Here is a 56,328-nt window from a genome sequence, read left to right as displayed (position 1 = left end):
AGCTGACGGCTGAAGACGAAGACGCCGCTTCGGAAGCAAAGCCTGCCAAGAAGGCTGCTCCCAAGAAGAAGGCCGCTCCTAAGAAGAAGGCCGACGAAGGCAAGTCCGAAGAGGCTTGATCTTCACTTCCAGCATGAATTCGAAGAGGCCGCGCATAGCGCGGCCTTTTCGTTTTGCGATCATGGAAATGGTGGCTGAAAAGCTTGCATCCGGTGGGGCTTTGCTCTAGCCAATACAACAATCAGTTTCAGCCCAATCACAGTATTGTCGAGCCAGTAATGTCCCTAATCGATACGCGTATACCTGAACCCAAACGCTTTATCTCCGGCGCGACCGGCGACTGGGAAGTCGTCATCGGCATGGAAGTCCATGCGCAGGTCACGTCAGAATCGAAGCTGTTCTCCGGCGCTTCCACTTCGTTTGGCGCGGAGCCGAATTCGAATGTTTCTCTGGTTGATGCAGCCATGCCGGGCATGCTGCCGGTCATCAATCTGGAATGCGTCAAGCAGGCGGTTCGCACGGGAATCGGGCTCAATGCTCAGATCAATCTGAAGTCGGTTTTCGACCGCAAGAACTATTTCTATCCCGATCTGCCGCAGGGCTATCAGATCTCGCAGTTCAAGCAGCCTATCGTTGGCGAAGGCAAGATCATGATTTCGGTCGGCCCGGACAATAAGGGCCAGTTCGAAGACGTGGAAATCGGCATCGAACGCCTGCATCTGGAACAGGATGCGGGCAAGTCCATGCACGACCAGCATCCGACCATGTCCTATGTGGACCTGAACCGTTCTGGTGTGGCGTTGATGGAAATCGTATCGAAGCCGGACCTGCGTTCTTCCGATGAAGCACGCGCTTATCTGACCAAGCTGCGTACCATTGTGCGTTATCTCGGCACTTGCGACGGCAATATGGACGAAGGCTCGATGCGCGCTGACGTAAACGTCTCCGTGCGCCGTCCGGGCGGTGAATTCGGCACGCGTTGCGAAATCAAGAACGTCAACTCGATCCGCTTCGTCGGTCAGGCGATTGAATATGAGGCTCGTCGCCAGATTGCTATTCTCGAGGACGGTGGCTCCATCGATCAGGAAACGCGTCTGTTCGATCCGGTAAAGGGTGAAACCCGGTCGATGCGCTCCAAGGAAGAAGCGCATGACTATCGCTATTTTCCTGATCCGGATCTTCTGCCGCTCGAGTTCGACCAGGCATTTGTGGATGCGCTGGCAGCAGATCTGCCGGAACTGCCGGACGTCAAAAAGCAGCGCCTCGTCGAGAAGCAAGGTATCTCGATCTACGATGCATCGATTCTCGTTACCGAGAAGGCCATTGCTGATTATTATGAATCCGTTGCTGCCGGCCGTGACGGCAAGGCCGCGGCGAACTGGGTCATCAACGATCTCCTCGGCGCGCTGAACAAGGCGGGCAAGGACATTGAGGAATCGCCGGTCAGCCCTGAACAGCTCGGTGCAGTCATCGATCTCATCAAGGAAGGCACGATTTCCGGTAAGATCGCCAAGGATCTTTTCGAGATCGTCTGGAATGAGGGCGGTGACCCGAAGAAGCTCGTTGAAGAACGGGGCATGAAGCAGGTTACGGACACCGGTGCCATCGAGAAGGCCGTGGACGATGTCATCGCTGCCAACCCGGAAAAGGTTGAGCAGGCGAAAGCCAAGCCGACGCTGGCTGGCTGGTTCGTTGGTCAGGTCATGAAGGCAACAGGCGGGAAGGCCAACCCGCAATCCGTGAATGAACTGGTCAAGGCCAAGCTCGGGATTGAAGAGTAATGTGGGTCAGAAGCGCGACAGAGGCTGATCTCAAGGCAGTGCATGAGCTGCTTGTATCGACCTGGCACGCGACCTTTGACGACATCCTCGGGCGGGAAACGGTGGATGCCGTTACCGCCAGGTGGCACGGCATCGCTGTTCTGAAGGCCAATCTGAAGAAGCCTTATTCGGAATTCATTGTCGCCGATAACGGCAATGGTGGGATCGACGGAATGGCTTTTGCCAGCCAGTCCGAAGAAGGCAAGGCTTCGCTGCATCAGCTTTATGTCCGTCACGATACGCAGGTTCAAGGCATTGGAACGATGCTTCTCGCCGAAATCGAGATGGCTTTTCCTGATGTTCGAACGATGAATCTTGAAGTGATCGAGCGAAACACCAAGGCTGTGAATTTCTACGAGCGCAAGGGCTATACCAAAGTCGGCCGGAACGAGGATTGGGGTGATCCCAATTGCAAGGAACCGGTACTGGTGATGGAAAAGTCGCTCGAAAGCTGGAATATGTAAAGCATGTCTTCCCAAAGTGGGATACGGTTTGAGGATCAAGACATGCTAGAATATAAAAGCCTGACGCGCGCGGCGTTTTGGGCCCATCATACTCTTGTGACAGCGGCAACTTGACCCTTGCCATGGCCGGTCGATAGGGTCATAAGCAAGAAAACCCGGTGGTTTCGGTCACCTGTGGCAATAATGGATCTGGAATAGGTCATGAAGAAATTTATTACGCAAGTTTTCACCTGGTGGAACGGCCAGACGCTCGGCACGCGATTTCATACGTGGCGCAAGGGCGAGCGCGTCGGTGAAGACGAGTTCGGCAATATCTATTATCAGGGCGGCAAGGACTCCGAAGGTCGCACACGTCGCTGGGTAATCTTCAATGGCTATGCGGAAGCAAGTGCTATTCCTCCCGGCTGGCATGGCTGGATGCATCATCGCGTTGACACGCCGCCTACCAAGGAAGACTACAAGCAGCGCGACTGGCAGAAGCCGCATCTGCAGAACCTGACCGGTTCTCCGCTGGCGTATCGTCCGAAAGGCGCCATTGCTCGTCCGGGCACGGAGCCTGCGGAACGTCCGCGCGTGACCGGCGAATACGATGCCTGGACACCGGGCAACTGATAATCGGTTTTGATTTTTGTCCGGTGCGTTCATCCGCGCCGGATTTATTATGTGTCCGCCTTTTGACGCTATAGCGGAAAAGGTTTGAGGATAGACGGCTCGCTTAAGACCAGCGGCAGCATTGCGGCTTGCGACTGGGCAACGAATCGTCACATTTCATGCTTAGGAATTGTTCCGGCTCAATTTAAACCCTTTGGATGCGGATCTCCGTTTTGACGAAGCAATCTCACGGCGCGGCTGGCAACGGAAAAAACCCGATAAAAAGGGCTGTTCAGGTTGCCTTGATTTCGCTCATTGCGACCACCAGCAGCTTTCAAGCAGCAATGGCCGAACGCATCACCAATCCGGTTGCTGAGTTCTCGGGTCTCGATAAAATCACCGGGCGTATCACGACGTTCGACGTCTATATCAATGAGACAGTTCAGTTCGGCGCCCTTCAGGTAACGCCGAAAGTTTGTTATTCGCGCACAGAGAACGAAGCACCACGCACCGATGGTTTCGTTGAAGTTGAAGAGATCACGCTTGACCGAAAGATTCGCCGTATTTTTACCGGCTGGATGTTCGCCGATAGTCCGGGTCTCAATGCTGTCGAGCATCCGATCTATGATGTCTGGCTGAAGGACTGCAAGCAGAAGTCGGAAGTGCCTCCGCCGGATCAACGCAACTAACGGCAGCTATTTAGAAGCGTGCGATTCCATCCAGCGCGTTTTCCAGCAGTTTCTCGTATTTTTTCCTTGGAACTTCCACGGCGCCGAATCTTTCGAGATGCGGTGTGGTGAACTGCGTGTCGAGCAGCACGAAGCCTTGCTTCACCAGATGCTGGACCAGATAGGCAAGGCAGACCTTTGACGCGTCCCGTTTGCGTGTGAACATGCTCTCGCCGAAAAAGGCGCGCCCAAGTGTTACCCCATAAAGTCCACCGACGATCTGTCCGTCATGCCAGGCTTCGACCGTGTGGCAATGTCCGATCTCGAACAGATTCTTATAGGCTTCGCGGATAGGTCCATTGATCCATGTGCGCGCGCGTTCACCGGTTCCGCTGGCACAACCTTCGATCACACCATCAAAATCGTTATCGAGCTTTATGTCAAAAATGCCCTGGCGGATGGTCTTCTGGAGGCTTTTCGGCATGTGGAAGCCATCAAGGGGTATGACACCGCGCCTCTCGGGACGAACCCAGAAGACTTCGGGATCGTCGGCTTCTTCGGCCATGGGAAATATTCCCGTGGCATAGGCCCGCAGGAGTAACTCCGGTTCGATTGAATAGTCGTCCGGGGACACTCCTGCGGTCACTTTCGTCAGGCGCTTTCGCTCTTGGTTTTCTTGGCCAGATACTTTTCAAGCCAATGAATGTCGTAATCGCCGTTAGCAATATCCTGATTGGCAATCAGGTCCTGGAAAAGCGGGAGGGTGGTTTTCACACCATCCACTACGAACTCGTCCAGCGCGCGGCGCAGACGCATCATACATTCGACGCGATTGCGACCATGCACAATCAGCTTGCCGATAAGGCTGTCGTAGTAAGGCGGAATGCGATAGCCGGAGTAGACGCCCGAATCCACGCGGATGCCGAGGCCACCCGGCGTATGATAATGCGTGATCAGGCCCGGCGAAGGCGCAAAAGTCAGCGGGTCTTCAGCGTTGATACGGCATTCGATGGCATGGCCGGAGAAGCGGATATCCTTCTGCTTTACCGACAGGCCGAGGCCAGCTGCAACGCGAATCTGCTCGTGAACGAGATCGATACCCGTGATGGCTTCCGTAATCGGATGTTCCACCTGAAGACGCGTATTCATTTCGATGAAATAGAATTCGCCGTCTTCATAAAGGAACTCGATGGTTCCTGCACCGCGATAGCCCAGTTCCGCACAGGCGTTGGCGCAGACCATGCCGATCTTGTCGCGTGCTTCTGCATTGAGCGCCGGTGAATTGGCTTCTTCCCAAACCTTCTGGTGACGACGCTGTAACGAGCAGTCGCGTTCGCCCAGATGGATGGCATTGCCGGCACCGTCGCCCATGACCTGAACTTCGATGTGGCGCGGCTTTTCGAGATATTTCTCGATATAGACCGCGTCGTCACCAAAGGCTGCACCAGCTTCGGTCCGCGCGGTTGCAAGTGCTACCGAAAGATCTTCTTCGGTGCGGGCAACCTTCATGCCGCGTCCGCCACCACCGGCAGACGCCTTGATGATGACCGGATAACCGATTTCCTTCGCGATGCGAGCGGCTTCGACATCGTCTGTCACACCACCGTCAGAACCCGGAACAACCGGAATGCCGAGGCGCTTTGCAGTGCGCTTGGCTTCGATCTTGTCGCCCATGATGCGGATATGCGAAGCGGTGGGGCCAATGAAGGTGATGCCGTGCGCTTCAAGAATTTCCGCGAACTTGGCGTTCTCCGATAGGAAGCCATAACCCGGATGGATTGCGTCAGCGCCCGTGATCTCGCAAGCAGCAACGATCTGATGGATGTTCAGATAGCTGTCGCGCGATGGCGGCGGCCCGATGCAGACACTTTCGTCTGCCAGACGCACATGCATCGCGTCGGCGTCTGCCGTGGAGTGAACGGCGACGGTCTTGATGCCCAGTTCCTTGCAAGCCCTGAGCACGCGAAGAGCGATTTCGCCACGATTGGCTATGAGTATCTTTTGAAACATTGCGCTTTGCTGCCCGTTCATTGAATAAGCCGTAATCTGTTGTCTTATTCGATTACGACGAGCGGCTCACCGAATTCAACCGGCTGAGCGTCTTCGATGAGGATGGCTTTGACCGTACCAGCCCGCGGGGCCGGAATCTGGTTCATGGTCTTCATGGCTTCGATGATGAGAAGCGTCTGACCTTCCTTGACCTGTGCGCCGACCTCGATGAAGTTGCGAGCACCCGGAGCCGGAGCGAGATAGGCAGTGCCAACCATCGGCGACGGAACGGCGTTCTTCGACAGATCGGCCTTGGTCGGTTCGGCGGCTGTTGCAGCTGGCGCGGCAGCTACAGCAACAGGGGCTGCGGCTGGCATAACGGTTGCTGCGGCCTGAACCGTGACCTTGCGCGAAACGCGGATACGCAGATCGCCATGTTCGACTTCGATATCGGTCAGGTCGGTTTCATTGAGAATGTCCGCCAGGTCGCGGATCGTTTCCTTGTCGATGACGGAATTTTTGCTGGACATATCAGGCCCCTTTAACGCTTTGCCCGTTGTTTTCTTCTTCTTTGGCAATTGCCGCAAGCGCGCGCAGACCGAGCAGATATCCTTCCGCGCCAAAGCCGCAAATAACGCCTTTGGCGACTGCGGATACATAGGAGTGATGCCGGAAAGCCTCACGCGCATGAATGTTCGAAAGATGCACTTCCACGACCGTTACCTTGGCCGAGCGGATTGCATCATGAATAGCAACCGAAGTGTGGCTGTAAGCGGCTGGATTGATGAGGACATAGGCGTTTTTGTCGCCAGCCTCCTGAATCCAGGTCACCAGATCGCCTTCGTAATTGGACTGACGGAAATCGACATCAAGTCCGAGTTGTTCGGCCTCACGCTTGCAGTCCGCCTCGATATTCTCGAGCGTTGCAACACCGTATATCCCCGGTTCTCGTTTGCCGAGAAGGTTGAGATTGGGGCCGTTCAAAACAAAAACCGTTTTTGCCATATCCGTCCGCGACTGATAACGCGTTACCGCGAAATTTCGGTACACTTCGCATTTCATATAGAGGGCTTGGACGCAAGCCGAAACCCTCTAAATCATTGCAGATGTTTTGCCGAACCGGTTTTTTCCGCTATTCTTTGCAAAATAAGCAGCCGATAGGGCAATTTCTCTTCACGCAACATAAACATTGGATGCCACGGCATAAATTGTTTCACAAAAGTGATCAGTCAAGCCATGACCGATCAGCTTATTTTTTGCCTGCAGCGCGCGCTGCTGCGATTCTCTCAACCAGACCATCGACGCCGATTGCACCTGGAACCAGTTCATCGCCGATGATGTAGGATGGTGTGCCGGTAATGTTGAGCTGTTGCGCCAGCTGATAGGTCTGCTGGAATGCGCCGGTGATGGCCGGATCGTTCATTTTCTCCCGCAACTGTGCTTCATCGGCGCCGAGCTTTACAGCATCGGCGATGGCCGAATCTTCCGTTGCACGCTCCTGCGCGCCGAGCAGTACTTGGTGGAATTCAGCATATTTTTCCGGCATCAGCGCTCTGAATGCCTGTGCCACGATATGCGCCTTGGCCGAATCCGGGCCAAGAATCGGGAATTCCTTCATGACAAAACGGACATTCTTGTCGGTTTTCAGGATCGCTTCCATGTCGGGTAGTGCCCGCTTGCAATAACCGCAATTGTAATCAAAGAACTCGTAGACCGTCACGTCGCCGTCTGGATTGCCGAAGACCGCATCATGCTTGGGGTCGTAAAGAGCGGCGCGATTGGCAGTCAGCACTTGCTTGATCTGTTCCTGCGCCGCGTGTGCCTGCTTGGTTTCCAGCGCGCTTTGCACTTCCAGCATCAATTCAGGATTCTGGATGAGATAGTTGCGCACGACATTTTCAATGGCCTGCTGATTCATCGCTACCGGGGCAGTGGGAGCGGCAGGGCTTTCCACGGCAGCTGGAGCCTGCCGGACAGTGCCTGCGTAATACCCAACCGCCAAAGCTGCGATCCCCACGATGCCGCTGGCAACTGTTATGGAAACTATATTCTTCATTCCAAATTCCAATCTGTCTTTAATATCGCTATCAGGCGCCAACCGCCTTACTTGCTTTTCTTGGCATTAATAATGTCCTGCGCGCGAAGCCATTCGGGCGAACGGGGCTTCATCTGCTTTTGCGCGCGGATTGCGAAGATCTGAGCCTGCTGAAGCTTGCCAGAATAGTAGTTCATATCGGCAGTGGCGAGGTCGGCCAACGCCATATCGCCTTGCTGGCCATATGCTTGCGCCAGATAACCATAACCGCCCGGAAACTCCGGATCGGAAGCTATCCCTGCCTTGATCTCCTTGATCGCCGTCGGCATGTTTGCCTTGGCACCGGTGAGCATGAGCGCGCGCCCATAGCTCATGCGCAGCAACGGCGATTTGCGCGGATCAAGTGAAACCGCCTTCTGGAAAGCCTTAGCCGCTCCCGCGGCATCATTGGCTTTCAGCAAGACTTCGCCGCGCATTTCCTGGAAATACGGGTTCTTTGGCTGTTCCTTGATCAATGCATCAAATTTCGGCAGCGCAGAGCGGGCAGAGCCGTTCAGGAATGTTGTGATGGCATTGCCATAGCGGGCAGGTAGCCCGCCGGGATTGCTGCGGAACATGCGCTGCAGCGCGCCCATATTGCCCGAATAAGCAGCAATCTTCGCGCGCGCCATATCGTGGCGCATCTGCAAAACCGGAGAATCCGTTTTCTTGAAGTATGGGCTCTTTCGTGCAAGCTCTTCCAGATTGGCAATTCGCTCACGCGGGAGAGGGTGGCTGATACGATATTGGTCGATCTGGGTGCCCGTAAGAGAGAGGGCCGATGCGAAACGCTCGAACGTATCGAGCATGCCCTTTGTCGACTGACCGGTGGCATTGAGATAGTTCACGGCAAGACGATCGGCGGTCATTTCTTCCGTGCGCTGATAGTTGAGCACGCTGCGCATGGCTATTTCGCTTGAGCCCATAGCAATACCTGCGCCGGCACCCGCGGCGTTGCCGCTACCGCTCGCAGCGCCTGCAACGCCGGCGCCAACGCCAAGCAGCATGCCGATGATCGCCATGTTGCGGGCGCGGCTGAGCTGTTCACGCAAACGCTCCTGATGTCCGCCTGCGAGGTGCCCCGATTCGTGTGCGATCACGCCAATGATTTCATTCGGCGTTTCCGCCTGCATGATTGCGCCTGTATTTATGAAAATACGCCGTCCATCAACGAAGGCGTTGAAGCTTTGTGAATTGACCAGAATAACGCGAACGCCACGACCACCCAGACCTGCGACCTTGAGGATCGGTGCCGCATAATCGGCAACAAGTGCCTCGATTTCCGCGTCCCGGACGATGGGCACACCACCGCCCCGCGACTGCGCGAATGCAGGGAGGGCACTGGTAACGGCTATGGACATTGCGGTCACTACGGCGACCGAACGGCGAACCAAACTATGGAAAGAAAATCTCCTGGCTGGGAAAGGTGCAGTCATCGTCCCCATCGTGTTGTTCTTCCTTCTTCAAACCGGCGCGAATCTTATAGCCTTTGCATTCAATCATCGATAGGCAGGCGAGACATAATCTCCATCTCGGGATTTGGTCGTATTTTCTCGTAAGGTGCTGTTGCTTTACCAATCCGGCGATTATACGGCGGATGTAGAATGCGAAACTCGCAAGTTTCTGGAGGTAAAGTTGGTTACTCTTTCCAGCCGCAGTGCGGTCGAGCCCTTTCACGCTATGGACGTTTTGGCTGAGGCAAACCGTCGTCGCGCAGCCGGGCATCCGATTATTTCCATGGCGGTAGGCCAGCCTGCTGATCCGGCACCGGTGGTCGTTCGAGAAGCCGCTGAACGTGCCTTGAAGGACGGTCGCATCGGTTACACTGACGCTCTGGGGCTGATTGAACTGAGAGAGGCCATTGCTGCGCATTATGCCGATCATTACGGTGTTTCGGTCTCACCGGAACGTGTTGCCGTCACGACTGGCTCGTCTGCTGCCTTCAATCTGGCCTTTGTGGTTTATTTCGATCCGGGCGACAGGGTTGCTATTACCCGTCCCGGCTACCCCGCCTATCGCAATATATTGACGGCGCTAGGCCTTGAGGTCGTGGAAATACCGACCGGCAATGGAACATCGGCGTCACTGACTGCTGAAGCGCTTGCTGCGGCACATGCCGAGAAGCCCTTGAAAGGGGTATTGTTTGCAAGCCCGGCCAATCCGACCGGCGCGGTCATCGACAAGCCGGAACTGAAAGCGATCATTGAAACTGCCCGTGATCTGGGTATCCGGGTCATTTCAGACGAAATCTATCATCGGCTTTCCTATGAAACGGACGATGTCACGGCGTTGGAGATTTCCAATGATGTGACGGTCATCAACTCATTCTCCAAATACTACTGCATGACCGGCTGGCGTATTGGCTGGATGGTTCTGCCCGAAGACGATATCCGTGCAATCGAGCGACTGAGCCAGAGCCTTTATATCTCCGCACCGGAGCTTTCACAGCGCGCTGCTATCGAAGCCTTCCATGCAACGGCGGAACTTGAGCGGGTAAAGGATCGCTATCGTCAGAACCGGCTGATCCTGCGGGATCATCTTCCACGCATGGGTCTCAGCCTGGCTGCGCCGATGGATGGCGCATTCTATGCCTATTGCGACGTTTCGCGTTTCACCAATGACAGTATGGAATTTGCTCGCCGGATGATTGCCGAAATCAATATCGCAGCAACACCGGGACGCGATTTCGACCCGCTGGATGGGCATCGCACAATGCGATTTTCCTATGCTGGCAAGATCGAAGAAATGGAAGAGGCTGTTCGTCGCCTTGAAGGCTGGCTGCCACAACAGAAAGCCTGAGCCGGTTCCGGTTTCTTCCAACCATTTACCAATATCGAAAGATAAAGAAAAACCGGCGTTTCCGCCGGTTTTTTCATTTCAATCATGAAACAGATCTCAGAAGAAGCCCTTCTTCTGCCACCAGCCAGCACGCTTCGGCTTCTGGTCTTCGCTCTCGCTTGAAGTCACAACGGGCTCAGCGCTTTTCTGCGGTTCGGCAATCGTTGCTACTTCTGCTTCGACCGCTACCGTCTCTTCGACTTCGACAGCTGGTTTCGCAGCAGCTCTGCGGGTACGCCGCTTTGGCTTCTCCGCTTCTGCTTCTGCCTCATCGGCGACCGCTACCGGTTCAGCAGGAGCTTCTTCGGCAACCTTCTTGCGGCTACGGGTCTTGCGCGCAGGCTTGGCAGGCTTTTCCTCTGCCACAGCAGCTACGACGTCCTCAGCCGCTTCTTCAGTCTTCGCAGACTTGCGAGCGCGGGGCTTGCGGGCAATCTTGGCAGGCTTTTCCTCGGCTATAGTTTCAATAGCCAGAACAGCAACTTCAGCTGCCTGTTCCACCGCTACCGATGCAACTGCTTCGACAACAGCTTCCTCGGCTTTAACCGGCAGAACCGGCGTGTAACCGACGAACTCCGGATCTGGAACCTTGCGTGCACGCGGTTCATCGTCGCGACGATTCTTGCGTCCGCCCCGGCGACCGCGGCGACGCTTCTTGCGGCGATCTTCTTCGCTCAGCGAAGCATTCGAAGATGATTCCTGCGCGTCATCGGCGTCATCGTCTTCGTCGGAGGCATCTTCCGAAACGGAATCGGTCTTTGCAGCCTGTTCCGGGTTCTCGCGATCACGACCGCCGCGACGACGACGACGGCGGCGACGCTTGCGATCACCTTCGTCACCACGATCTTCGCGAGCCTGAACGTCAGCCGTCGCTTCTTCTTCGGCTTCGTCCTCATCGACCGGGATTTCCGGGTCTTCGATATCGTCTTCGATATAGGCCATCGGCTGAACCGGAGGCTGGGTGATAGGCCGTGTCGACGGCGCGCCCTTGTCGATAACGAAATGCTGATGGCCGACGCTTTCGTCGGCGTCGATGCTGATGGCAACGCCGAAGCGGCCTTCCAGATCCGCCAGCAACTGACGCTTGTGGTTCAGCACATAAAGCGCCGAAGCCGCTGGCGTGCGAACATTGATGTCAAAGCCCGAATGACGCAGCAGATAATCTTCGATGCCGCGAATGATATGCAGCGCCATCGACGAATCCGAGCGGACATGGCCGGTGCCGCCGCAATGCTGGCACACCTGCATCGTGCTTTCCAGCACCGATGCGCGGATACGCTGGCGCGACATTTCCAGTAGGCCGAAATGCGAGATGCGGCCAACCTGAATGCGGGCGCGGTCGTCCTTCAGGCAATCCTTCATCTTCTTTTCGACAGCGCGATTGTTGCGCTTTTCTTCCATGTCGATGAAGTCGACGACGATCAGACCGGCAAGATCGCGCAGACGCAGCTGGCGCGCCACTTCCTCGGCTGCTTCCAGATTGGTCTGGAGCGCGGTGTCTTCGATGGAATGTTCGCGCGTCGAGCGACCGGAGTTGACATCGATGGCAACCAGCGCCTCGGTCTGGTTGATGATCAGATAGCCGCCCGATTTCAGCGTCACCTGCGGCAGCAGCATGCGGTCGAGCTGGGCTTCGACGCCGTTGCGTGTGAAAATCGGCACTTGTTCACGATAAGGCTGGACCACCTTGGCATGGCTCGGCATGAGCATGCGCATGAAGTCCTTGGCCTCGCGATAGCCGTTCTCGCCGGAAACGAGGATTTCCGTGATGTCCTTGTTATAAAGGTCGCGGATCGAGCGCTTGATCAGGCTGCCTTCTTCATAGACGAGGGAAGGTGCCGTTGACTGCAAGGTCAGCGTGCGGACATTTTCCCAAAGGCGCATCAGATATTCGTAGTCGCGCTTGACTTCCGCCTTGGTGCGATTGGCGCCAGCGGTACGCAGGATCACGCCCATGCCCTGCGGCACTTCGAGTTCCTTGACGATTTCCTTCAGGCGCTTGCGATCCTGCGGTTGGGTGATCTTGCGCGAAATACCGCCACCGCGCGCGGTGTTGGGCATCAGCACCGAATAACGACCGGCCAGCGACAGATAGGTCGTAAGAGCAGCGCCCTTGTTGCCGCGCTCTTCCTTGACCACCTGCACCAGAAGAATCTGGCGACGCTTGATCACTTCCTGAATGTTGTACTGGCGGCGATTGGTACGGGCAGGCGTCGGAAGCTCCTCAAGTGCATCTTCCGAACCAACAGATTCGACCATGTCCTCTTCGTGTTCGATGTCGTCCTCGTCGCCGTTATCGAGAGCTTCGGAGATCACATCGCTTTTCTGCGAAAGAGCCATGGTCGGTGTGCCGGGCACGTAATTCTCAAAAGCCGGGCCAACGGGCTCGGCTGCAGGCAATCCCTTGTCGGTTGCATTGGCCTGTGCGTCACCATTCTGACCGTCACGACGACCGCGACGACGGTTGCGGCGCGAACGATCGTTCCGGTCGCTGCGCTCGCTTCGTTCACTCTTGGCGCGCGGTTCGTCCTCATCGTCTTCGGCGCGTGCGGCCTTAGCTTCCGCTTCGAGCAACGCAAGACGATCTGCTACCGGGATCTGGTAGTAGTCAGGGTGGATTTCCGAGAATGCGAGGAAGCCATGGCGATTGCCGCCATATTCCACGAACGCAGCTTGAAGCGAAGGTTCGACGCGGGTAACGCGTGCGAGGTAGATATTGCCTTTCAGCTGCTTCTTGTGTTCCGACTCAAAGTCGAATTCTTCAATCTTGTTGCCCCGAGTGACGATAACCCGGGTCTCCTCCGGGTGGGAGGCATCTATAAGCATTTTGTTGGACATCATTGTCTTTCCTGCCGGCGCCAAGACGCAAAACGCGTGCGCCGGACGAAACCCTGATGGCTGTCGTGCTCACTGCGTTGCATCTGCCGGATGGTTCTGGGTTCGTCGGAAAAAAAGCTGCTGCCTCCGCGCGCGACGGCCTCGTGGCGATCACGGTCTTCAGGCTTGCAGTGGTCAGTCTTGCTTGACCCATAGCTGTTCCGAACGAAACGACCTCATATATGACCCGGAAAAGCCGGGCCGACCTCTGTGCTCTTTTCGAGCGTTGGCGACAGCGCGTAAAGATGCGCAGTCGGCCGATAGAAACGGAGGGCGGGGGAGCCACATCTCCGCTGAATTCTGTACTGGTTGTCGGGGGCGACGAATGAATATGCCGCTGTTTTCACTATCATTCCTTGCGGTTCATTTTGAGAACCGGCAAACGATTCTGATAGTTCACCCAAAACCTTTCATAGCTTTTATGGCGTCGTTTGAACGATGACAAGTGCGAATATTATTTGACATTCGCATCGCAATTTCGCCGAAAGCTGAGTATAGGCCCTGTTCAAGGTCGAAATACGGCTGGAAATCCTTCCTTAACTGTAGTTTTGTACGAGTGTTTTAATGGGTATTCGGGCGAGATGGTGCAGGGGCAAGCGTGCCGGTATCGCGATTATTGATACCAGTCATTCAATGATGTTCTTGATTGTGGCAGCCGATGCATTTTCGAAGCGCTGAAAACGCTATGACACGATTGGCGAGTTTGCGATGCCTTCTGGCGTTGTTCGCTCTCTTGTCGATTTTGCTGTTGCAGGCTGTATCTGTTTCCGCTGCCGATCGCGTGACGTCTCCATTATCAGCACTGACTTTCCGGATGGCCGGCGACGATCTGCGAACGCGCATTGTTGTCATGTTCGATCAGGAGCCAAAGCTGTCGACCCTGCTTCTGGATAATCCACATCGTCTGGTTGTCGACCTGCCTGAGACGCGGTTTGGTTTTGATGAAAAAAGTCTCGAAGCCCGAGGACTGGTATCCCGTGTTCGTTACGGGCTGGTGGGGAAGGGGCGTTCACGCCTCATCCTGACATTACGCGGTCCGTTCAAGGTCGAGGATCTCCGTGTTCTGAAAAATGACAGTGCATCGGGCTATCGCCTTGTGGCCGATATCGTTGCGACTTCGGATCGCGAGTTTGCAGATCAGCTTAAGGGGCTCGAGGAAATAACAAGTTCCACGGATCGCAGTGAAAAGCCTGTTCAAGCCGCATCCCAGAGTACGCCCGCCACGCGTCCGTTTACCGTTATGATTGATCCCGGTCACGGCGGTATCGATAGCGGTGCGGAAAGCCTGAGCGGCATCAAGGAAAAAGACCTGACCCTCGCTTTCGGACAGGAGCTCAGAGATCGTCTGGCGCAGGACAAGAAAATAAAAGTTCTCATGACGCGTGATGACGACACCTTCTTGCGACTTTCAGAACGCGTGCGAATTGCGCGCCAGCACGAAGCGGATTTGTTCATTTCCATCCATGCCGATACGATCAATCAGCATGATATTCGCGGTGCGACGGTCTACACAATTTCCGACAAGGCATCGGACTCCGTTGCGCGCGCCATGGCTGAGCGTGAGAACAAGTCCGACACCCTTGCAGGTGCGGCACCTGAGGAGCAGCCTGAGGTCACCGACATTCTTCTCGATCTGACGAGACGCGAAACGCATACATTCTCGCTGAGTTTTGCCGAGAAGGTGATTCATTCGCTGCAAGGACAAGTGAATCTCATCAATAATCCGCATCGCTTTGCCGGTTTTCAGGTGCTGCGTGCGCCGGATGTACCGTCCGTCTTGATCGAAATCGGATATTTGTCCAATGCCGAGGACGAAAAACTGATCAGCAATCCTGAATGGCGCAAGAAGCTTGCAGACCGGCTGGCGATTGCGATCAGGGCTTTTGAAGCCTTGAAGCATCCCGCAAGCGTGAGCAAAAGGTAGGGACCTGAAAAGTGGAGATATCCCACTTGGAGTTACATGCACTTCAGCTTATAAGATGCATGCTTGCAACAGTTTTGTGGATTTTCGTCATGCGGACGAAAGTGACCGCGATAAATTGGTAAAAACACGTAAACCATCTTGCCTTTGACTCATTTGCTGGTCACTAAGCCAGTAGTTGCCATACGGCATAATTGGGTTAAAGGGTTGGCTGTTCGTGCTTTGACCCTTATCATGTGAATAATCTGAAGGCAGGATTCCGCATTTATGGTAAGGCTTATCGGATATTTCTTCGGGATCGGAACGGTGCTTATGCTCCTCGTGGCAGGTGGCGCCGCCCTTTACGTCGGAAGTCTCACGAAGGATTTGCCAGATTACGAGGTGCTCGCAAAATACGAGCCGCCCGTCATGACGCGTGTTCACGCCTCAGATGGTAGTCTGATGTCGGAATTCGCGCGCGAGCGCCGTCTTTATGTTCCCATTCAGGCTGTGCCGAACCGCGTGAAAGCCGCTTTTGTTTCGGCTGAAGACAAGACCTTCTACGAACATCATGGTCTCGATTTTGCGGGTCTCGCCCGTGCCATGATAACGAACGTCAAGAATATGGGCTCTGGTCGCCGTCCGGTTGGCGCATCCACGATCACGCAGCAGGTTGCGAAGAACTTTCTTCTGACGTCCAAGCAGACCTATGATCGCAAGATCAAGGAAGCCATTCTGGCGATGCGCATTGAGCAGGCATACTCGAAGGACCGCATTCTCGAGCTCTATCTCAACGAAATCTTCTTCGGTCTTGGTTCCTACGGTATTGCCAGCGCGGCTTTGACCTATTTCGACAAATCGGTCGGTGAACTTTCCATCGCAGAGAGCGCTTATCTCGCAGCCCTGCCGAAAGGTCCGAACAACTACCATCCTTTCCGCCAGCCTGAGCGTGCTATCGAACGCCGCAACTGGGTGATCGACCGGATGAGCGAAAACGGCTACATCACCGTCGAAGAAGCGACGGAAGCCAAGAAGCAGCCACTCGGTGTGAAGGAACGTTCAGACGCCCATTATGTGTTTGCGTCGGAGTATTTCACCGAGGAAGTGCGCCGCCAGATCATCCAGAAATACGGTGTCGATGCGCTTTACGAAGGCGGTCTTTCTGTTCGCACCACGCTGAACCCGACCTTGCAAGTCGAGGCTCGCAAGTCCTTGCAGGCGGCATTGCTTCGTTATGATGAAGCGCGCGGCTGGCGCGGCCCCATGAAGAATGTCGAGCTCGGCAATGACTGGGGCACGGCATTCGGTGACATGCAGTCCTACGCGGACGTGCCGGAATGGCAGCTTGCGATCGTGCTCAATGTTTCTGCCGCTGGCGCAGATATCGGTCTGCAGCCGCCGCTTGAGGCATCAGGCTCGCGCAGCAAGGAGCGCAAGCGCGCATTCATCGCTGCTGACGATATGAAGTGGGCCATGCGTGTCGTGAATATCGGTGGCAAGCGCACCAGCGCCAAGTCGCCGGAAGGCGTTCTGAAGACGGGAGACATTGTCTATGTCTCCAAGGAAGGTGATTCCCGTTTTCGTCTCCAGCAGCCGCCGAAACTTGAAGGTGCGCTCGTTGCCATGGACCCGCATACCGGCCGTGTTCTGGCCATGGTTGGCGGTTTCTCCTATGCGGAATCGGAATTCAACCGCGCAACACAGGCCTATCGTCAGCCCGGTTCTTCGTTCAAGCCGTTTGTTTATGCTGCGGCTCTCGACAATGGCTATACGCCTGCTTCCGTTGTTCTGGACGGTCCGCTGGAAGTCAATCAGGGTGGTACGCTCGGCGTCTGGGCGCCGAAGAATTATTCCGGCAAGTTCTCCGGTCCTTCTACGCTGCGCTATGGTATCGAACAGTCGCGTAACGTCATGACTGTGCGTCTTGCACAGGACATGGGCATGAAACTTGTAGCCGAATATGCCGAACGCTTCGGTATCTACGACAAGATGCTGCCGGTTCTTTCGATGGCGCTTGGTGCCGGCGAAACGACGGTTCTGCGCATGGTGACCGCATATTCCATCATGGCGAATGGCGGCCAGAGCATAACACCGTCGATGATCGACCGCATTCAGGATCGCTACGGCAAGACGGTCTTCAAGCACGATGCCCGCCAGTGCGAGGGCTGCAATGCACAGGATTGGGCAAATCAGGATGAGCCGACGCTGATCGACAATCGCGATCAGGTACTTGATCCGATGACCGCCTATCAGATCACCTCGATGATGGAAGGCGTCGTTCAGCGCGGTACAGCGCAGATCTTGAAGAGCCTCGACCGTCCGATGGCTGGCAAGACCGGTACGACAAACGACGAAAAGGATGCCTGGTTCGTCGGCTTCACGCCCGATCTCGTAGTCGGCGTCTTCATGGGTTACGATACGCCGACGCCGCTCGGTCGCGGCAATACCGGTGGTGGTCTGGCAGCGCCTGTGTTCAAGTCGTTCATGGAACAGGCTCTGGTCGGGACGCCGAAAGTCGACTTCCGCGTGCCGGAAGGCATGACGGTCATCGCTATCAACCGCAAAACCGGCATGCGCGCCAATCAGGGCGATCCGAATGTAATCATGGAAGCGTTCAAACCGGGGACGGGTCCATCGGATAGCTATTCGGTTATCGGCATGGATTCCTTCCGCGAAGGTTCTCCGGTTGCACCACAGTCGCCGCAGGCAACACGTGCGATCAACTCGGGATCTGGCGGACTTTACTGACCGGGAAAGCAGGGCTTTGCCCTTTACACCGCGCCGCGTGCTGACTATGGTCCGCGGCGCTTGGGCTATTCGTCCATGCCCGAAAGTCTGGGCCTCGTAACGACCGGTTCAGCTTCTCAATTAAATAGAATGATAATGAAGGAACGATTTGCCCATGCGCGCGGAAATCGAGACGCTGGTTGACGAAATCCAGCAGGCCATAAGCCTGCTGAGGAGGCATCTTTGACTGGGATCAGGCGATAAAACGTCTCGGCTATCTCAATCAGAGAGCCGAAGATCCCACGCTTTGGAATGATGCTCAGGAAGCCCAAAAGCTGATGCGCGAGCGCCAGCAGCTGGAAGATAGCATCAATGGCATCAACCACCTGACACAGACGCTGAACGACAGCATCGAACTTATCGCCATGGGCGAAGAAGAGGACGACAAGTCGATCATTCAGGATGCGGAAAACACCATCCGCGAACTGAAGCAAGAGATCGACCGTCGCCAGATCGATATGCTGTTGTCGGGCGAAGCTGACGCGAACGACACCTATGTCGAAGTGCATGCCGGTGCTGGTGGTACGGAAAGCCAGGACTGGGCGTCGATGCTCCTGCGCATGTATACGCGCTGGGCCGAGCGTAACGGCCGCAAGGTCGAAGTGATGGAAGTGCATGAAGGCGAAGAAGCGGGCATCAAGTCCGCGACCATTCTCATCAAGGGGCACAATTCATACGGCATGATGAAGACCGAATCGGGCGTCCATCGCCTGGTGCGAATTTCGCCCTATGATTCCAACGCCCGCCGTCATACGTCCTTTGCCAGCATCTGGGTTTATCCTGTCATCGATGACAATATCGATGTGCAGGTTACGGAGGCGGATGTTCGCATCGATACCTACCGCGCTTCGGGCGCGGGCGGCCAGCACGTCAACACCACCGATTCGGCAGTGCGTATCACGCATATTGCGACCGGAATCGTGGTGCAGTGTCAGGCGGAGCGCTCACAGCACAAGAACCGCGAAAAGGCATGGTCGATGCTGCGCGCTCGCCTCTATGAAGAGGAACTGAAAAAGCGCGAAGCTGCGACGGATGCGGCGAATGCCACCAAGACCGAAATCGGTTGGGGACACCAGATTCGCTCCTACGTCCTGCAGCCTTATCAGCTCGTCAAGGATCTGCGTACCGGCGTTGAAAGCACCAACCCGCAGGAAGTGCTGGATGGCTCCGTTACGCCGTTCATGGAAGCCGCACTAGCCCACCGTATTCAGGGTGGTAGCGAAATGATCGACGATATCGACTGATCATTCGCAAACATGCGTGCAGAAAGCGAAACCCGGCCTTTGGCCGGGTTTTCTCGTTTCAGAGGTTCAGAGCAATGGTTCTATCTGTTTGCCTGCCTTAAGGAAATTGACCGGATTGATCGCCCGGCCGTTTTCGCGGACTTCATAGTGCAGATGACTGCCGGTGGAGCGTCCGGAACTTCCTGCCTCGCCGACAACCGCTCCGGCGGCAACCTGTTGACCGTCGCGTACCAGAACGCGGCTCAGATGGGCAAAACGGGTCGAGAATCCATTACCATGATCGATTTCGACCATGTTGCCATAACCGCCAAAGCGACCTGCCTTTACAACCTTGCCCGCTGCGGTGGACTTCACCGTCTGACCGTATGCTGCGCGAAAGTCGATACCGGAATGGAACGCAGCCGTACCTAGAAATGGATCGCGGCGCACGCCGAACAGGCTGGTAACGGGCTTACCCGGAGCCGGATTGGCCAGGGGCAGGGCGCTTACGCGTTTGCGTACCTGATCAAGCCGATCAAGCGCGCTGTCGAGATTGCGCAATTGCATGTCGAAATCATTGACCACTATACCGGGCGATGAAACCGGGATAAGCGGCCCGCCCATTGCAACAGCCACATTGGCAGGCGTTTCGATACGTAGCCCGGCGGCGTTCAAAGTATCGAGGATGCTGTCGGCCTTTTCATAGGCGGCGTCAGCCAGAACACGCACCGTGCCATTCTGCTCGCTTTCGATGCGATGAAGGTTCTGGGTGATCGTGGCCAATATCTTGTCGGAAGTCTCAAGTGTCGATTCGCCCGAAAGCCCGCCAGAAAGACGCAGTCCTATGGAGTCGGCATCGGCGCGGCGATCAGGTTTTCCTGCAGGTGCCTTTCCTGGAACGGGACCGGTGATGATCGGGTCGATACCTGGAGACTCACGTCCTGCCAGCGCTTCATCGGGGATAAGCTGGCTATGCTGCTCCTGATCAGGCACGCCTTCCGCCGGCATTTCCGGCATTGGCTGCAATTGCGAAGCTCGTTCCAGCAGAGGTGCGAGTTTTCCGTCGCGCGCATTCAGCGTTTGCTGGCGCTGCATCAGTTCGGCGACCTTGTTCTCCATCACCTGCTGATCGAGCATTTGACGGCTAGTGATGCGATCAACCTCGGTGCGAAGGGCTGAAATGCGGTCCTCATAGAGCTGCTGGTTGCGGGCATGGCGCGCAATACCGGCGCTCATCAGGTCGTCGCGAAGCACCAGATAGGCAGTTGCTCCCAAATATCCGGCCGAAAGCGCCAGAAAAGCAGCACCTCCAAGAGCGGCCATCCATGGACGAAATGTGAAATGGCTGATCTTTTCGCCGCGCGCAATAATCAGGACAGGCGGTTCCTTGCACTCTCCGAACACCTTTTTCGTCGATGTTTTTGCCTGCTTCCCAGTCATGCCAGCCGCATGCCCCTTCTCGATTCCCTTGTTTGATTACAACTTATTAGGGTTAACAGACCTTTACATTCGAGGCTTGCGCGGGCCATGCGAGCAGTTTTGTTTTTACTGAAGAGTTTAAGGAAACGACTAGATGGATACCGGTGATAAAGAGCGGTAGAAAGACGGCGTCAGCCCAGCTTCGGCACGCGCCAGTTCATTGAACGGTGGTTTGAGATCGCCACGGAAATTGGCGCGAACCAGTTCGCGAAATCGCGCTGCCGGATCGATTTTGTTTCGGGCGCAGAAGAAACGAAACCATTTAGCGCCAACAGCGACATGGGTTTTCTCGTCATTGTAGATGACGTCGAGAATTGCTGCAGTCTCGTGGTCGCCGGTTTCGATCATCTTCTCAAGTAGAGACGGTGTGACATCGAGCCCGCGCGCCTCGAGTATGAGCGGCACGACAGCGAGACGGGCCTCCAGATCGTTGCGGGTCTGGTGAGCAGACTGCCAAAGCCCATCGTGGGCAGGCATATCGCCATAGTCTGCGCCAAGTGATTTGAGACGATCACGCAGCAGCGTGAAATGCCGAGCTTCGTCGTCGGCGACTTTCATCCAGCCATCGAAGAAACTGCGCGGTATTGGTTTGGCCGCAAAACGGGCAACGATGTCGAGCGCAAGATCGATGGCGTTCAGTTCGATATGGGCGAGCGCGTGCATCAGCGCAATGCGCCCGTGTTCCGTGTTGAGCGACCGCTTCTTCAACATGCGGGGAGGCACGAGTTCCGGCTTTTCAGGGCGTCCGGGACGCTCAGGCAAAGGCGGATCGAGGGGGCTGCGAACCGACAGCGTGCGACCGAACCAGCGAGCAGCGGTATCTCGCGTCAGCCTGACCTTTTCGTCGAGATCGTTGGCGGATATGGCGCGGATGGCATTACCGCGCAGTGTCTGTTCGTATGATGGCTTGCGTATCATCGCTCAAAGCGCGCGTGCGGCGTCCAGAACCGCCTCGGCATGGCCGTCGACTTTGACTTTGTTCCAGACTTGAGCGATGCGTCCTTCTGCATCGATCAGGAATGTCGTGCGTTCCACGCCCATATATTTGCGGCCATACATGCTTTTTTCGACCCACACGCCATAGGCTTCGAGCGCTACACGATTCTCATCAGCAGCAAGGTCGACGGTCAGATCGTGCTTCTTGCGAAATTTTGCATGTTTCGTCGCGCTATCGGGAGAAAGACCGATGACGCTAACGCCGATCTTGTCGAACTCCGGCTTCAGCAGCGAGAAAGCAATCGCTTCCTTGGTGCAGCCGGACGTGTCGTCTTTCGGATAGAAGTAGATGACAGCCGGCTTGCCTTTGAGAGACGACAGGGAGATTTCGCCATTATCCGAAGGCAGAGTGAAATCGGGTGCCGGATCGCCAACTTGGGGATGAGCCATATCTGCGCCTTTCTTTTATGGATTAGGATGGAAACCACCTGTTACAGTCTGAGCTATCGCATTCAGGCAGGGCTTGTGCAACCATTGATACTGGCGTCATCGCGATGTCAGTTGAAAGGCGCAAGGCTGCCTATGTATGTATGCGACGTGGACAGGAAGCAATTATAAAACAGATAATTACGATCACTTAATGAAGTAAACTCTGAAGGATCGTTTGGAATGGCACTCTTTTTCTGGCTGGGTTGTTGACAGAGAAACCGCAGAAGATCCGCTTCAGCAAGCGGGACATGAAAAGAATCGAGCATCTCGCCGCTGACGGCGAGGGTGGCTTTTTGCCCGGCCCGGCACGTCCGAGCCGTTCTTTTTTATCGCGCTGTTCCCATGCGGTTTTGTCAATCTGTATCCTTCTGGTTCTCATAGTCGGTGCCGGTTTTGTTATCCTTCGCAGCGGTGTCGATAGTAATCTTCTGCGTGACGAAGCACAGAAAAGCCTGACGCATATTCTCGGTGAAGGTGCGTCCGCCTCCATCGGGAGTGCTGCGCTATCGCTGGATCAGGATAGTCACGTTGCGCTCGAAGCCCGTGATGTATCGATCGCTGATCCGAAGCAGGGCGTTGAAATCAGCGGAATCAAATCTGTGCGCCTGGGGCTGGCGCCGTTACCGCTTTTGACGGGCAAGGTACGTGTTGCTCAGCTCGAGGTGGATGGCGTTTCCTTTGAAATGCCAGAAACGAAAGGTCCGGGATTCTGGAAGTCTTTGCCTTACGACGAACATGGCATTGTCGATTTCGATGCGGTTTCGGGTGAGCTTTTCGCTGCCATGCGCCGCAGTCTGGAGCTTTTGCGTGCGCAAGACACGCATGTCATAGGCATTTTCAACAGTACCGTTGCATTCAAGGTCGGCGATGAACAGCAGGTTCTGGACATCGAGCAGGCCCGTCTCATCGAAAATGGTGGGAAGATCGACATCACCGGCAGCGTCATCTGGAAAGGCAAGAAAATTGCACTGGGTGGCAAGATCGACCGGCATGCGGGTGACAACAGTCTCGCCGGCTTCGAGCTGAATGTCCGCGATATTCCCGTTTCATTGGGTTCCCCGCCAGAAGTTTCTCCCGTCATAAATGGCAATCGTGTCAATCCGGCCCATTTCGAACTGGAAGCATCGGCACGCTTGTCCTTGACAGGATCGGCTGCCGATGGCGACCGGCCGGAACGCCTTGCAACAGAACTCGCTGTCGACGGCATAGATATGCAGCTCGGCAAGGTTGAAGACGTGCGTGGTGGTATTCGCCTTAATCTTGAGCATACGGTAGGAAGCCGCAAGATCGAGATCAAGTCGTCCCGGCTGCAGCTTGGCGGAATGCAGGCACAGTTCAACGGGGCATTTGGTCCGGAACCGGAAGCTGAAAACAATACGGGCGGTCCGACATATCGCTTCGAGGTTCTGACTACAGCGGCGACGAGTATGCCATCGGAATCGACCGATCCGCCGCTATCCTTCGCAACACGGATAGCTGGGCGCTATATGGCCGACCAGCAACGCATCCAGTTTGCCAATCTCGACGTACAGACGGAAACCGGGCAACTCTTTGGCCAGGGAAGCATGGGATTCGGTGCCGGTTCGCCGGAGATGATCTTCCTGCTGCGCATTCCCCAAATGCCGGTTGCAGACGCCAAGCACCTATGGCCCATCGATGTTGCGGATGGCGCACGCGAATGGGTGCTTAAAAACCTCTTTGGCGGAACTCTTAAAGACAGCCGCATCGATATTTCGCTCGCAGGCGGTCGTTTCAACGGGCCCGGTCTGCCACCACCGCTGACTGGTGACGAAATCAAGGCTGATTTCAAGGTTTTCGATACGCGTTTTGATGTCGTTGGAGAACTGCCGCCCGTGCGCGATGCCGATGGTGAGATATCGGTTCGTGGCGCCTATACAACCATCAAGCTTTTGAAAGGCGTGGCCTACACGCCAAACAATCGTAAAGTTGACGTGTCGGACGGCACGCTCATCATTCCATGGGGGCCGCAACGGCCGGTTATCGCGGAACTGGATCTCGGTGTTTCCGGTGAGGCATCGGCGATCGCTGAAATTGCCGGAAACAAGCCTATCGACGTTCTGAAGAATGTGCCGTTTCTGCCCGGCGACGTGACCGGTGATGTGAAGTCGCGCGTCAAGGTGAACTTTGCCGTTTCCAAGGATCCGCCGCCCGGCACGCTTCGCTGGAACGCTGACATTGGTTTCACCGGTCTCGACATTTCGAAGCCGATAGCCGGATCGTCCGTGAGTGATGCGACAGGCAGTATCAAAGTAGATCAGTCGGCGGCCATTATTACTGCCGATGCAAAACTGGATGGTGTTCCTGCAAAAATCAGCATGGTCGAGCCCGTCAATCGCTCGGGACCGGTCAAGCGCCAGCAGAAGGTTAAGCTGGATATCGACGACAAGACCCGTGATGCAGTTTTCCCCGGTTTGAATTCCATCTTCTCCGGCCCCATGTCTGTTGATCTTGGGATGGATGATGGCGGCAAGCGCCATGTTTCAGCCGATCTCGGCAAGACGCAGATCGATCTGCCATGGCTCGGATGGCGCAAAGGGGCAGGCATACCGGCGAAGGCAACCTTCGATCTGGTCCAGAGCGCGGACGACAAGAGCAAGATGGACATCAATAATCTTGTCTTCTCTGGCGATGCCTTTGGAGCGAAGGGTGATCTTTTTATTGCGAAAGGCGATTTTCAATCGGCGAATTTCAGCGAGATACGCCTGAACCGAAACGATAATCTTGCAGTCAAAGCGACCAAGAGCGGCGGCGGCTATCGGGTTAATGTGCGTGGTTCGCAGTTCGATGCGCGGGCTCTGATCAAGCAAGTTTCCGACCTTGGCGAGAAGGGCAGCGGCGGCGGTAAAAGCAATAATCCGCGCGTGGTCGTGAGCGCTCAGATCGATGCAGTCAGCGGCTTTAACGGTGAGGCTTTAAGCAATGTCGCTGTCTCCTACGAGAGCGCGGGCAGCAAAGTATCGGGCGTATCGGTCAATGCTGTAACGTCGTCTGGCGAATCCTTTGTGGCAACGAACAATGACCAGGGCGATGCGCGCTCCATTTCGCTGCAATCCAATGATGCAGGAGCGGTTCTTCGTTTCTTCGATTTCTACGACAAAATGCGCGGTGGCAAGATCACGGTTGGTCTCGCCGCACAGGGCAACGGCCCATTGCGTGGTCAGATCGATGCGCGCAATTTTGCGATCATCAACGAACCGCGTCTAGCGAAAATCGTTTCCAGTTCGCCATCAAGCGGCGGCACAAGTCTCAATCAGGCCGTAAAACGGGATATCGACGTTTCGCGTGTTGATATCGAGCGCGGTTTTTCGTTGATTGAGAAGGGCAATGGTTATCTGAACCTGTCCAAGGGTGTCGTTCGCGGTCCGACCGTCGGTACGACCTTCCAGGGAACGCTCTATGACAAGCAGGGCAATATGTCGATCACCGGCACATTCATGCCTGCCTATGGTGTCAACCGGCTGTTCGGCGAACTACCCATCTTTGGCGCGCTGCTCGGAAATGGTCGCGATCGCGGTTTGATCGGAATCACTTACAAGCTTACTGGCAGCGCCAAGCAGCCGCAGGTAATCGTCAATCCAATCTCCGTCATTGCGCCGGGTATATTCCGCTCAATCTTTGAGTTTTGATAAGAAAAACCGGGCGCGAGGCCCGGCTTTTTTGGTTCAGTTGTCGCCCGTTTTATGCCGGGCGGATCAGTACATGCCGTTTCTTGCCAAGAGACAGCTTGATAACGCCCTGATCGTTCAGTGCACCAGCATCTACGGTCATGCGAGGATCGCTGACTGGTTCGTCATTGATACGTACGGCGCCACCTTCAACGTGACGGCGGGCTTCGCCATTAGTTGTGCAGAGTTCGGCCAGAACCATCAGCGCCAAAACCCCGATGCCACTGTTCAGCGTTGCCTTGTGAACGCCGACTGTCGGAAGATTTTCCGACAGTTCGCCATCCTCAAAAGTCTTGCGCGCTGTTTCTGCGGATTCCTCAGCCGCATCGCGACCGTGGAGCATGGCCGTTACTTCCGTCGCGAGGATTTTCTTCGCTTCGTTGATTTCGACGCCTTCGAGCGCTGCCAGCTTGGCGATTTCGTCCAGCGGAAGCGTCGTGTAGAGCTTCAGGAAGCGCTCGACATCGGCGTCCTCCGTGTTGCGCCAGTACTGCCAGAAATCATATGCGCTCAGCATTTCAGCGTTCAGCCAGATTGCGCCGCCAAGCGACTTGCCCATCTTCTGGCCCGATGCTGTCGTCAGCAGTGGCGAGGTGAGGGCATAAAGCTGTGGGGTTCCCATACGGTGACCGAGATCGATACCGTTGATGATATTGCCCCACTGATCTGAACCGCCCATCTGCAGACGCAGATCGTAGCGTTTGCTCAGTTCCACGAAATCGTAGGCCTGAAGGATCATGTAGTTGAATTCGAGGAATGACAGCGACTGCTCACGATCGAGGCGCGTCTTCACCGAATCGAACGAAAGCATGCGATTGACGGAGAAATGACGGCCCACATCGCGCAGGAATTCCAGGTAATTGATGTTGCGCAGCCAGTCGGCATTATTGACCATCAGGGCATCGGTCGCGCTGTCACCAAAGGTGAGGTAGTTGGCGAAGACGCGCTTGATGCCGGCAATGTTCTCGGCAATCGTATCTTCGGTCATCAGCTTGCGGGCTTCGTCCTTGAAGGACGGATCGCCGACCATGCCGGTGCCGCCGCCCATCAGCGCAACAGGCTTGTGCCCGGTCTGCTGGAGCCAGTGCAGCATCATAATCTGGATCAGACCGCCCGCATGAAGGCTTGGAGCCGTAGGATCGAAGCCGATATAGGCCGTCACGGTTTCCTTGGCCAACAATTCGTCGAGGCCACTTTCATCGGAAATTTGATGAATGAAGCCACGCTCGGAAAGCGTGCGAAGAAAATCGGATTTGAAACCGGACATTCCTTTTCCCTGACTGATAAGGCGAAGTTGAAACTGGTCGCAAGCGGCTGCTTGCATCCCTGTGATATGTCCGCCTTTAGCACCAATCAACCGCCAATAACAAGGAAACTCCCGAATTGATGGGTTGCGAACCAGTAATTTGGCTTCATTGCTCGTTGAGCGCATCCCCGAAAAGTGTGAAACGGTTTTCGGATAAGATGCGCGTCAAAAAACAGTTGGAGCGCAGATCTGATTCAATCAGATTGAAACGCGCTCTAGTGTTGTGCCGTGTTCGAAAACAGATTGAGCACAATGACACCAGCAATGATCAATCCCATGCCGAGCACTGCCGCGAGGTCGAGCTTCTGGCCGAACACCAGCCAGCCGATCAGGGCCACGAGCGTGACGCCGATCCCGGACCAGACCGCATAGGCGATCCCGACAGGAATGCTCTTCAAGGTCATGGAAAGAAAATAGAAAGCCAGGCCGTAAGCGACGACAACGATCAAGGACGGCCCAAGCCGTGTGAAGCCTTCTGATGCCTTGAGGCTAAGCGTTCCGATGACTTCGGACACTATGGCGATGGCAAGAATGGCATAAACCGGCATGTCACGCTCATGAGATGGATTTGAGAAAACGAATCATTGGATCGCGATGGTAGCATCGCATAAAAAATCCGGCGGGAGACCCGCCGGATGAGACGCTGCAAATCTGGAAAACGACAGCTGAATTTCTTGTAAGCTTAACGCAGGCGCTTCGGACGCGCTTCGACCAGTTCGCCTGCAAGGCGGCGATCCAGATACTCGGCGCAATCCTCGATGAGCTCATCACCCTGACCGGTGAAGAAGTGGTTCGCGCCCGGAATCGTCGTCTGGGTGATCGTGATACCCTTCTGGGTTTTCAGCTTGTCGACCAGAGCCTGCACATCCTTCGGCGGCGCCACCTTGTCCTGATCGCCATGGATGATGAGACCGGACGAAGGGCAGGGTGCGAGGAAGGCGAAATCATATGTATTCGGCTGCGGCGCAACCGAAATGAAGCCTTCGATTTCCGGACGGCGCATCAGGAGCTGCATGCCGATCCATGAACCGAATGAGTAACCGGCGACCCAGCACGTCTTGGAATCCGGATGCAGCGCCTGCACCCAGTCGAGTGCGCTTGCAGCGTCCGAAAGCTCGCCCGCACCATGATCGAATTCGCCCTGACTGCGGCCAATGCCACGGAAATTGAAGCGCAACGTGGTGAAGCCGCGCTGCTGGAACATGTAGAAGAGGTCGTAGACGATCTTGTTGTTCATCGTTCCGCCGAACTGCGGATGTGGATGAAGGATAAGCGCGATTGGAGCATTCTTTTCTTTGGAAGGCTGATAGCGACCTTCGAGGCGTCCGGCAGGGCCGTTGAAAATGACTTCTGGCATGTGTACTCCGCTCGTAACGGGAAGACCGGACTGGGGCGGCGAAACTTGACGTCGTAGAACGCCGCTTCTAGAACCGGTTGGAAATTTCGACAGACTGAAAGCGAGTTTCAGTTCCTATGGGGGCTTAATAGGCTTTTCTTGATTGAAAATTCAAGAAAATTGCGCTTCCAGAATTTTGTTTAGGAGATAGGTACGGTGAACGGGAGCGGCAAGAGGCTCTATCTGGATTATAATGCCAGTGCTCCGTTGCTTGATGAAGCACGCGAAGCGGTTATCAATGCGCTCGGCATTACCGGCAATCCATCTTCCGTGCATCGTGAAGGCCGCGCCGCGCGCGCGCTCGTAGAAGCGGCGCGCCGCAGCGTTGCAGCGCTCGTCAATGCCAGGCCAGACCATGTTATCTTTACGTCGGGGGCAACGGAAGCCGCGTCGACGCTGCTGACACCCAACTATATGATGGGACGTTCGCCGGTCCGCCTGTCACATCTTTACGTGAGTGATACGGAACACCCTTGCATGCTGTCCGGAGGGCAGTTTGCAGCGCAGGACGTCACCGTTCTACCGGTTGATGTAAATGGCATTGTACAACTCGATGCCCTGAAAACTGCGCTTGCCTGTCATGACAAAAGCCAGGGGCTGCCACTCGTGGCCATACAGGCCGCCAACAATGAGACCGGCATCATCCAGCCGATCGCGGAAATTGCCACTATCGTGAAGGCTGCGGGCGGCATTTATATCGTCGACGCGGTTCAGGCGGCAGGACGCATTAAATTAGATATTTCAGATAATTGTGGTGATTATATCATAATTTCCTCGCACAAGATTGGCGGCCCGAAAGGTGTCGGCGCGATTATCGCTATTTCCGACCTCATGATGCCGCGCGCGCTTGTTCGCGGCGGCGGTCAGGAAAAGGGGCATAGAGCGGGAACGGAAGCTCTGCCGCTGATCGCAGGTTTCGGTGCTGCGGCAGATACCGCTAAGACACGACTGGACGGCGAGGGCTGGTCCTCGGCGATACGGGACAGGCTGGAGGCCGGCTTGGAGGCGATCGCCCCGGATGCGGTGATCTATGGCAAATCGGTCGGCAGATTGCCGAACACGACCTTCTTTTCCCTTGAGGAGCAAAAGGCGGAAACCGTACAGATAGCTTTTGATCTCGGCGGGATTGCGCTTTCGGCAGGCTCAGCCTGCTCGTCAGGGAAAGTAGGTCCCAGCCATGTGCTGTCGGCCATGGGACATGGAGACAGCCTCGGGGCGATCCGCGTGTCGCTTGAACCAACGGCCACACCCGATCAGGTCGATGCGTTTCTCGACGTGTTCCGCAAAATTATCGAGCGTCGCGCCAAGAAGGCGTGATTGCGATTCAAAAATCGAGGCCGAGCTTCTGCTTTGCAGCGGCGATATAGCCCTCGTAGCGCGTTTTAAATTCTTCCCGCTTGGCGATATCAGCGGCGATATCGTCGGAAGCGCTGGCATTTGAAATGTTGAACTTGTCGTGGGCGTCCTGAAAAAACTTCAGCTGATTGATGGTGCGGCCCTCGTCGTTCACCTGTTGTTCGAGAAACTTTACGTAGTCCTGCAAATTTTGGGTGTTCATTATGGCCTCCCTTTCCTTTGGCTATCTATGTTCCTACATGCACAAGGCAAGGGCGGGCATGATTCTGATAGGCTGCCCGGAAATTCCAATTCTTCAAAGAAAATCAAGGCGTCAAAGCCGGGATGTGTCGTCTGCGATCGCCGTTTCATCGGACTGTTTCATTAAGTTGATCGTTTTAATCGGCATTTTCAGGGGCAAATTTGAACCCGGTGCTTGAAATTCAGTTTAGAGAGGTTTTAAAGAAGGGCCACGCACACTATATTGAGGCGGTATTGTTCAAGACATATCACCTTGACGTTTGCAACTGTCGGGCCTTGACCCCGACGAGGATGGAGAACGCCAATGCCTGCAGTGCAGGAGACCATTGATCAGGTTCGCGGCCTTGACGTGGACCAGTACAAGTATGGCTTCGAGACGACGATCGAAGCCGAGAAGGCCCCCAAGGGCCTGAACGAAGATATCATTCGCTTCATTTCCGCCAAGAAGAACGAGCCGGAATGGATGCTGGAATGGCGTCTGAAAGCCTATGAACGCTGGCTTACCATGGAAGAGCCGACATGGGCTCGCGTCGATTATCCGAAGATCGATTTCCAGGACGCATATTATTATGCGGCACCGAAAAACCAGTCCGGCCCGAAGTCGCTCGATGAAGTTGACCCGGAGTTGTTGAAGACCTACGAAAAGCTTGGCATTCCGCTGCGGGAGCAGGAAATCCTTGCTGGCGTTCGCAAGCAGGGCGAGCCGAGCGAAATCGATGGCAATCCTTCCGACAATGTCTATGCGTCCGGCCGCGTTGCTGTTGATGCCGTGTTCGACAGTGTGTCGGTGGTTACGACCTTCAAGGAAGAACTCGCCAAAGCTGGCGTAATCTTCTGTTCGATTTCGGAAGCGATCCGCGAACATCCCGAACTGGTGCAGAAGTATCTGGCTTCTGTGGTTCCTGTTTCGGACAACTATTACGCGACGCTGAATTCGGCTGTCTTCACGGATGGTTCGTTTGTTTACGTTCCGAAGGGCGTTCGCTGCCCGATGGAACTTTCGACCTATTTCCGCATCAACGAAAAGAACACCGGCCAGTTCGAACGTACGCTCATCATCGCTGATGAAGGCGCGTATGTTTCCTATCTGGAAGGTTGCACCGCACCGCAGCGCGATGAAAATCAGCTGCACGCAGCTGTCGTTGAGCTGATTGCGCTCGAAAACGCCGAAATCAAATATTCGACGGTCCAGAACTGGTTCCCTGGCGACAAGGACGGCAAGGGCGGCATCTACAACTTCGTTACGAAGCGTGGCGATTGCCGTGGTGATAATTCCAAGATTTCGTGGACGCAGGTTGAAACCGGCTCTGCGATCACCTGGAAATACCCGTCCTGCATTCTGCGTGGCGACAATTCGCGCGGCGAGTTCTATTCGATCGCTGTTTCGAATGGCCATCAGCAGATCGACTCGGGCACCAAGATGCTGCACCTCGGCAAGAACACGTCGAGCCGCATCATTTCAAAGGGTATTTCGGCCGGTAAGTCGAACAACACCTATCGCGGACAGGTTTCTGCCCATCGCAAGGCTGAAAACGCCCGCAACTTCACCCAGTGCGACTCGCTCCTGATCGGTAACGATTGTGGCGCGCATACGGTGCCGTATATCGAGGCGAAAAACGCCACGGCGCAGTTTGAACACGAGGCAACCACCTCCAAAATTTCGGAAGACCAGCTGTTCTATGTGATGCAGCGCGGCATTCCGGAAGAGGAAGCAATCGCTCTCATCGTCAATGGCTTCGTGAAGGAAGTCATTCAGGAACTGCCGATGGAATTCGCCGTCGAAGCCCAGAAGCTTATCGGCATCTCGCTTGAAGGTAGTGTCGGTTAACCGATCGCCTCTTTCCCAGTGATTTTTCTGGCCAGCCTTTTCCTGGCATTAGAACAAGGTTTACATTCATGCTTGAGATCAAGAACCTCCATGCAAAGATCGCCGACACGGATACCGAGATCATCCGTGGCCTGAACCTCACCGTAAACAAGGGTGAAGTTGCTGCGATCATGGGTCCGAACGGTTCGGGCAAGTCCACGCTTTCCTATATCCTCGCTGGTCGCGAAGACTATGAAGTGACGGAAGGCGACATTCTCTACAACGGCGAGTCGATCCTCGAACTCGACCCGGCTGAACGCGCCGCCAAGGGCATCTTCCTCGCATTCCAGTATCCGATGGAAATTCCGGGCGTTGCCACGATGGAATTTCTGAAGGTTGCGATGAACAGCCAGCGCAAGGCGCGTGGCGAACCGGAACTGAAGATCCCGGAGTTCATCAAGCGCGTGAAGGACGCTGCTGGCAAGCTCAGCATCGACATGGACATGCTGAAGCGTCCGCTGAATGTCGGCTTTTCTGGCGGTGAGAAGAAGCGTGCTGAAATTCTTCAGATGCAGCTTCTGGAGCCGAGCCTCTGCGTCCTCGACGAAACCGACTCCGGCCTCGACATCGACGCGCTGAAGATCGTTTCGGAAGGCGTGAATGCCCTGCGTTCGCCGGACCGCGCGGTGATCGTCATCACGCACTACCAGCGTCTGCTCGAACACATCGTTCCGGATAGTGTGCACGTGCTTTACAAGGGCCAGGTCATCAAGTCCGGTGACAAGAACCTTGCGCTGCACCTTGAAGAAAATGGTTATGCCGACGTAATCGGCGAAGCTGCCTGAGGAGGGATGGATCATGAATATCCAGACCGCCCCGGCTATCAAGCCGCGAACACCCGCTGAAAGCGCGCTGATCGACAATTTTGCCGACCGCATGGGCGACCTGCCGGGCAATGGCGATGTTGTCATTGCACGTGATGCGGCGCTTGAAACTCTCAAGGAGAACGGCATTCCGTCCCGCCGCGTCGAAAGCTGGCATTACACGGATTTCCGTACGCTTCTGAAGGGTGTGGCGCCATTCGATGCCGCTGCCGGAACACAGGCATTGCCTGCCCTCATCGCCGGTTCGTCCATCGCTGCCACAAGCAATGGCGTGGCTCTTACCGCGAAAGCGCCTGAAGGTGTGTCGCTGACCCCGGTTCGCGAGGCGTTGGCCGACGGCTCGCTCGTCACCCAGCTTCGGTCGCGCGGCTTCGACGATACGATCGGCCAGATCAACGCTGCCTATGTCAGCGATGGCTGGATGGTTTCCATCGCCGATGACACCGAACTGGAAGCGCCATTGGAGCTTCAGAACATCCAGAAGGCCGGACAGGGACACACTCGTTTTCCTGTCCGCATCGGTGCAAATGTCAAGGGCATCATCGTGGAACGCCAGAACGGCGGCGAAGGCGATGCCTTCTCCACCTCTGTCAATCATGTGACCGTTGGCGACGGCGCTGAAATCCTCTGGATCATCCTGCGTGATTTCGGTCAGGCAACGCAGCTTTCGCAGTTCAATGCGACGATTGGCAAGGGCTCCAAGCTCACGCTCTATATCGTCAATGCGGGCGGCAAGCTGGTTCGTCAGGAAGTGCACGTCAATGTGACGGGTGAGGATTCCGACTTCGAGCTTCGCGGTCTCAATCTTCTGGCTGACGACACGCACACCGATGTCACCATGACGGTCGGCCATCTGGTGGAAAACACGCGTTCGACCCAGATCATTCGCAACGTGGTCAAGGACCGTGCGCGTGGCGTTTTCCAGGGCATGATCCGCGTTGCGCAGATCGCCCAGAAGACCGATGCCCGCATGGCCTGCAACACGCTGCTGCTTTCGGATGAAGGCGAGTTCGATGCCAAGCCTGAACTCGAAATCTTTGCCGATGACGTGGCGTGTGGCCATGGTGCGACGGTTGCCGAATTGTCGAGGGACTATCTGTTTTATCTGATGGCACGCGGCATACCCGAAAACGAGGCACGTGGCCTGCTGATCAAGGCGTTCATCGCCGAGATTATCGAAGAGCTGGAAGACGAAACGCTGGTTGAGGCACTAGAAGAAGTGCTGTCCAACTGGCTCGCCACCCACGCCTGATTGATTGAGGCAGAGTGTGCGGGTGCACGCTCTGCCTTTTCCTGCCGAAACGGCAAGAGGAACGATCATGGACCAGAAGAATCCGCTTGTAGCGCGCTATGACGTCGAGGCGATCCGTCGCGACTTTCCGATCCTTTCGAGAGAAGTGCACGGCAAGCCGCTGATCTATCTCGACAATGGCGCATCGGCGCAAAAGCCTCAGAGCGTCATCGACGCTGTAACGCACGCCTATTCCAACGAATATGCCAATGTTCATCGCGGCCTGCATTTTTTGTCAAATGCGGCAACGGATGCCTATGAAAAGTCGCGTGAGACGGTACGGCGCTTTCTAAACGCCGGTTCTGTGGACGAAATTGTCTTTACGAAGAACGCGACCGAAGCGATCAACACGGTCGCCTATGGTTATGGCATGCCGAATATCGGCGAAGGCGATGAAATCCTTCTGTCGATCATGGAGCATCACTCCAATATTGTGCCATGGCATTTCATTCGTGAAAGACAGGGCGCAAAGCTGGTTTTCACGCCGGTGGACGATGAAGGCATCTTCCATATCGAAGAATTCGAAAAGCGTCTGACGGAGCGAACCAAGCTTGTCGCCATCACGCATATGTCGAATGCGCTTGGAACGGTGACGCCGATCAAGAAGATCGTTGAGCTTGCCCATGCGCGTGGTATTCCGGTTCTGGTCGATGGCAGCCAGGGCGCTGTGCACCTGCCTGTCGACGTGCAGGATCTCGGCTGCGACTGGTATGTCTTTACCGGCCACAAGGTTTACGGACCATCCGGCATAGGCGTCCTTTATGGCCGTTCGGAAATGCTTGAGAAGATGCGTCCTTTCCAGGGCGGCGGCGAAATGATTGAGGAAGTGACGGAAGAAAACGTCACCTATAACCATCCACCCCATCGTTTTGAAGCGGGTACGCCGCCTATCGTTCAGGCCATCGGTCTTGGCGCCGCACTTGAATATATGGAGAAGATCGGTCGTCATGCGATCCTCGCCCATGAGGAAGACCTGTGCGATTATGCTCATGAACAGCTCGGCCGGATCAACTCATTGCGCATTTTTGGCAATGCGCCGGACAAGGGAGCCATCATCTCGTTTGCGCTGGAGGGAATTCATGCGCATGACGTTTCGATGGTGATCGATCGGGCAGGGGTTGCGGTCCGTGCCGGAACACATTGCGCGCAGCCGCTCTTGAAACGCTTCGGCGTTACCTCTACATGCCGTGCATCCTTCGCCCTGTATAATACCCGTGCTGAAGTGGATACATTGGCGGAAGCCTTGGAAAAGGCAAGGAAGTTTTTCGGATGACCGATATGGAACAGAAAGTTCAGGACAAAGCCGATACCGCGCCTGTCGAGGGCGGAGAAAAGGCCGAAGGCAATTCGGTGTTTTCCGCTTCTGCCATCCCGCAGGAAGACCTCCTGCGTATGACGGACGACATCATCGCGGCCTTGAAGACGGTTTATGATCCCGAGATTCCAGCCGACATCTACGAACTCGGTCTCGTCTACAAGATCGATATCGAAGATGATCGCACCGTGAAAATCGAAATGACTCTAACTGCTCCCGGCTGCCCTGTGGCAGGCGAGATGCCGGGCTGGGTTGAGAACGCAGTCAGCGCCGTTGAGGGTGTTTCCATGGTGGAAGTCACGATGACATTCGATCCACCTTGGACGCCGGACCGTATGTCCGAAGAGGCCCAGGTGGCTGTCGGCTGGTACTGAAATCTGATCGATGCAAACAAAATGCGGCTCCTTGAGCCGCATTTTTATTTCGTGGACACCTAGACGGAAATTTTATCATTCATCTTCCATTCAATCGCCAGCGCCTATTTTCAATGAGGCGGGAGTGCTGACTATGGAGGATGTAACGATGTCAGTCAGAAGCGGCCTAACTGCTCTTCTTGTTTTCGGTGGTGTCATGTCTTTTTCGGCGCCGTCATCCGCTTTGCCAATGCCACAACCCACGAATACGTATGATGCTGGTAGTCTTGCGGAGCAGGTCGGGTGGCGGTGTGGGCCTGGCTGGCACATGAATCGCTATGGACGCTGTGTTCCCAATCGGGCCAGAGCACGTTGCGCCCGTGGCTGGCACTTGAACAGAAATGGCGTTTGTGTGCGAAACCGCCCTGTCCATAAGGTCTGCGCTCGCGGATATCATCTGACACCGCGTGGCTATTGCGTACGCAACTGGTAGTGTGCGTTTTCCTCCCGAAATTGCGACACGACTTCGGGAGGAGGGCCCGACGGATCAAGATGGATCTAATTGTGCCCGAGGGCACTGCAACTATGGACTAGCGTACCTCAAGCACTTCCCCGGTGCGACGATCAATGACTACACGCATATCGTTGTCTCGACGGTCTATTCCTCGGACAATATACGCGCCTCTGCGTCGTGAAATGCTTTCGACTTCATCCATTCCCTCGCTACGTGCAATCCTCGCAGCCCGACGTTCGCTGATTTCATCCCGTTCGGAACGACGATCAGGAATAACCCGGCGGTCGCTGTCCGGGTTGACTTGAATACCATTAGGACCGATCTCAATACTTTGGGCCTGTGCGGGAACGGCTGAAACAAAAGCCGACATAATCACCATCGCCGCTGCCATTGCCGAAAATTTGTACATGGCACCTATCCATTGTTAGTTTCGCACCCGCCGTCGAAATGAACGAAATGGATCGATGCCGGTTCCCGTTCCGGTGGTCAACTCTCCTAACACGCTGAACATCCTGTGATTATGCCCATGTCGATCCGACCGTCGGTCAAAACGATCTAGTATTTATAGGAAGACATTATCGTTATGCGGGCGCTGATCCCAATTGGCCAACTGGCAGAACTGAATCTGGAAACCTGCATAGAGCGTCTTGAAACTGAAAATGGTGATGTGTGCGATCAAAATGATGCGCATCGAATCTACATTGCAGAATAAAACTGATTTGAGGTCGCAGGTGACGATAAAAATATCAACTAACTTATGTAATTGTAATCACTGCATAAAAGTCAATTCAAAGGCGATGTGCTGGTGCCCCCAGAGAGACTCGAACTCCCGACCCCCTGATTACAAATCAGAATAAAGTGGCGGTAACTCGGGGTTTTCGGTGAATATGCGCCATTCATGCGCCATCGATAGGATTGGAGAATATCGCATCGGCTATTTTGTTCATGGCTGCTGCATGATCGTCGCTTGGGAATAAATGTCCGTATCTGGACATCGTGACCGCCAATGTCGAATGTCCGGCGAAGGTCTGTATTGTCTTAGGTTGAAGGCCAGCTTCGATCCAGGTCGAGATCGCGAAATGACGAAGTGCATGCCAGCCAAATGGCTTGAAAGGCTTGTCATCTTCCTGCGCCTTTTTGATCGCTTTTTCTTTGGCGCGCTTGAACGACCGATTTACGAAATTGTGGTGATCGATGAATTTTCCCTTCTCATTAGGGAAGACAAGATCGCCATCGCTGCTGAATTTTGATTTTAATTTCCAGGCCAGCAGCTCGGTTATGATCGCCTTGGCGATTGGAACTTCGCGTGTGCCGGATTCAGATTTGGTCACATCCACATTTCCATACACATCGACCCGTGAGTCGATGGTTAACTGCCCGCCCTTCAGATCAAGGTGTGACCAGCGCAAAGCCCATTGCTCGCTTGCCCGCAGCCCTGTCGCAGCTGCGAAGCGAATTTTCAAAGCGGTATCGGCATCAGCCACAGCAAGCAGTGTCGCTAGATCGGCTTTCGAGGGCGGCACAATCTTTTTCGACCCTTCGTCCCGCCGCCCGATGACCTGGACACCCTTCGCAGGGTTGGTCGCGATCATGTCGTTGTCCGCCGCATACCTCAGTACGCGGGAAAGGGAACCTAGTATACGACGTGTCGTCACTACGCCGACACCGAAGTCGCGAAGTCGATCACGAAATGCATTCACGCTACCAGGGGTCAGTTGCGAGAGCTTCACATCGCCGATACCGCCTTCGAATGATATCGCGCGATCGGGTTCCGGGGCCACGTAGTTGTAAAGCTGCCCCTCCAGATTCTTGAAGTAATGCTCTGTCACGCGTTCGTTACGCTTTTTTCTGCCTCGCATGTATTTGACGTACTCATCGCATGCGTCTTTCACTGTCGTTGTCGCAGCGTCGGCGCGATAGGTTCCAGACTTTACCTGACCTTCCACTTCCACGCGCCTGGCATCAGCATCCCGCTTTTTTGTAAATTGTTCTTTGTGACGCTTACCGGCTTGATCGGTGTACGCGAGAACCCACGCTTCGCGATCTTCGCCCCTGCCGGTTTTCCATTTTCGTTTTGTGATCGTCGCCACATTGACCTCCTGATATCGTGGAGCACATAGCAGGGTGGCGCATGAAAGTAAAATACGAAAATTCTAGTCAATCTTCATTGACAGATCGCACGGAGTCTCTTTCTCTATATTCAGTCGCTGATCGACAGCGCAGAGCCAGACAGGCAGGCCGACCGCCATCAGAACGGGGCCGACGACCAACATCCATATGAGCAATTATTTTTTCGCGTTAACACCCCATTAACGGGATGCGCCGCGAGGCATGTTAATTTCGCGTCGTTACCTGTTGTTCACCAACCAAGCTCGAGGAGACCATGGAAGTCACAAGCGATAACGATAATGACCGCGACCTGCTTATGGGCGCGGACGCAATTGCCAAATTTCTTGGCATCACCCGCCGTCAGACCTACCGACTAATCTATGACGGGCTCATGCCGTCATTCAAACTTGGCAGGGGTCCAAAGGCCACGGTAGCCGCACGCCGCAGTAGCTTGCGAAACTGGATGGCTGAGCAAGAAGCCCGAGCCGCCTAACCACACCACAACCACAAACCGCATGCGCAACAGCCCGCGCCATGGGCCGACGCGCGCCTGAACACGAGGAGAATTTATGAGCAAAGCAGAAGCTTTTCCCATCGCTTTTGTTCCCTACACCACGGAAGCGCCGACGCCATATCTGCGCTGGAATGCCGGTGAGTTGGAACAGGCGTGGGGCATCACGAGCCATGATCAGCAGGGACGGGAAACAGGATATTGCACCGAGTGGCGGCCGGTGCCGCACCACAGTGAGCCACTCACCTGCGACGATCCAAGCGCGCCGCGATTTCACTAATTACCATCGACCAAACACGAGGAAACAACATGTCCGTAGCAACACTGCGCCTGGCCGCCCATCTCGGCCGAAACTCCATCCATAAGCGGGATGAATGGGCATTCATCATAAACGAAACACTTGTCGATACGATCGGCAAGGAAAAGGTACTGGCCGTTTTTTGCGACTGGCGTTACGACGAAAGCAAATTTCACTTCAACATCGTTCTGGAAAGCCCGGTTTATCGTCGCCAGGAGCGAGGGCAGACGGAACTTGGACGCCTCTGCGAAAGTGTCGGTCTTTGCGGAATTGAAGATTCGACCGAACTGCACGGCAAGGAAGCCGTGATGCGACGCGCTTCGGATGGCGAACTGTTCTTCACGCCACACAACGTCGTTGTCGAGGCCGCATGACATCCGCCACGATCCTGAACATAACCCCGGCGCGCGTTGGCGCTGGGGGAACCAAGTATTTCTTCGACGCTGAATTTCCGAACGGCTTGAAGATTTATCGGATGCGGCTTGCAGAAACGCGCAACGGACTTCGCGTTTTCGGTCCGAAAGACAACTTCGGTTATTCAGTCACGCTCCCCATTTCCCTTGCGGACGAACTTGTCGTTCTCGCAAAACAGGAGGCCGTCGCCCGCTATGGTCGCAGTTAATAATTCAACTTCTGGTCAGACTGACCCCATGCTTGATCTGGCACTAAGCTATATCTCGCACGGCATTCCTGTATTCCCGTGCCGAGCTGGCGACATCGAGTTGGTCGATAAGGCAACCGGCGAAATCACCGTTTTGCCAGCCAAAGCGCCTCTGACCTCAAAAGGTCTGAAAAATGCTACATCGCGAGAGCATATTATTCGCGCCTGGTGGGATAAGGAGCGGCATGGCGGTGCTATGGTTGGAATCCCTACCGGCGAACGCAGCGGCATATTCGTTCTAGATGTCGATATGCATCACACAGCCGACGGGACGCTAATCGACGGGAAGGCCGCTCTGGCTGCACTTGAAGCCGCAAATAGCCCATTACCGAAAACTGCTATGGTGAAAACTGCAGGCGGCGGTCTGCATTATTACTTTAATCACGTCGATGGGGTCCGCAATCGCGGGGCCTTATCCAAAGGGCTCGACGTTCGAGGCGAAGGCGGCTTCGTGATTGCAGCCGGAAGCGTCACGACCGATGGGCGCACTTATGAATGGATCGACCAGGACGGCGAGGGCCTTCCTGCGGTGGAGGATGCTCCGCAATGGCTGCTTGACCTGATCTTGCCGCCACCCGTAACAGTTTCGCCTTCGGATTGGTCATATCAGGCAGACGGGCATGATCGATATGTCATGGCTGCGATGGAAGCTGAGCTTGCCGAACTTGCCAACACGACAGAAGGTCGACGCGGCTTTCAGGTCAATGCAAGCGCATTCTCGCTGGGCCAGCTTGTTGGCGCAGGTGCACTTGAACGGGCCGAAGCCGAGCGCGGACTATTTGATGCGGCGCTCGCAAATGGCGTTGTGGAAAAGGACGGCGAAAAGGAAATTCGGGCGAAAATCCGGCGCGGTCTGGACGCTGGTTACCTAAAGCCGCGACAAATGCCAGCCCCGGCAAATGACAACTATGATGACGGCACGCGCCCTGTCGAAACGTCGAGGTTTATTGCAAAAGCGCGAGCATCAAAGCGCGGACTAGAAGTGAACAACGAAGCGCCATTGCCTGAAACCCATGCCGCGACTGTTGAGCCTGTCGATATATTTGCAGAAGCACAAAGCCCTGCAATGCCGAGTGGTGTTTTCCCGCCAGTCATTGAAAGTTTTGCTGTATCGCGATCCGAACAAATGGGTGTCGATCCCGGTGGCCTCGCGATGGCCGCACTTACCGTGTGCGCCGCTGCCATTCCGGATAATATCACCCTTAAGATGAAGCGCCACGAAAGCTGGAAAGAGGCACCTCGCGTATGGATGATGGCAATTGGTGATCCATCAACCCGCAAATCTCCGCTTATCAAGGCCGCCAGCACTCCATTGTTGGCCATTGAGGCCGAATTGCAGCGCGATCATCGGGACGCAATGCGGGAATGGTTCGGGCTAGATAAGGAGGCGAAGAAAGGCAAATCAGAACCGATCGCTAAACGCGTCGCTACAGAAGATAGCTCGCCTGAAAAGGTCGGAGAAATCCTATCGAATAACGAGGCTGGATTGGCGCTTATCGACGATGAATTGTCTGGGTGGTTCGCTCGCATGGAAAAGTATTCGGGCGCTAAAGGGTCAGGTGCTGATCGTGCTTTTTGGCTCAAGTCGTTTGGCGGTGGTTCTTATTCGGTTGACCGCGTTGGACGAGGTTCGATCTGGATTCCGAATATTTCGATTACACTCCTTGGCGGTATTCAGCCGGACCCACTGCGTAAGATTGCCAAGGATCTAACCGATGACGGTCTCTTGCAGCGAATGTTCTGCATTATGCTGAAATCCGGCGGGGATGATAAAGACGAGCCAGCAGGCATCGATGAAAACGTTTACGCCCACTTGGTGCAGAGTCTTTATCGGCTGCGCACTTCAATGCCGGCAGGTTGGTGTTTCAGGTTTTCTGATGATGCCCAAGAGTTCCGTAATGAGCTGGCAAGCGAACATCGTAAAATGGAACTCTTATGGGCGCGCATTAATAAGCGCCTGGCGACGCATATAGGTAAGTTCGATGGAATGTTCGGGCGCCTCAGTATTCTGCTGCATGTCATCAAGAATATTGATCAAGACCTACCCAAGGAAGTCGATTTAGATACAGCAAGGCAAGCCAAATCGTTATTGCATGATTATTTGCTCAAGCATGCGATAGCGCTTCACTTTAACATTCTTGGCGCGACGGACATGCACGGAGCATTAACCGATGCGGCAGGCTCGATATTGACCAATAAGGATCTGTGCGACGTCGTCTCAGCGAGACTTCTTAACAGGCACGGAACAGCGTTGCTGCGAGGGATGGATTCTGTCGATCTTGAGCGTGTCATGCAACAGCTCGACGCCTACGGCTGGGTTGATCCATTACCGCTTGGCAAAAACGAACGGGCGCCGAAATACCGGGTCAACCCGCTCATCCATGACAGATTTGCTGATCTAGCTGCGAAAATAGCAACTGAGAGGCAAGAGACCCGCGAGGCCATTAAAGCAGCGGCCAAAGGCTAGTTGTCGCTACTTGTCACATTCACGCGTGAGTGAATAATTTTTTTGTCTATCTCTTATCCATTCTGGATGAATTTACGGACATACGCTCACGCGTGAAGGGGACAACATGTGACAAGCATGAATTACCCGACCAGCCACCAACCACTCTACACACCACCGAACACGAGGAGACAACATGAAACACACAGCACGAAATATACGCGCCGCTTTGGCAGGCATACCGATGGAAGATCGTATCGACCTGCACGCCGCCATAGCCATGTGGGTTGATGACAGCAACCGCCCGGCGATCCGCCTACACGATCTGGCCTTGGCTGCGCTGGTCGAAAACAAGCCATTGAAAGACCTGCCATGTGCGGCAAGCTATTCTACTGACCAACAACGCCGAGCTTATGCCACAGCAATCCTGCTGGCAGCGATTTGGCAAATTTCCGATGCATACCAGCGAAAAAGCGAGAACGCCACTGTACGGGCCGCTATGGCCAAACTAGAGGGTGAGTGTAACCGTCTTGCAATTGAGAATAAAGCAGCTTGGCGGGCCGCTAAAATAGAAGTTCCGTTCAGGAAACCTCGCCCTAAAAGCGTAAACTGGATGTTTGAGGCTACCGAACACTAACGGATTTGTTGTTTTTGTTTTAGTTTTTCCATTCTCATATACAAAGCACTGGTTTTGAAGACGTTATTTTGCTTCAGGATTGGTATGGATGGGAAGACTATAATTACAGTGCTATTTTCGTCAAAGAAGGCCTGTTAAAAACGCAGGCCTTTTTCTTATGCCGTATACGCTTTCGCTCGAAATGTGTACTTTTCGGCTATTTATGGTGAGTATAGTAGGTAGGGTCTGCAAGTTTTTCCGTAGCCTGACTGCCGTGTAGGTAGGTATTTCGCAGTCTCATAACCTATTAAAGTGAAGGGCTGTAGGAAACGGGTAAATTTGCCTGTTTCCTAACGCCTGATTGAAATCATTGGTCTTTTATCGCCGACGAAAACAAAACAGCGATTTTAGGAATGTTTTGCGCATTCAAGTCGGCTACAGGTGAGGAAGCATTTCATTCATTCCGCGCCCGCGCCATCCGTCGGGCAGGAGAGTTGTTGAAGCAAATAGATGGACAAGGCAAGCGCACCGATACACTTGCCGAGGGCGACCACGGTAAGTTGACGCAGACCGAAGCGGCGAGGTCAGCAGGGTTGTCAGCCCATCAGCAGCTTCAGGCCATCCGCGTTGCTCAACGATTTCATTCCAAGCCACGTATCAGGGGAAGGTGCACTTGATTGTGCGCCAGCACCCTAATGAGGGGAAGCGCTTATAAGCCATTCCACGCCAAGTCCCCAATGAGGGGAAGACTACATCAAGGCCGCCATGCGCGGCCTTTTTCATTTCAGTGCGGTTACAAGAGCCGCCCCTGTCGGCATTGCTGGTGGGGTCACTATCCCAGCGCCGTTTCTCCTCCGGCTGCTGGTTAGGCGGGTTGAGCCTACAACGTGTTAACAGCACGACGAACGTGGCTCCCCGCCATCTGAATTCATGCGGAGTGGAGAAGTGGTCATCTCGTCTGGCTCATAACCAGAAGATCGTCGGTTCGAATCCGACCTGCCGCAACCAATCGACCTGTTCCAGGGCTTGGCCCGCGAGATCGCCTTTGCGGTCGCAGGTCAACCAATTGCCCGTGTAGCTCAGATGGTAGAGCAGCCGCCTTGTAAGCGGATGGTCCGGGGTTCGATCCCTCGCTAGGGCACCATTTCGAAGGTAGGCATGGCTAGACCTGACCGCCGCAGCACAGAGGCCAGTGCATGGCGCAAGCTCTACAAGACCGCACGCTGGCAACGCTTGCGTGAGCGGCAACTGACTGCTCATCCGTTGTGTGCCTATTGCATGCAGCAAGAGGACGTCACGCCAGCAACGGTGTGTGACCATCGCATTCCCCATAAGGGAGACGAGGCGCTATTCTTCGATCCCGACAACCTCCAAAGCCTCTGCGCACCATGCCATGACCGCATCAAGCAGCGTGAAGAGCTCGGCCAAGATGTCGTTCGGTTCGGACCGGACGGGTGGCCGGTCAATTGAAGTGATACATGAAGAAAAAGCGAAAAAATATTGAAAAATATCACTTTTTTCTCATTATATTCTTGACGACCTTCGACCAATGTGATATCATGGAGGGTCACCCTCCCGACCCCTTTCGGGGGGGGGTGTCGAAAAGTCCAGAGACGCGCCAGCCCCGGACCGGCGGGGACCCACAGCGCACGCATCTGCAATTCAGAATATGGGTCAAATTACCGATTCTGCGTCGTCCTCGTCACTTTCATCTTTATGAAGATCAAGTAGCTGCGATCCGTCTTTGCGCCTTGCTCTGAGAGCGACCAAATAACGATCTCCATAGTCAGTCAGTGACCAATAGCTGCCGCGGTCGTTAACTCCTCGCCGTTTTTGACCAGTCTGAATTAAATTAAGTGCTCTTAACTGGACGATAACATCGTTATACGATGACTTGGAAATGGACGGCTCATAGATTTTGTATTTATTCCAATCAGTATTCGATCGTAGCCAGAATCTGGCGAGTTCGTTTTCGATTGTCCGATCATTGGCTTCATTAATTAAAAAGGGACCAATATTCCGGAATATTTCATCCCAGGTGATTTCAGCTTCCCAACGGTATTTTTTTCTATCTGCGTATCCTGCGCCAGGCCCCTTGGCAGCAAAAAGAATACCCTCAAGTGCAGTAACATCTTTACCGCTAGCTAGTTCATCGCCAGGAATTACTTGAGCAGAATTTTCCTTTAGCTTTGCTTTTAGGTCTATATTTTCTTGGGTTAGGCTATCAATACGCTTCAGCAACTCGACTGGAGATTCACCGTCGTTGCGTATCCAGCCAGGCCTTGGCGTTCGTTTTATTTCTTGTATCAGGCTGCGGGACGCCAAACCTCCAAGTTCGTGTGCGGTGTTCCAATGTCTCACTGGGTGAGCCTTCATGACCTTATTTCGAAAAGCCTCGAGCTTCTTTCGTAGACCCTCAGAACTTTCAGATTTTGAGATTGGGATATCGTCCGGTTTAGCATGGACAAAAGCAAGTATTGGTAGGTTTATCTTTTTTGCGTAGTCATATTCTTTTTCAGTATAGCTTATGCCATCTTCAGTTACAGATCCGTAACGTCCTCCAATTATCAAAATGTAGTAATCACACTCGTCGATAACGCGTTGAATTACGTCCCACTGCGAAATATTTGAAGCTAGGAAAGCTTCCATTCCGGTGGGGATGCAATCGAGTTCCCAAAGCGCCTGAATTACTTCAGCTCGCTCTTCTTTGAGATCGGTGAATGTCGAACTAAGAAATACTTGATATCGCGCCGTGCTAGACAACTTAGAAGCCCCATTTTGATTCACCCCAATCGATCAATATTCTAAGCACTGCCTCTAAGTGAGTAAATCCATGGCAAAGCCGAGAAATCCCCTATCCAAAGCTAAAACGGAGGGTCGCGATAAAATTAACGCCGGCCGGTACAAAAAACGCAAGGAACCGGCAGCGAACGGCCCGCTTGGCGATCCTCCCGTTTGGTTGAAGGATGGCGCTGATATCAAAGCAAAGTCGGCCTGGAAGCTTCTTGCGAAAGAATTGCCCTGGCTGAATGAATCGCACCGCACGCTCGTCGGTATGGCCTCGACGATTCAGGGTCGCATCATGGCTGGGCAGGAGGTTGGAGTGCAGGCGATGAATCTGCTTCGCCAGATGCTTGGCCAGATGGGTGCGACGCCTGCTGACGCGTCCAAGGTGGCGACACCTGACGAATGCGAAGAAAAGGATGATCTGCTTGACTGATATGCCTGCGCTTGAGCGTGTGAGCGCTTATGCGCAAGCTGTCATTGATGGCAGAGAAGTTGCCGGCCCTCACGTTCGCAATGCCTGCCGCCGCCATTTCGACGACCTCGAACATGGCCATGAGCGCGGGCTTTACTGGGACGACGATGCTGCCGATCGCGTGTTTCGCTTTTTTGAAGGACGACTAAAGCTCTCCGAAGGCCAGTTTGAAGGCAAGCCTTTCAAGCTGCATGCCTCACAGGCCTTCAAGCTGGGTTCGCTCTTCGGTTGGAAACGGGCCGATGGTTCGCGCCGCTTTCGCCGTGCCTACATCGAGGAAGGCAAGGGCAACGGCAAGTCACCGTTTGCTGGCGGTGTCGGTTTGTACGGCCTTATTGCCGACAAGGAAGCTGGCGCCCAGATTTATGCGGCTGCTGCCAAGAAAGAACAGGCGGGCATCCTTTTCCAGGACGCCGTCAAAATGGTGCGCGCCGCTCCTGCGCTGGTCGAACGGCTGAAGTTCAGCGGCGGCATCGGACGCGAGTTCAATATCGCGCATCACAAGTCGCAATCGTTCTTTCGTCCGATCTCGAAGGATTCCGGCAAGTCTGGCTCGGGACCGCGTCCGCACTTTGCGCTTTGCGACGAGGTTCACGAACATCCTGACCGATCGACGATGGAAATGCTGGAGCGCGGCTTCAAGTTTCGTCGCCAGCCTCTACTGTTGATGATTACGAACTCAGGCAGTGACCGAAACAGCATTTGCTGGGAAGAGCACGAGCACGCCGTAAAGGTAGCCGCTGGAACGCAGACGCCGGACGAGGATTTCGCTTATGTCGGCGAGGTGATCGACGATACGACGTTTTCCTACGTCTGCGCGCTGGACAAGGGCGACGATCCGCTCAAGGACGAAACCTGCTGGAAGAAGGCTAACCCGCTTCTCGGCGTTATCCTGACGCAGGAATATTTGGCCGGCGTTGTCGCTCAGGCAAAGCAGATGCCAGGCAAGCTGAACGGCATTTTGCGCCTGCATTTCTGCTGCTGGACCGATGCCGACAAGGCATGGATGCCGCGCGAGACCGTCGAAAGTGTAATGGACGATTTCGCCCCCGAAGTCGAACACGCAGACAAGCCGATTTTCATGGGCGTCGACCTGTCCGGCAGCAAGGACATGACCGTGCTTGCGTGCGTTGTGCCGACTGGCTTCAAGGAAATGGAGCGCGAGGACGGGTCTACAGTAAATCTGCCGACGTTTGATGCGTGGGTAGAGGCTTGGACGCCAGCCGATACGCTCGAAGCGCGGGAACAGGCTGACAAGGCGCCGTATGCGCTTTGGGTAAAACAGGGTTGGTTGAATGCTCCGCCCGGCAAGCGAATTCGATATGACTTCGTTGCCTCGCGGGTGCAGCAAATCGATCAAGCCTTCGATATTCAAGCCATCGCCTATGACCGCTACGCCTACGACAAGTTCCGCGAGGAAGTCGAAGCGCTCGGGTTAGACATTGAACATGTCGCACACCCACAGGGCGGCAAGGTTCGGGCGCGGCCTGAGCCTGCAAAGGTAGAAGCGGCGAAAGCAGCTGGCCTGCCACCGCCGCAAGGCTTGTGGATGCCGGGTTCGGTTCTGGCGCTTGAAGACATGATTATCGATGGTCGCATTCGCATGCGGCGCAGTCCGGTGCTCATGACTGCCCTGATGGGCGCAACCTTCGATCATGACCCGCAAGACAATCGGTGGTTCGTCAAGACGAAGGCATCGGTGCGCATCGACGCTGCTGTCGCTCTGGCAATGTCGGTTGGTGTGGCGATGGACGGCGCGGTTACGCCGAAAGAGTCCGTCTATAAGAAGCGCGGCATCCGAATGGCCGGCTAATCGGAACAAGGAAAGATATGGGTATTTTAGACCTGTTCCGGCCCAAGCCGGAGGCGGCGCCTTCGGTCGCGCCGAAACGAGCTCCGCGAGCTGACTGGCAATATTTCGATGGCCTGGATGACCCAAGGCTGGCCGCCTTTATTGGCGGAGGTGCCGAAACTGCAAGCGGCATGGCGGTAACGCCGAAAGCTGCACTGTTCAACACAACGGTCTTTCGCTGTGTGGACCTCATCTCCGGCAGCATCGGAATGCTGCCTTTCTACCTGATGTACAAGGACGGGAAGGGCCGACTTCATCCAGCTGATGATCATTCTCTTTTTGATGTTCTGCTTGCGCAGCCGAATAACTGGCAGACAGCGTATGAATTCCGTCGGCAGTTGCAGTCACATGCGCTGACCTACGGCAATGCTTTCGCTCGTATTGTTCGAAGCGGCAAGCGTGTGGTGGCCTTGCAGCCTTTGCACCCGACGAATGTCACCGTCGAGCAGAAAGACGACCTGACCGTCATCTACAAAGTCGTCTTGAAGGGCGGTCGATATGTCGAACTACCCCAGTCGGAGGTTTTCCATCTCCGCGACATGACAGACGATGGCGTTATCGGTCTTTCACGGGTCCAGCAGGCAAAAGAGGCTATCGGCCTTGCTATGCAGACAGAGAAAGCTGCGGCTCGCCTGTTTAAGAACGGGACAATGGTCGGTGGCGCACTCACGCATCCCGGCAAACTCGGCGATGACGCGTTTGAAAACCTCGATACCAGCCTGAAGGAAAAGTTCTCCGGCGCGGAAAACGCGCACAAATGGCTGATCCTCGAGGAGGGTATGAAGGCTGAGCCGTTCTCGCAGACGGCTAGAGACAGCCAGCAGATCGAGACGCGAAATCATCAGATCGAGGAGGTTGCGCGCGCTTTTGGTGTGCCTCGGCCGCTTTTGATGATGGACGACACATCGTGGGGCAGCGGTATTGAAACCCTTGGCCAGTTTTTCGTTCGCTATGGCTTGGCACCCTGGTTCATCGCTTGGGAGCAGGCGGTTTCGCGATGCCTTCTGACCCGCGAAGAGCGTCGATCGTATCAGGCTGACTTCGATGAGCGCGAATTGCTGCGCGGTTCGATCAAAGACCAAGCCGAATTCCTCGCGAAAGCCTTGGGTTCGGGTGGCTCCAGACCGTGGATGTCCCAGAATGAAGCTCGCGACTATGTGGGCTTGAGCCAGAGCGACGATCCGGACGCGGACAGCCTCAAAAATCCACTGACGCAGCCAGAAACTGGCCGCCCTCCTTCAGGAACACGCAATGAGCCTTAACAGAACGCCCGCCGCTGCCGTTGCGCGACCGAAGTCGTATCAGTGGGATGTGCCTCTCTCCGCCTTGGAGCGGTGGGAGAGCGCTCCACAAGCGGCAGAAGCAGACGATCCGAACACAATTTCGATCTTTGATGTGATCGGCGAAGATTATTGGAGCGGAGGCGGGTTTACGGCCAAGCGAGCCGCCGCCGCGCTTCGATCTATCGGGAAGAACCCGGTTACCGTGAACGTGAATTCGCCAGGCGGCGACATGTTCGAAGGGCTGGCGATATACAATCTCCTCGCAAGCCATCCCGGCGAAGTCACTGTCAATGTGATGGGTTATGCGGCGTCTGCGGCATCAATCATCGCGATGGCTGGCGACAGGGTGATCATGTCGACCGGTTCGATGATGATGATCCACCGAGCGTGGGGGCTCGCCGTCGGTAATACGCATGATTTTACCGATGCCGCGACGCTGTTTCAGTCCTTCGATAGTTCGATGGCCGATATTTACGCCGCCCGAACCGGACTGGCGCAGGACGTCGTGCTTTCTCTGTTGGATGGTCCGTCAAAGGCGTCAGACGGCACTTGGCTGTCGGCTGATGAGGCCATCGAAAAGGGCTTTGCGGACGAGAAGGGCGCCGGAACTGGCAAGCCCGACGCAAAGGCTGAACTTCCCACACATATTGCAGCGATGCGCCGGATTGACCGGGCGTTGGCTGCCGCAGGTGAGACGCGCCGTTCGCGTACTCAACTTCTCCATGAAATTCGAGGCGAGCGCGATGCCGCCGAGAACGCCACGCGCGACGCTGGCAAGACCAGAGCCAAAGACATGACCGGCATCAAGGCCGCTCTTGTCAGCACAACCAATATTCTTTCCAAGGGATAACCAAATGGAACCCGATGAAATCAAGGCGCTCATTGAAGCGCAGGGCCGCGCATTTGAAGCGTTCAAGGCAGAACACAGCGCAGCTCTTAATGACGTAAAGAAGGGCACGGAAGATGTCGTTCGCACCGAAAAGGTTGATCGCATCAATGCCACTGTCAGCGATCTTCAGGCGGCTCTCGACGAGCAGGCCCAGAAGCTCGCCGCGCTCCAGACCGCCGGCGCCTCACATCCGGCACGCGATATTAAGAATGCTGAATACAGCAAGGCATTCGATCGCTTTTTCCGCAAGGGCGATGAGGCTGCAATTCAGTCTGCAATCCAGAAGAACCCGCAGGCCGCAATGAGCGTTGGCGTTCCCGAAGACGGGGGCTATACGGCACCAACGGAATGGGATCGCACGATCACGGACAAGCTGAAGATCGTTTCTCCGCTGCGGTCGATTGCGTCGGTAATCCAGATCGCCGGCAATGGTTTCTCCAAGCTCTACAACGACCGCGCTACTGCGTCGGGCTGGGTGGGCGAAACTGCCGAGCGTCCTGAAACGCAGTCTGCGAAGTTCGCCGAGGTGAAGTTCAATACCGGCGAAATCTACGCCAATCCTGCGGCAACGCAGCGCCTGCTGGACGATTCCGAAATCAATCTCGAAAACTGGCTTGCCAGTGAAGTCGAGACTGAGTTCGCGTATCAGGAAGGCATTGCGTTCGTTTCCGGCAATGGCACCGACAAGCCCAAGGGTTTACTGACCTATACGGCGGCGAATTCGCACCCGTGGGGCGCAATCCCGACCGTGAATAGCGGTGACGCAGCTGGTCTTACGACCGACGGCCTCATTGACCTGGTTTACGACCTGCCAAGTGAGCGCACTCCGAATGCGCGGTTTACTATGAACCGCAAGACTCAGGGCGCCATCCGTAAACTGAAGGACGGTCAGGGCAATTACATCTGGCAGCCCGGTCTGGTTTCTGGCCAGCCTGCAACGATCCTTGGCTTCCCGGTCAGCGAGCTTGCCGCAATGCCGGACATTGCCGCCGACGCCATCCCGGTTGTCTTCGGTGATTTCCAGCGCGGTTATCTCGTGGTTGACCGCACGGGTATTCGCATCCTTCGCGATCCGTACACCAACAAGCCTTTCGTGCAGTTCTACACCACGAAACGCGTTGGCGGCGGCGTTACTGACCCGACGGCCCTGCGTTACCACAAGATCGCAACGGCACCGACGCCTTAATCTGAATAGTAACGGGGCGCCTTCGGGCGCCCTTCATACAGGAGGCGCTGATGGAAGTGCGTGTTGCGAAGGCATTCAAGGCAGTGCCTGAAGGTGAGGTTTATCCGCGCCAGTTTGATGTTGGCGATACCCTGACTGGTCGCATTGCCGAGGTTGCGCGAACTCTGGGCTGTGTCGCAGATGAGCCTGCTAAGAAGAAGGGCTTCGACCGTGGCGGTGGATCTTGATCGGCTAAAGCGACATCTTCGAATTGAATTCGATGATGAGGATACGGAGCTAGAGGGCTATCTGGCCGCAGCTCAAGGGTCTGCGTTGCGCTACATGAACCGCGACGCCGTGCCCGCTGGCGCTGAATCCGAGGTGGACGCGGCTGTCCTGCTTATCGCGGGAGACCTTTATGAGAACCGCGAGCGACAATCGACTGCCGAATTGTTCGAGAACAGATCGGCACGCTGGCTGCTTGATCCGTATCGGCTGTTGAGGGTGTAGCCATGCCCTGGCTCCACTTCACAGCCACTTACGACTTCATTCCCAAGCCCGCGGTAACGATCCGCTATCCGGCAGGATACGTCGGACTAGTGACCACGCTTTGCGCTAATCGCGCCATCGCTGCTGGCAAGGCCGAGCGGCTTCCAACTCCCACAAAAGATGAGGCTGAAGCATGGCGAAGCGCGCAGGTGCCGGCAGCCTGAACTGCCGTTTGACGTTCCAACGTCGTGAAACAATCAACGACCCGGATGGCGGTACACGCGGCGAATGGGTTGACCAGTTCACCGTGCCGGGAAGGCTGGAACCGCGATACGGCAGCAATGCCGAAAGCATCATGGCGGCGCGCATGCAGTCCATGCAGCCTTACAATCTGACAGTGCGCAGCAGCGGGCAGGCAAGGCAGGTGACAGCATCGTGGCGCGCTTACGATGCTCGGGCCGGTAAAACGGGTGCGGAGCCGAACCGCGTGTTCGGCATCAAGACCGTCGTCAATCCTGACGAGCGCGACGCGATGTTGGAAATGCTCGTCGTGGAGGGCGAATATGGCTAGGAGTGTCACGGTTCTCGGGCTGGCGAAGCTCGATCGGAAATTGAAGCGCCTGCCGGACGTGGCAAAAGAAACGATCAAGGCGGCTATGGCGCAAGGCGCTGACGAAGTCGTCGCCATGATGAAATCGCTTGTTCCCGTCGATGACGGCGACCTTCGGGATTCCATCGCCTGGACGTGGGGCAAGAAGCCGAAATACGCGATGACCTTGGCAGCGGTGAAATCCAGCTTAGCTGGCGATCTTACGATCACCATCTACGCCGGCAATTCGAAAGTTCGCTACGGTCACCTTATAGAATTCGGGACCGCACCGCACATCGTCGGCGGCATGTTCGCAGGCGCGCAACATCCGGGCGCGAAAGCATCTCCGTTTTTCTGGGTGTCATGGCGGGCCAACCGCAAGAAGGTGAAAAGCCGGGTTCGGCGAGCAATCACCAAGGCAGCCAAACAAGTCGCAGCGGGGCAATAGCAATGGACCCTATCCAAGAGTTGCAGAGCGCGGTTATCCCGCGCCTGCGCAGCTTTCCTGCGCTTGTGTCACTGGTCGGCCAGCGCAGTTACGACAACCCGCCGACGAATGATCAAGGGCAGGTCGCCCCGTCGATTTTTCCTTATGTCAGCATCGGGCCATCTAGCTCGGCAGCCGACGACGCCGATTGTGTCTATGGACATGACATCATTTTCCAGATCGATGTCTGGTCGCTGGAACTTCCGCAAAGACAAATGCGCGAGATTGCGAACGCTGTTCGCCTGGCGCTGAGAGATTGGGAACCAACCCTGTCAGACAACGCGCTGGTCGATTTCCGATACTGGCGTACCGACTACATCCGCGACGGCGCGATCAATCATGCGTCTGTCCGCTTCACGGCGTTCATCGAGCAGCCTTAGCGCTTCCACGCCGATCACCTTTAAAAACTATTCATGGCCGCCACTGAGCGGCCTTTTTCGTATTGGATCACTCCATGACAGCTGCTACCACGATCAAAGGCGGCAAGGTCCGCGTCAAGATCGGCAATAATGCAATTCCGATCGTTTACACCGCGCCGTGCGGCTTTACGCAGAAGTCGATCACACTTTCGAAAAACCTCAATGAAGTTTCAATTCCCGATTGTGAAGACCCCGACAAGGTCGACTGGATCGGTCGTGACGCCGCATCGCTCTCAATGAGCATCAGCGGTGAAGGTGTCTTGGCTTCGGAATCCGTGGAAACGTGGCTGGATGCTTGGGAAAGCATCGATTCTGTACCGGTCCAAGTCGAGATCGTTTTTCCAGCCAAGACCTACACGTATACCGGCAAGATGCACGTCGAAAGCCTTGAAATCGGCGCTAACAATGGCGAGCGCGCCACAAACAACGTTTCGCTGCAGTCAGACGGCGAAATGGTCCGCGTCTCGGCGCCGACGGCTCCATAATGAGCAGAGACGCTAAGGTTGAGCTCGACTGGGCGGACGGTACTTATACCTTCCGCCTCGGTTGGGGCGAGTTGGAAGCGCTGCAGGAAGCGTGCGACGCCGGCCCTTGGGTCATTCTGGAGCGGCTTTTCACCAAACAATGCCGCGTCGGCGATATAGCCCATGTTATCCGGCAGGGATTGATCGGCGGAGGATTGGAGCCGACGGCGGCCACGAAACTGGTGCGAACCTACATCGAGAAGCGCCCGCCGCTCGAAAACCTCGTTTTCGCGACTGCCATTTTAAAAGTTGGAATAATGGGGGCGCCAGAGGAACCGGTGGGGGAGCCACCGGCGGCAAATCTAGCGGAGAACAACTCGACGCTCTCCCCAAGGGAAAAATCAGATTTGCCGCAGTCTACGGCAACGGGGCGGCGCTCGGCTTCACGCCGGAAGAAGTAGGACGCATGTCAATGTGGAAGTTCATGGCTGCCGTTGACGGGTACATCAGAGCGAATTCCACGGATGATGGTAAGGGGTTGTCGACGGCAGAAGTCGACGAGCTTTTTGATTGGATTACGTCTGACTGACGTAATCTCGACCGAGAAGCATCAAGGGAACTGAAATCAGCGTCGCAATGGCTCCAGCTACAATCACTGCATGATAGAGGCTTACGTCAGGAACTGACGTGAGCCCAGTGCCGCGTAAGGATTCCAGGTACGAGACCAGCCATTGGCGTGTGCCAATGCTCATAACGGGCCCAACAAGAAAAAGGGCAACGCCAAGCTTGCCCATCCCCGTCAGTCTTTGCCTCAGAACCATCTAACGCCCTCCGCCGCGAATTTCCCCTACAACATATCAGGACGTGATCTGGCATGGCAACTGACATTGAAAAGTTGGTCGTCCAACTGTCGGCCGATTTCAAATCATTTGAAAGGTCGCTGGCTAGGGCGAACAATATTACCAACGCGCAATTCAACGCCATTGAGCGACGCGCGCGTTCGTTAAATAGAAATCTTGACGGCATACTTGGAAATACGTTTCGCAATCTTGCTGGGCCAGCCGCTGGCATTGGCGCGGCATTGGGCACTCGCGAAATCATCGATTACGCGGACGCGTGGACTGAAGCTGGCAATAAGATCCGTGCTGCGGCTCAGATCGCGGGCGTACAGACCAGAAGCCTAAACCAACTGAAGGACGGTGCGAACGCGGCGAGAGCCGATCTGACAACCTACGTCGATCTTTATGCCAAACTGATCCGTTCAGCATCGGCAGTGGCTAAGTCCGAACAGGAAATCGCGACTGCAACAGATATTGTCACCAAAGCCTTCAAGGCTGGTGGCGCCAGCACGCAGGAACAAATCGCTGGCATCTTGCAGTTGTCTCAGGCGTTGGGCTCTGGCGTCTTGCAGGGCGATGAACTCCGCTCCATTCGCGAAAATGCCCCGATCATCGCTAAGGCAATTGCGGACGAGTTCAAGGTTTCGATCGCAGGGCTGAAGAAGCTTGGCGAGGAAGGTAAGCTCACGACCGACCGCGTTTTCAAGGCTATTCTGAACGCGCAGAAGCCGATTGAGGCTGCTTTCGCTGCAACAAATGCAACGATCAAAGATGCGTTCACCCGCATCAATAATGAGTTCACCGCCTATATTGGTAATGCCGATCAGTCTGCAGGCGCGAGCGCACGATTGGTCGAAGCCCTCCAATATTTGGCGGACAACTTCAAGCACGTGGCTGACGCTGCGGTAGTGTTCGCTACCGTCGCAATTGCCGCTCTGACTGGCCGCGCTCTCGGCGGCATGGTTATTGGAATAGGCAACGTAGTTTCAGCGCTCGGTGCGCTTTTGACTGCCTTCCGGGCTGGCATTCCGTTGGCGGCAAGTTTTAGCGCGGCCCTTGGACCTATTGGTCTGCTTGCAGGTGCAGCGGCTGCTTCTCTGTATTTGATGTCCGACCGGCAGACGGATGCTGAAAAGTCCGCTAAGGCACATCAAGCAGCTGTCAAGGAACTAAGTTTCCAGATCGAAACTCTGGACTATGCCAATAGTGAAGCGGTTGCCTCCACGCGCAGTAAAATTGCCGCCGATCTGGATGCTGCTAAGACTGCATTGGTGCGTGCGAAGGCTGAGCGCGAGCTGGCTGCTGCTATAATCAAGGAGGAGATTAATCCTTCAATGTCGTTGCTACCGACCCCGGAAGCAACGGACGTCCAGAACACTGTCGATAATAGCCCTGCCGTTAAAGACCGTCAGGCCCTTATTGATAAACTGGAAGAGCAGATCAAGGACTACGAGGGTAAGCAGCAGCTCTTCGAAGACTATGTGAGCGGTAAGAAAAAGCCAGTTCGCGACACAGAAGGTTTCGGCGGCGGCATCCCGGTAACTCCGGACGACAAGAAGAAGGGTCGAACGAAGAAAACTCCCGCCGAGCGTTTCGACAGCGACATTCAACGTATCGCCGACCGCACAGCCGCCCTTGTCGCAGAGACCGAAGCACAGCGACAGATCAA

General features: G+C 55.2%; 58 protein-coding genes and 2 tRNA genes (2 of these 60 running past the window's edge). 41 read left to right on the top strand and 19 right to left on the bottom strand.

What is annotated here, in order from left to right:
• The 5 genes from tig to AAE521_RS04165 form a co-directional block, all read left to right on the top strand.
• Positions 1-119, top strand: the final stretch of a protein-coding gene (gene tig / locus AAE521_RS04185; protein ID WP_268875488.1) for a trigger factor. It extends 1,315 nt beyond the left edge of the window; 119 of the gene's 1,434 nt are visible here — the last part of the coding sequence; the start codon falls outside the window, past its left edge; its stop codon occupies positions 117-119.
• A 159-nt stretch (positions 120-278) separates the two neighbouring features.
• Complete coding sequence (gene gatB, locus AAE521_RS04180) at positions 279-1,781, top strand: Asp-tRNA(Asn)/Glu-tRNA(Gln) amidotransferase subunit GatB (RefSeq protein WP_010661258.1); 1,503 nt, start codon at positions 279-281, stop codon at positions 1,779-1,781.
• Positions 1,781-2,284 (top strand): GNAT family N-acetyltransferase, encoded by a 504-nt coding sequence (locus AAE521_RS04175; protein ID WP_342060552.1) that lies wholly within the window; start codon positions 1,781-1,783, stop codon positions 2,282-2,284. The genes gatB and AAE521_RS04175 overlap by 1 nt, the downstream gene beginning before the upstream one ends.
• A 201-nt stretch (positions 2,285-2,485) precedes the next feature.
• Positions 2,486-2,896: an NADH:ubiquinone oxidoreductase subunit NDUFA12 gene (locus AAE521_RS04170; protein WP_342060551.1), complete on the top strand. Its 411-nt coding sequence runs from the start codon at positions 2,486-2,488 to the stop codon at positions 2,894-2,896.
• A 197-nt stretch (positions 2,897-3,093) separates the two neighbouring features.
• Entirely contained in the window at positions 3,094-3,564 is a 471-nt protein-coding gene (locus AAE521_RS04165; protein WP_010661261.1) for a DUF2155 domain-containing protein, read from the top strand.
• Positions 3,565-3,574: 10 nt separating this feature from the next.
• Here AAE521_RS04165 and aat read toward each other — a convergent pair whose 3' ends face one another.
• The 6 genes from aat to AAE521_RS04135 form a co-directional block, all read right to left on the bottom strand.
• Positions 3,575-4,189 carry a leucyl/phenylalanyl-tRNA--protein transferase gene (gene aat, locus AAE521_RS04160; RefSeq protein ID WP_342060550.1) on the bottom strand — a complete coding sequence of 205 codons (615 nt, stop codon included), beginning with the start codon at positions 4,187-4,189 and terminating at the stop codon, positions 3,575-3,577.
• A gap of 5 nt (positions 4,190-4,194) precedes the next feature.
• Positions 4,195-5,553 carry an acetyl-CoA carboxylase biotin carboxylase subunit gene (accC, locus tag AAE521_RS04155; protein WP_010661263.1) on the bottom strand — a complete coding sequence of 453 codons (1,359 nt, stop codon included), beginning with the start codon at positions 5,551-5,553 and terminating at the stop codon, positions 4,195-4,197.
• A gap of 44 nt (positions 5,554-5,597) precedes the next feature.
• Positions 5,598-6,062, bottom strand: a complete 465-nt coding sequence (gene accB / locus AAE521_RS04150; RefSeq protein ID WP_342060549.1) for an acetyl-CoA carboxylase biotin carboxyl carrier protein — start codon at positions 6,060-6,062, stop codon at positions 5,598-5,600.
• 1 nt (position 6,063) lies between these two features.
• Positions 6,064-6,537 (bottom strand): type II 3-dehydroquinate dehydratase, encoded by a 474-nt coding sequence (aroQ, locus tag AAE521_RS04145; RefSeq protein ID WP_010661265.1) that lies wholly within the window; start codon positions 6,535-6,537, stop codon positions 6,064-6,066.
• A gap of 244 nt (positions 6,538-6,781) precedes the next feature.
• Entirely contained in the window at positions 6,782-7,588 is an 807-nt protein-coding gene (locus AAE521_RS04140) for a DsbA family protein (protein WP_342060548.1), read from the bottom strand.
• Between the two features lie 47 nt (positions 7,589-7,635).
• Positions 7,636-9,051, bottom strand: coding sequence for a M48 family metalloprotease (locus AAE521_RS04135; protein WP_342060547.1), 1,416 nt, complete (start codon positions 9,049-9,051; stop codon positions 7,636-7,638).
• A gap of 190 nt (positions 9,052-9,241) precedes the next feature.
• Here AAE521_RS04135 and AAE521_RS04130 point away from each other — a divergent pair, with 190 nt between their 5' ends.
• A complete protein-coding gene (locus tag AAE521_RS04130; protein ID WP_342060546.1) occupies positions 9,242-10,405 on the top strand; it encodes a pyridoxal phosphate-dependent aminotransferase in 1,164 nt (387 codons plus the stop codon).
• Between the two features lie 96 nt (positions 10,406-10,501).
• On the opposite strand, the gene AAE521_RS04125 is transcribed toward AAE521_RS04130, so the two are convergent.
• A complete protein-coding gene (locus AAE521_RS04125; protein WP_342060592.1) occupies positions 10,502-13,282 on the bottom strand; it encodes an Rne/Rng family ribonuclease in 2,781 nt (926 codons plus the stop codon).
• A gap of 2 nt (positions 13,283-13,284) precedes the next feature.
• On the opposite strand from AAE521_RS04125, the gene AAE521_RS04120 reads away from it, so the two are divergent.
• The 4 genes from AAE521_RS04120 (at position 13,285) to prfB (ending at position 19,252) form a co-directional block, all read left to right on the top strand.
• Entirely contained in the window at positions 13,285-13,470 is a 186-nt protein-coding gene (locus AAE521_RS04120) for a hypothetical protein (RefSeq protein ID WP_342060545.1), read from the top strand.
• A gap of 509 nt (positions 13,471-13,979) precedes the next feature.
• Complete coding sequence (locus tag AAE521_RS04115; protein ID WP_374864436.1) at positions 13,980-15,245, top strand: N-acetylmuramoyl-L-alanine amidase; 1,266 nt, start codon at positions 13,980-13,982, stop codon at positions 15,243-15,245.
• A gap of 264 nt (positions 15,246-15,509) precedes the next feature.
• Entirely contained in the window at positions 15,510-17,969 is a 2,460-nt protein-coding gene (locus tag AAE521_RS04110; RefSeq protein WP_342060543.1) for a penicillin-binding protein 1A, read from the top strand.
• Positions 17,970-18,123: 154 nt separating this feature from the next.
• A protein-coding gene (gene prfB, locus AAE521_RS04105) for a peptide chain release factor 2 (RefSeq protein ID WP_143132814.1) occupies positions 18,124-19,252 on the top strand; the annotation gives its coding sequence in 2 pieces (ribosomal slippage) (positions 18,124-18,192 and positions 18,194-19,252; 1,128 coding nt in all).
• Between the two features lie 66 nt (positions 19,253-19,318).
• On the opposite strand, the gene AAE521_RS04100 is transcribed toward prfB, so the two are convergent.
• The 3 genes from AAE521_RS04100 to AAE521_RS04090 all read right to left on the bottom strand — a co-directional run bounded on the left by AAE521_RS04100 (position 19,319) and on the right by AAE521_RS04090 (position 22,096).
• Positions 19,319-20,671 (bottom strand): M23 family metallopeptidase, encoded by a 1,353-nt coding sequence (locus tag AAE521_RS04100; RefSeq protein WP_342060542.1) that lies wholly within the window; start codon positions 20,669-20,671, stop codon positions 19,319-19,321.
• A gap of 129 nt (positions 20,672-20,800) precedes the next feature.
• Positions 20,801-21,628 carry a ferritin-like domain-containing protein gene (locus tag AAE521_RS04095; RefSeq protein WP_071633052.1) on the bottom strand — a complete coding sequence of 276 codons (828 nt, stop codon included), beginning with the start codon at positions 21,626-21,628 and terminating at the stop codon, positions 20,801-20,803.
• A gap of 3 nt (positions 21,629-21,631) precedes the next feature.
• Positions 21,632-22,096 carry a peroxiredoxin gene (locus AAE521_RS04090; protein ID WP_071633051.1) on the bottom strand — a complete coding sequence of 155 codons (465 nt, stop codon included), beginning with the start codon at positions 22,094-22,096 and terminating at the stop codon, positions 21,632-21,634.
• A 287-nt stretch (positions 22,097-22,383) separates the two neighbouring features.
• On the opposite strand from AAE521_RS04090, the gene AAE521_RS04085 reads away from it, so the two are divergent.
• Positions 22,384-25,782: an RNA-binding protein gene (locus AAE521_RS04085; protein WP_342060541.1), complete on the top strand. Its 3,399-nt coding sequence runs from the start codon at positions 22,384-22,386 to the stop codon at positions 25,780-25,782.
• Between the two features lie 52 nt (positions 25,783-25,834).
• Here the strand turns inward: AAE521_RS04085 and tyrS are convergent, their stop codons facing one another.
• The 3 genes from tyrS to AAE521_RS04070 all read right to left on the bottom strand — a co-directional run bounded on the left by tyrS (position 25,835) and on the right by AAE521_RS04070 (position 28,484).
• Complete coding sequence (gene tyrS / locus AAE521_RS04080; RefSeq protein WP_010661278.1) at positions 25,835-27,088, bottom strand: tyrosine--tRNA ligase; 1,254 nt, start codon at positions 27,086-27,088, stop codon at positions 25,835-25,837.
• A gap of 254 nt (positions 27,089-27,342) precedes the next feature.
• Positions 27,343-27,675 (bottom strand): DMT family transporter, encoded by a 333-nt coding sequence (locus AAE521_RS04075; protein ID WP_010661279.1) that lies wholly within the window; start codon positions 27,673-27,675, stop codon positions 27,343-27,345.
• A 134-nt stretch (positions 27,676-27,809) separates the two neighbouring features.
• Positions 27,810-28,484 carry an alpha/beta hydrolase gene (locus tag AAE521_RS04070; RefSeq protein WP_010661280.1) on the bottom strand — a complete coding sequence of 225 codons (675 nt, stop codon included), beginning with the start codon at positions 28,482-28,484 and terminating at the stop codon, positions 27,810-27,812.
• Between the two features lie 195 nt (positions 28,485-28,679).
• On the opposite strand from AAE521_RS04070, the gene AAE521_RS04065 reads away from it, so the two are divergent.
• A complete protein-coding gene (locus AAE521_RS04065) occupies positions 28,680-29,840 on the top strand; it encodes a cysteine desulfurase family protein (RefSeq protein WP_342060540.1) in 1,161 nt (386 codons plus the stop codon).
• A gap of 7 nt (positions 29,841-29,847) precedes the next feature.
• On the opposite strand, the gene AAE521_RS04060 is transcribed toward AAE521_RS04065, so the two are convergent.
• Complete coding sequence (locus tag AAE521_RS04060; RefSeq protein ID WP_029924926.1) at positions 29,848-30,081, bottom strand: hypothetical protein; 234 nt, start codon at positions 30,079-30,081, stop codon at positions 29,848-29,850.
• Positions 30,082-30,423: 342 nt separating this feature from the next.
• Between AAE521_RS04060 and sufB the strand changes: the two genes are divergently transcribed.
• From sufB to AAE521_RS26725, 6 genes are all read left to right on the top strand, one after another.
• Positions 30,424-31,947: a Fe-S cluster assembly protein SufB gene (gene sufB / locus AAE521_RS04055; RefSeq protein ID WP_006466708.1), complete on the top strand. Its 1,524-nt coding sequence runs from the start codon at positions 30,424-30,426 to the stop codon at positions 31,945-31,947.
• Between the two features lie 68 nt (positions 31,948-32,015).
• Positions 32,016-32,771, top strand: coding sequence for a Fe-S cluster assembly ATPase SufC (sufC, locus tag AAE521_RS04050; RefSeq protein WP_012092132.1), 756 nt, complete (start codon positions 32,016-32,018; stop codon positions 32,769-32,771).
• Between the two features lie 13 nt (positions 32,772-32,784).
• Entirely contained in the window at positions 32,785-34,062 is a 1,278-nt protein-coding gene (gene sufD / locus AAE521_RS04045) for a Fe-S cluster assembly protein SufD (RefSeq protein WP_342060539.1), read from the top strand.
• 67 nt (positions 34,063-34,129) lie between these two features.
• Positions 34,130-35,374 (top strand): cysteine desulfurase, encoded by a 1,245-nt coding sequence (locus AAE521_RS04040; protein ID WP_342060538.1) that lies wholly within the window; start codon positions 34,130-34,132, stop codon positions 35,372-35,374.
• Positions 35,371-35,790 (top strand): SUF system Fe-S cluster assembly protein, encoded by a 420-nt coding sequence (locus AAE521_RS04035; RefSeq protein WP_010661287.1) that lies wholly within the window; start codon positions 35,371-35,373, stop codon positions 35,788-35,790. Before AAE521_RS04040 ends, AAE521_RS04035 begins: the two co-directional genes overlap by 4 nt.
• Positions 35,791-35,800: 10 nt before the next feature.
• Positions 35,801-36,262, top strand: a complete 462-nt coding sequence (locus AAE521_RS26725) for a GCG_CRPN prefix-to-repeats domain-containing protein (protein ID WP_374864435.1) — start codon at positions 35,801-35,803, stop codon at positions 36,260-36,262.
• A 97-nt stretch (positions 36,263-36,359) separates the two neighbouring features.
• Here AAE521_RS26725 and AAE521_RS04030 read toward each other — a convergent pair whose 3' ends face one another.
• From AAE521_RS04030 to AAE521_RS04020, 3 genes are all read right to left on the bottom strand, one after another.
• Positions 36,360-36,692 carry a PepSY domain-containing protein gene (locus AAE521_RS04030; RefSeq protein WP_036583967.1) on the bottom strand — a complete coding sequence of 111 codons (333 nt, stop codon included), beginning with the start codon at positions 36,690-36,692 and terminating at the stop codon, positions 36,360-36,362.
• 153 nt (positions 36,693-36,845) lie between these two features.
• Entirely contained in the window at positions 36,846-36,974 is a 129-nt protein-coding gene (locus tag AAE521_RS04025; protein WP_342060537.1) for a hypothetical protein, read from the bottom strand.
• Positions 36,975-37,179: 205 nt separating this feature from the next.
• Positions 37,180-38,373 (bottom strand): tyrosine-type recombinase/integrase, encoded by a 1,194-nt coding sequence (locus AAE521_RS04020; RefSeq protein WP_342060536.1) that lies wholly within the window; start codon positions 38,371-38,373, stop codon positions 37,180-37,182.
• A gap of 293 nt (positions 38,374-38,666) precedes the next feature.
• On the opposite strand from AAE521_RS04020, the gene AAE521_RS04015 reads away from it, so the two are divergent.
• From AAE521_RS04015 to AAE521_RS03975, 9 genes are all read left to right on the top strand, one after another.
• Positions 38,667-38,885 (top strand): helix-turn-helix transcriptional regulator, encoded by a 219-nt coding sequence (locus AAE521_RS04015; RefSeq protein WP_071633046.1) that lies wholly within the window; start codon positions 38,667-38,669, stop codon positions 38,883-38,885.
• A 76-nt stretch (positions 38,886-38,961) separates the two neighbouring features.
• The gene (locus AAE521_RS04010; RefSeq protein WP_342060535.1) at positions 38,962-39,183 is read left to right on the top strand and encodes a hypothetical protein; all 222 of its coding nucleotides are present in this window, start codon (positions 38,962-38,964) and stop codon (positions 39,181-39,183) included.
• Positions 39,184-39,212: 29 nt separating this feature from the next.
• Positions 39,213-39,575 carry a hypothetical protein gene (locus tag AAE521_RS04005; RefSeq protein ID WP_342060534.1) on the top strand — a complete coding sequence of 121 codons (363 nt, stop codon included), beginning with the start codon at positions 39,213-39,215 and terminating at the stop codon, positions 39,573-39,575.
• The gene (locus tag AAE521_RS04000) at positions 39,572-39,823 is read left to right on the top strand and encodes a hypothetical protein (RefSeq protein ID WP_342060533.1); all 252 of its coding nucleotides are present in this window, start codon (positions 39,572-39,574) and stop codon (positions 39,821-39,823) included. The genes AAE521_RS04005 and AAE521_RS04000 overlap by 4 nt, the downstream gene beginning before the upstream one ends.
• Complete coding sequence (locus AAE521_RS03995) at positions 39,810-42,329, top strand: DUF3987 domain-containing protein (RefSeq protein WP_342060532.1); 2,520 nt, start codon at positions 39,810-39,812, stop codon at positions 42,327-42,329. The genes AAE521_RS04000 and AAE521_RS03995 overlap by 14 nt, the downstream gene beginning before the upstream one ends.
• A gap of 175 nt (positions 42,330-42,504) precedes the next feature.
• Positions 42,505-42,945: a hypothetical protein gene (locus tag AAE521_RS03990; protein ID WP_342060531.1), complete on the top strand. Its 441-nt coding sequence runs from the start codon at positions 42,505-42,507 to the stop codon at positions 42,943-42,945.
• A 910-nt stretch (positions 42,946-43,855) separates the two neighbouring features.
• Positions 43,856-43,932, top strand: a tRNA-Met gene (locus AAE521_RS03985).
• Between the two features lie 60 nt (positions 43,933-43,992).
• A tRNA-Thr gene (locus tag AAE521_RS03980) sits at positions 43,993-44,068 on the top strand.
• A 14-nt stretch (positions 44,069-44,082) separates the two neighbouring features.
• A complete protein-coding gene (locus tag AAE521_RS03975; protein WP_342060530.1) occupies positions 44,083-44,394 on the top strand; it encodes an HNH endonuclease in 312 nt (103 codons plus the stop codon).
• Positions 44,395-44,598: 204 nt separating this feature from the next.
• Here the strand turns inward: AAE521_RS03975 and AAE521_RS03970 are convergent, their stop codons facing one another.
• Positions 44,599-45,687: a DUF4062 domain-containing protein gene (locus AAE521_RS03970; RefSeq protein WP_342060529.1), complete on the bottom strand. Its 1,089-nt coding sequence runs from the start codon at positions 45,685-45,687 to the stop codon at positions 44,599-44,601.
• Between the two features lie 70 nt (positions 45,688-45,757).
• Between AAE521_RS03970 and AAE521_RS03965 the strand changes: the two genes are divergently transcribed.
• The 13 genes from AAE521_RS03965 to AAE521_RS03905 all read left to right on the top strand — a co-directional run bounded on the left by AAE521_RS03965 (position 45,758) and on the right by AAE521_RS03905 (position 54,281).
• The gene (locus AAE521_RS03965) at positions 45,758-46,144 is read left to right on the top strand and encodes a hypothetical protein (protein ID WP_342060528.1); all 387 of its coding nucleotides are present in this window, start codon (positions 45,758-45,760) and stop codon (positions 46,142-46,144) included.
• Position 46,145: 1 nt separating this feature from the next.
• Positions 46,146-47,996 carry a terminase large subunit gene (locus AAE521_RS03960; RefSeq protein WP_342060591.1) on the top strand — a complete coding sequence of 617 codons (1,851 nt, stop codon included), beginning with the start codon at positions 46,146-46,148 and terminating at the stop codon, positions 47,994-47,996.
• A 17-nt stretch (positions 47,997-48,013) separates the two neighbouring features.
• Complete coding sequence (locus AAE521_RS03955; RefSeq protein WP_342060527.1) at positions 48,014-49,297, top strand: phage portal protein; 1,284 nt, start codon at positions 48,014-48,016, stop codon at positions 49,295-49,297.
• Positions 49,287-50,168, top strand: coding sequence for a head maturation protease, ClpP-related (locus AAE521_RS03950; protein ID WP_342060526.1), 882 nt, complete (start codon positions 49,287-49,289; stop codon positions 50,166-50,168). Before AAE521_RS03955 ends, AAE521_RS03950 begins: the two co-directional genes overlap by 11 nt.
• Positions 50,169-50,172: 4 nt before the next feature.
• Positions 50,173-51,393, top strand: coding sequence for a phage major capsid protein (locus AAE521_RS03945; protein WP_342060525.1), 1,221 nt, complete (start codon positions 50,173-50,175; stop codon positions 51,391-51,393).
• Between the two features lie 50 nt (positions 51,394-51,443).
• Positions 51,444-51,620, top strand: a complete 177-nt coding sequence (locus AAE521_RS03940) for a hypothetical protein (protein WP_342060524.1) — start codon at positions 51,444-51,446, stop codon at positions 51,618-51,620.
• A complete protein-coding gene (locus tag AAE521_RS03935; RefSeq protein ID WP_264358596.1) occupies positions 51,604-51,882 on the top strand; it encodes a head-tail connector protein in 279 nt (92 codons plus the stop codon). The genes AAE521_RS03940 and AAE521_RS03935 overlap by 17 nt, the downstream gene beginning before the upstream one ends.
• 2 nt (positions 51,883-51,884) lie before the next feature.
• The gene (locus tag AAE521_RS03930; RefSeq protein WP_342060523.1) at positions 51,885-52,085 is read left to right on the top strand and encodes a hypothetical protein; all 201 of its coding nucleotides are present in this window, start codon (positions 51,885-51,887) and stop codon (positions 52,083-52,085) included.
• Positions 52,055-52,432 carry a head-tail adaptor protein gene (locus AAE521_RS03925; protein ID WP_342060522.1) on the top strand — a complete coding sequence of 126 codons (378 nt, stop codon included), beginning with the start codon at positions 52,055-52,057 and terminating at the stop codon, positions 52,430-52,432. The genes AAE521_RS03930 and AAE521_RS03925 overlap by 31 nt, the downstream gene beginning before the upstream one ends.
• Positions 52,425-52,898: an HK97-gp10 family putative phage morphogenesis protein gene (locus AAE521_RS03920; protein WP_342060521.1), complete on the top strand. Its 474-nt coding sequence runs from the start codon at positions 52,425-52,427 to the stop codon at positions 52,896-52,898. Before AAE521_RS03925 ends, AAE521_RS03920 begins: the two co-directional genes overlap by 8 nt.
• A gap of 2 nt (positions 52,899-52,900) precedes the next feature.
• On the top strand, positions 52,901-53,317 hold the full coding sequence (locus tag AAE521_RS03915) for a DUF3168 domain-containing protein (protein ID WP_342060520.1): 417 nt from the start codon (positions 52,901-52,903) through the stop codon (positions 53,315-53,317).
• Positions 53,318-53,391: 74 nt separating this feature from the next.
• Positions 53,392-53,841 (top strand): phage tail tube protein, encoded by a 450-nt coding sequence (locus tag AAE521_RS03910; protein ID WP_342060519.1) that lies wholly within the window; start codon positions 53,392-53,394, stop codon positions 53,839-53,841.
• The gene (locus AAE521_RS03905; RefSeq protein WP_342060518.1) at positions 53,841-54,281 is read left to right on the top strand and encodes a gene transfer agent family protein; all 441 of its coding nucleotides are present in this window, start codon (positions 53,841-53,843) and stop codon (positions 54,279-54,281) included. Before AAE521_RS03910 ends, AAE521_RS03905 begins: the two co-directional genes overlap by 1 nt.
• Before the next feature lie 114 nt (positions 54,282-54,395).
• Here the strand turns inward: AAE521_RS03905 and AAE521_RS03900 are convergent, their stop codons facing one another.
• Positions 54,396-54,641: a hypothetical protein gene (locus AAE521_RS03900; RefSeq protein WP_342060517.1), complete on the bottom strand. Its 246-nt coding sequence runs from the start codon at positions 54,639-54,641 to the stop codon at positions 54,396-54,398.
• 53 nt (positions 54,642-54,694) lie between these two features.
• Here AAE521_RS03900 and AAE521_RS03895 point away from each other — a divergent pair, with 53 nt between their 5' ends.
• Positions 54,695-56,328, top strand: partial view of a tape measure protein gene (locus AAE521_RS03895; RefSeq protein ID WP_342060516.1) — the 5' portion only. The gene runs 823 nt beyond the window's last position; 1,634 of the gene's 2,457 nt are visible here — the first part of the coding sequence; its start codon is at positions 54,695-54,697; its stop codon lies off the right edge, out of view.

It is taken from the genome of Brucella cytisi, assembly GCF_038433355.1.
In the GTDB taxonomy this organism is placed as follows: Bacteria; Pseudomonadota; Alphaproteobacteria; order Rhizobiales; family Rhizobiaceae; genus Brucella; species Brucella cytisi.
Note: the sequence above shows the minus strand (reverse complement) of the source record. Positions and strands in the feature narration are given on the sequence as shown.

Excerpts from the sequence above, each read along its gene's own strand:
- AAE521_RS26725 (WP_374864435.1), top strand. The coding sequence starts at position 35,801 with ATGCAAACAAAATGCGGCTCCTTGAGCCGCATTTTTATTTCGTGGACA.
- sufB (WP_006466708.1), top strand. The coding sequence starts at position 30,424 with ATGCCTGCAGTGCAGGAGACCATTGATCAGGTTCGCGGCCTTGACGTG.
- AAE521_RS03910 (WP_342060519.1), top strand. The coding sequence starts at position 53,392 with ATGACAGCTGCTACCACGATCAAAGGCGGCAAGGTCCGCGTCAAGATC.
- AAE521_RS04100 (WP_342060542.1), bottom strand. The coding sequence starts at position 20,671 with ATGACTGGGAAGCAGGCAAAAACATCGACGAAAAAGGTGTTCGGAGAG.
- AAE521_RS04010 (WP_342060535.1), top strand. The coding sequence starts at position 38,962 with ATGAGCAAAGCAGAAGCTTTTCCCATCGCTTTTGTTCCCTACACCACG.
- accB (WP_342060549.1), bottom strand. The coding sequence starts at position 6,062 with ATGTCCAGCAAAAATTCCGTCATCGACAAGGAAACGATCCGCGACCTG.
- AAE521_RS04175 (WP_342060552.1), top strand. The coding sequence starts at position 1,781 with ATGTGGGTCAGAAGCGCGACAGAGGCTGATCTCAAGGCAGTGCATGAG.
- AAE521_RS03965 (WP_342060528.1), top strand. The coding sequence starts at position 45,758 with ATGGCAAAGCCGAGAAATCCCCTATCCAAAGCTAAAACGGAGGGTCGC.
- sufD (WP_342060539.1), top strand. The coding sequence starts at position 32,785 with ATGAATATCCAGACCGCCCCGGCTATCAAGCCGCGAACACCCGCTGAA.
- AAE521_RS03975 (WP_342060530.1), top strand. The coding sequence starts at position 44,083 with ATGGCTAGACCTGACCGCCGCAGCACAGAGGCCAGTGCATGGCGCAAG.
- AAE521_RS04125 (WP_342060592.1), bottom strand. The coding sequence starts at position 13,282 with ATGTCCAACAAAATGCTTATAGATGCCTCCCACCCGGAGGAGACCCGG.
- AAE521_RS03955 (WP_342060527.1), top strand. The coding sequence starts at position 48,014 with ATGGGTATTTTAGACCTGTTCCGGCCCAAGCCGGAGGCGGCGCCTTCG.
- AAE521_RS04140 (WP_342060548.1), bottom strand. The coding sequence starts at position 7,588 with ATGAAGAATATAGTTTCCATAACAGTTGCCAGCGGCATCGTGGGGATC.
- AAE521_RS04000 (WP_342060533.1), top strand. The coding sequence starts at position 39,572 with ATGACATCCGCCACGATCCTGAACATAACCCCGGCGCGCGTTGGCGCT.
- AAE521_RS04090 (WP_071633051.1), bottom strand. The coding sequence starts at position 22,096 with ATGGCTCATCCCCAAGTTGGCGATCCGGCACCCGATTTCACTCTGCCT.
- AAE521_RS04040 (WP_342060538.1), top strand. The coding sequence starts at position 34,130 with ATGGACCAGAAGAATCCGCTTGTAGCGCGCTATGACGTCGAGGCGATC.
- aroQ (WP_010661265.1), bottom strand. The coding sequence starts at position 6,537 with ATGGCAAAAACGGTTTTTGTTTTGAACGGCCCCAATCTCAACCTTCTC.
- AAE521_RS04085 (WP_342060541.1), top strand. The coding sequence starts at position 22,384 with ATGAAAAGAATCGAGCATCTCGCCGCTGACGGCGAGGGTGGCTTTTTG.
- AAE521_RS03940 (WP_342060524.1), top strand. The coding sequence starts at position 51,444 with ATGGAAGTGCGTGTTGCGAAGGCATTCAAGGCAGTGCCTGAAGGTGAG.
- AAE521_RS04015 (WP_071633046.1), top strand. The coding sequence starts at position 38,667 with ATGGAAGTCACAAGCGATAACGATAATGACCGCGACCTGCTTATGGGC.
- AAE521_RS04135 (WP_342060547.1), bottom strand. The coding sequence starts at position 9,051 with ATGGGGACGATGACTGCACCTTTCCCAGCCAGGAGATTTTCTTTCCAT.
- AAE521_RS03900 (WP_342060517.1), bottom strand. The coding sequence starts at position 54,641 with ATGGTTCTGAGGCAAAGACTGACGGGGATGGGCAAGCTTGGCGTTGCC.
- gatB (WP_010661258.1), top strand. The coding sequence starts at position 279 with ATGTCCCTAATCGATACGCGTATACCTGAACCCAAACGCTTTATCTCC.
- AAE521_RS03920 (WP_342060521.1), top strand. The coding sequence starts at position 52,425 with ATGGCTAGGAGTGTCACGGTTCTCGGGCTGGCGAAGCTCGATCGGAAA.
- AAE521_RS03990 (WP_342060531.1), top strand. The coding sequence starts at position 42,505 with ATGAAACACACAGCACGAAATATACGCGCCGCTTTGGCAGGCATACCG.
- tyrS (WP_010661278.1), bottom strand. The coding sequence starts at position 27,088 with ATGTCCGGTTTCAAATCCGATTTTCTTCGCACGCTTTCCGAGCGTGGC.
- AAE521_RS04165 (WP_010661261.1), top strand. The coding sequence starts at position 3,094 with ATGCGGATCTCCGTTTTGACGAAGCAATCTCACGGCGCGGCTGGCAAC.
- AAE521_RS03905 (WP_342060518.1), top strand. The coding sequence starts at position 53,841 with ATGAGCAGAGACGCTAAGGTTGAGCTCGACTGGGCGGACGGTACTTAT.
- AAE521_RS03960 (WP_342060591.1), top strand. The coding sequence starts at position 46,146 with ATGCCTGCGCTTGAGCGTGTGAGCGCTTATGCGCAAGCTGTCATTGAT.
- AAE521_RS04095 (WP_071633052.1), bottom strand. The coding sequence starts at position 21,628 with ATGATACGCAAGCCATCATACGAACAGACACTGCGCGGTAATGCCATC.
- AAE521_RS03915 (WP_342060520.1), top strand. The coding sequence starts at position 52,901 with ATGGACCCTATCCAAGAGTTGCAGAGCGCGGTTATCCCGCGCCTGCGC.
- accC (WP_010661263.1), bottom strand. The coding sequence starts at position 5,553 with ATGTTTCAAAAGATACTCATAGCCAATCGTGGCGAAATCGCTCTTCGC.
- AAE521_RS04110 (WP_342060543.1), top strand. The coding sequence starts at position 15,510 with ATGGTAAGGCTTATCGGATATTTCTTCGGGATCGGAACGGTGCTTATG.
- AAE521_RS03950 (WP_342060526.1), top strand. The coding sequence starts at position 49,287 with ATGAGCCTTAACAGAACGCCCGCCGCTGCCGTTGCGCGACCGAAGTCG.
- sufC (WP_012092132.1), top strand. The coding sequence starts at position 32,016 with ATGCTTGAGATCAAGAACCTCCATGCAAAGATCGCCGACACGGATACC.
- AAE521_RS04005 (WP_342060534.1), top strand. The coding sequence starts at position 39,213 with ATGTCCGTAGCAACACTGCGCCTGGCCGCCCATCTCGGCCGAAACTCC.
- AAE521_RS03945 (WP_342060525.1), top strand. The coding sequence starts at position 50,173 with ATGGAACCCGATGAAATCAAGGCGCTCATTGAAGCGCAGGGCCGCGCA.
- AAE521_RS04170 (WP_342060551.1), top strand. The coding sequence starts at position 2,486 with ATGAAGAAATTTATTACGCAAGTTTTCACCTGGTGGAACGGCCAGACG.
- AAE521_RS04075 (WP_010661279.1), bottom strand. The coding sequence starts at position 27,675 with ATGCCGGTTTATGCCATTCTTGCCATCGCCATAGTGTCCGAAGTCATC.
- AAE521_RS04070 (WP_010661280.1), bottom strand. The coding sequence starts at position 28,484 with ATGCCAGAAGTCATTTTCAACGGCCCTGCCGGACGCCTCGAAGGTCGC.
- AAE521_RS04030 (WP_036583967.1), bottom strand. The coding sequence starts at position 36,692 with ATGTACAAATTTTCGGCAATGGCAGCGGCGATGGTGATTATGTCGGCT.
- AAE521_RS03995 (WP_342060532.1), top strand. The coding sequence starts at position 39,810 with ATGGTCGCAGTTAATAATTCAACTTCTGGTCAGACTGACCCCATGCTT.
- AAE521_RS03925 (WP_342060522.1), top strand. The coding sequence starts at position 52,055 with ATGGCGAAGCGCGCAGGTGCCGGCAGCCTGAACTGCCGTTTGACGTTC.
- AAE521_RS04060 (WP_029924926.1), bottom strand. The coding sequence starts at position 30,081 with ATGAACACCCAAAATTTGCAGGACTACGTAAAGTTTCTCGAACAACAG.
- AAE521_RS04035 (WP_010661287.1), top strand. The coding sequence starts at position 35,371 with ATGACCGATATGGAACAGAAAGTTCAGGACAAAGCCGATACCGCGCCT.
- AAE521_RS04115 (WP_374864436.1), top strand. The coding sequence starts at position 13,980 with ATGCATTTTCGAAGCGCTGAAAACGCTATGACACGATTGGCGAGTTTG.
- AAE521_RS04025 (WP_342060537.1), bottom strand. The coding sequence starts at position 36,974 with ATGCGCATCATTTTGATCGCACACATCACCATTTTCAGTTTCAAGACG.
- AAE521_RS03930 (WP_342060523.1), top strand. The coding sequence starts at position 51,885 with ATGCCCTGGCTCCACTTCACAGCCACTTACGACTTCATTCCCAAGCCC.